This window comes from Mycobacteroides salmoniphilum (assembly GCF_004924335.1).
Lineage (GTDB): Bacteria > Actinomycetota > Actinomycetes > Mycobacteriales > Mycobacteriaceae > Mycobacterium > Mycobacterium salmoniphilum.
The window spans coordinates 966,204-1,022,280 of sequence record NZ_CP024633.1; the positions used below are offsets into that span (position 1 = coordinate 966,204).

General features: G+C 64.9%; 56 protein-coding genes and 2 tRNA genes (2 of these 58 only partly in view). 29 read left to right on the plus strand and 29 right to left on the minus strand.

The genetic code is table 11. The annotated features are described in order from the left end of the window. From glp to DSM43276_RS04810, 4 genes are all read left to right on the plus strand, one after another. Positions 1-420: the end of a molybdotransferase-like divisome protein Glp gene (gene glp / locus DSM43276_RS04795; protein WP_078329334.1), read on the plus strand. Its footprint begins 888 nt before the window's first position; 420 of the gene's 1,308 nt are visible here — the last part of the coding sequence; its start codon lies beyond the left edge, outside the window; its stop codon occupies positions 418-420. Further along, complete coding sequence (locus tag DSM43276_RS04800; protein ID WP_078329335.1) at positions 417-1,070, plus strand: GNAT family N-acetyltransferase; 654 nt, start codon at positions 417-419, stop codon at positions 1,068-1,070. Before glp ends, DSM43276_RS04800 begins: the two co-directional genes overlap by 4 nt. Positions 1,071-1,346: 276 nt before the next feature. After that, positions 1,347-2,345: a divisome protein SepX/GlpR gene (gene sepX / locus DSM43276_RS04805; RefSeq protein WP_078329336.1), complete on the plus strand. Its 999-nt coding sequence runs from the start codon at positions 1,347-1,349 to the stop codon at positions 2,343-2,345. A gap of 49 nt (positions 2,346-2,394) precedes the next feature. Continuing rightward, positions 2,395-2,467, plus strand: a tRNA-Ala gene (locus DSM43276_RS04810). 62 nt (positions 2,468-2,529) lie between these two features. Here the strand turns inward: DSM43276_RS04810 and DSM43276_RS04815 are convergent. From DSM43276_RS04815 to DSM43276_RS04825, 3 genes are read right to left on the minus strand one after another with little or no spacing between them, the layout of a single operon-like run. After that, positions 2,530-2,754 (minus strand): hypothetical protein, encoded by a 225-nt coding sequence (locus DSM43276_RS04815; RefSeq protein ID WP_078329337.1) that lies wholly within the window; start codon positions 2,752-2,754, stop codon positions 2,530-2,532. A gap of 58 nt (positions 2,755-2,812) precedes the next feature. After that, positions 2,813-3,088, minus strand: coding sequence for a hypothetical protein (locus DSM43276_RS04820; RefSeq protein ID WP_078329338.1), 276 nt, complete (start codon positions 3,086-3,088; stop codon positions 2,813-2,815). 16 nt (positions 3,089-3,104) lie between these two features. Beyond that, positions 3,105-3,860, minus strand: a complete 756-nt coding sequence (locus tag DSM43276_RS04825; RefSeq protein WP_078329339.1) for an AraC family transcriptional regulator — start codon at positions 3,858-3,860, stop codon at positions 3,105-3,107. 88 nt (positions 3,861-3,948) lie between these two features. Between DSM43276_RS04825 and DSM43276_RS04830 the strand changes: the two genes are divergently transcribed. The 5 genes from DSM43276_RS04830 to DSM43276_RS04850 all read left to right on the plus strand — a co-directional run bounded on the left by DSM43276_RS04830 (position 3,949) and on the right by DSM43276_RS04850 (position 7,960). After that, entirely contained in the window at positions 3,949-4,746 is a 798-nt protein-coding gene (locus tag DSM43276_RS04830; protein WP_078329486.1) for a TSUP family transporter, read from the plus strand. A 22-nt stretch (positions 4,747-4,768) separates the two neighbouring features. Then, a complete protein-coding gene (locus DSM43276_RS04835; RefSeq protein WP_078329340.1) occupies positions 4,769-5,497 on the plus strand; it encodes an MBL fold metallo-hydrolase in 729 nt (242 codons plus the stop codon). Positions 5,498-5,548: 51 nt separating this feature from the next. Further along, positions 5,549-6,184: a sensor domain-containing protein gene (locus tag DSM43276_RS04840; RefSeq protein ID WP_078329341.1), complete on the plus strand. Its 636-nt coding sequence runs from the start codon at positions 5,549-5,551 to the stop codon at positions 6,182-6,184. A gap of 29 nt (positions 6,185-6,213) precedes the next feature. Next, positions 6,214-6,975 carry a DUF1295 domain-containing protein gene (locus DSM43276_RS04845; RefSeq protein ID WP_078329342.1) on the plus strand — a complete coding sequence of 254 codons (762 nt, stop codon included), beginning with the start codon at positions 6,214-6,216 and terminating at the stop codon, positions 6,973-6,975. A gap of 91 nt (positions 6,976-7,066) precedes the next feature. After that, positions 7,067-7,960: a metal-dependent hydrolase gene (locus tag DSM43276_RS04850; protein ID WP_078329343.1), complete on the plus strand. Its 894-nt coding sequence runs from the start codon at positions 7,067-7,069 to the stop codon at positions 7,958-7,960. Between the two features lie 54 nt (positions 7,961-8,014). Here the strand turns inward: DSM43276_RS04850 and DSM43276_RS04855 are convergent, their stop codons facing one another. Further along, a complete protein-coding gene (locus DSM43276_RS04855; RefSeq protein WP_078325045.1) occupies positions 8,015-8,326 on the minus strand; it encodes a hypothetical protein in 312 nt (103 codons plus the stop codon). Between the two features lie 270 nt (positions 8,327-8,596). Then, on the minus strand, positions 8,597-8,920 hold the full coding sequence (locus DSM43276_RS04860) for a hypothetical protein (protein WP_078297129.1): 324 nt from the start codon (positions 8,918-8,920) through the stop codon (positions 8,597-8,599). 96 nt (positions 8,921-9,016) lie between these two features. Here DSM43276_RS04860 and DSM43276_RS04865 point away from each other — a divergent pair, with 96 nt between their 5' ends. Further along, a complete protein-coding gene (locus DSM43276_RS04865) occupies positions 9,017-9,703 on the plus strand; it encodes a DUF5642 family protein (RefSeq protein WP_078325046.1) in 687 nt (228 codons plus the stop codon). On the opposite strand, the gene DSM43276_RS04870 is transcribed toward DSM43276_RS04865, so the two are convergent. Then, positions 9,700-10,311 carry an alpha-ketoglutarate-dependent dioxygenase AlkB family protein gene (locus tag DSM43276_RS04870; RefSeq protein WP_078329344.1) on the minus strand — a complete coding sequence of 204 codons (612 nt, stop codon included), beginning with the start codon at positions 10,309-10,311 and terminating at the stop codon, positions 9,700-9,702. The genes DSM43276_RS04865 and DSM43276_RS04870 overlap by 4 nt on opposite strands. Positions 10,312-10,364: 53 nt before the next feature. On the opposite strand from DSM43276_RS04870, the gene arcA reads away from it, so the two are divergent. Further along, positions 10,365-11,579 carry an arginine deiminase gene (gene arcA / locus DSM43276_RS04875; protein WP_078329345.1) on the plus strand — a complete coding sequence of 405 codons (1,215 nt, stop codon included), beginning with the start codon at positions 10,365-10,367 and terminating at the stop codon, positions 11,577-11,579. Here arcA and DSM43276_RS04880 read toward each other — a convergent pair. After that, positions 11,576-13,117 carry a dolichyl-phosphate-mannose--protein mannosyltransferase gene (locus tag DSM43276_RS04880; RefSeq protein WP_078329346.1) on the minus strand — a complete coding sequence of 514 codons (1,542 nt, stop codon included), beginning with the start codon at positions 13,115-13,117 and terminating at the stop codon, positions 11,576-11,578. The two genes, arcA and DSM43276_RS04880, sit on opposite strands and share 4 nt — an antisense overlap. Before the next feature lie 83 nt (positions 13,118-13,200). Between DSM43276_RS04880 and rsmI the strand changes: the two genes are divergently transcribed. Beyond that, a complete protein-coding gene (rsmI, locus tag DSM43276_RS04885; protein ID WP_078329347.1) occupies positions 13,201-14,034 on the plus strand; it encodes a 16S rRNA (cytidine(1402)-2'-O)-methyltransferase in 834 nt (277 codons plus the stop codon). Here the strand turns inward: rsmI and DSM43276_RS04890 are convergent. The 5 genes from DSM43276_RS04890 to metG form a co-directional block, all read right to left on the minus strand. Then, positions 14,018-15,271, minus strand: a complete 1,254-nt coding sequence (locus DSM43276_RS04890) for an aminodeoxychorismate synthase component I (RefSeq protein ID WP_078329487.1) — start codon at positions 15,269-15,271, stop codon at positions 14,018-14,020. The two genes, rsmI and DSM43276_RS04890, sit on opposite strands and share 17 nt — an antisense overlap. Before the next feature lie 34 nt (positions 15,272-15,305). Beyond that, positions 15,306-16,124 (minus strand): GNAT family N-acetyltransferase, encoded by an 819-nt coding sequence (locus tag DSM43276_RS04895; RefSeq protein WP_078329348.1) that lies wholly within the window; start codon positions 16,122-16,124, stop codon positions 15,306-15,308. Positions 16,125-16,166: 42 nt separating this feature from the next. After that, positions 16,167-17,072: an RNA polymerase sigma-70 factor gene (locus DSM43276_RS04900; protein WP_078329349.1), complete on the minus strand. Its 906-nt coding sequence runs from the start codon at positions 17,070-17,072 to the stop codon at positions 16,167-16,169. Between the two features lie 2 nt (positions 17,073-17,074). Next, on the minus strand, positions 17,075-18,232 hold the full coding sequence (locus tag DSM43276_RS04905) for an NAD(P)/FAD-dependent oxidoreductase (protein ID WP_078329350.1): 1,158 nt from the start codon (positions 18,230-18,232) through the stop codon (positions 17,075-17,077). Positions 18,233-18,319: 87 nt separating this feature from the next. Continuing rightward, positions 18,320-19,894 (minus strand): methionine--tRNA ligase, encoded by a 1,575-nt coding sequence (gene metG / locus DSM43276_RS04910; protein ID WP_078329351.1) that lies wholly within the window; start codon positions 19,892-19,894, stop codon positions 18,320-18,322. A 31-nt stretch (positions 19,895-19,925) separates the two neighbouring features. Here metG and DSM43276_RS04915 point away from each other — a divergent pair, with 31 nt between their 5' ends. From DSM43276_RS04915 to rsmA, 3 genes are all read left to right on the plus strand, one after another. Continuing rightward, the gene (locus tag DSM43276_RS04915; protein ID WP_078329352.1) at positions 19,926-20,801 is read left to right on the plus strand and encodes a TatD family hydrolase; all 876 of its coding nucleotides are present in this window, start codon (positions 19,926-19,928) and stop codon (positions 20,799-20,801) included. A gap of 73 nt (positions 20,802-20,874) precedes the next feature. Continuing rightward, positions 20,875-22,002 (plus strand): resuscitation-promoting factor, encoded by a 1,128-nt coding sequence (locus DSM43276_RS04920; RefSeq protein WP_109556049.1) that lies wholly within the window; start codon positions 20,875-20,877, stop codon positions 22,000-22,002. Beyond that, on the plus strand, positions 21,966-22,865 hold the full coding sequence (rsmA, locus tag DSM43276_RS04925) for a 16S rRNA (adenine(1518)-N(6)/adenine(1519)-N(6))-dimethyltransferase RsmA (RefSeq protein ID WP_412458656.1): 900 nt from the start codon (positions 21,966-21,968) through the stop codon (positions 22,863-22,865). The genes DSM43276_RS04920 and rsmA overlap by 37 nt, the downstream gene beginning before the upstream one ends. A 3-nt stretch (positions 22,866-22,868) precedes the next feature. Here the strand turns inward: rsmA and DSM43276_RS04930 are convergent, their stop codons facing one another. The 4 genes from DSM43276_RS04930 to DSM43276_RS04945 are packed head-to-tail and all read right to left on the minus strand — an operon-like array spanning position 22,869 to position 28,599. Further along, complete coding sequence (locus DSM43276_RS04930; RefSeq protein ID WP_078329354.1) at positions 22,869-24,353, minus strand: amino acid permease; 1,485 nt, start codon at positions 24,351-24,353, stop codon at positions 22,869-22,871. 19 nt (positions 24,354-24,372) lie between these two features. After that, entirely contained in the window at positions 24,373-25,182 is an 810-nt protein-coding gene (locus DSM43276_RS04935) for a serine/threonine-protein kinase (protein ID WP_078329355.1), read from the minus strand. A 46-nt stretch (positions 25,183-25,228) separates the two neighbouring features. Then, complete coding sequence (locus DSM43276_RS04940) at positions 25,229-28,180, minus strand: MMPL/RND family transporter (RefSeq protein WP_078329356.1); 2,952 nt, start codon at positions 28,178-28,180, stop codon at positions 25,229-25,231. Next, positions 28,177-28,599 carry an MmpS family transport accessory protein gene (locus tag DSM43276_RS04945; RefSeq protein ID WP_109556051.1) on the minus strand — a complete coding sequence of 141 codons (423 nt, stop codon included), beginning with the start codon at positions 28,597-28,599 and terminating at the stop codon, positions 28,177-28,179. Before DSM43276_RS04945 ends, DSM43276_RS04940 begins: the two co-directional genes overlap by 4 nt. A gap of 171 nt (positions 28,600-28,770) precedes the next feature. Here DSM43276_RS04945 and DSM43276_RS04950 point away from each other — a divergent pair, with 171 nt between their 5' ends. Further along, the gene (locus DSM43276_RS04950; protein ID WP_078329357.1) at positions 28,771-29,433 is read left to right on the plus strand and encodes a TetR/AcrR family transcriptional regulator; all 663 of its coding nucleotides are present in this window, start codon (positions 28,771-28,773) and stop codon (positions 29,431-29,433) included. Here the strand turns inward: DSM43276_RS04950 and DSM43276_RS04955 are convergent. Then, positions 29,430-30,332 (minus strand): helix-turn-helix domain-containing GNAT family N-acetyltransferase, encoded by a 903-nt coding sequence (locus DSM43276_RS04955; RefSeq protein WP_078329358.1) that lies wholly within the window; start codon positions 30,330-30,332, stop codon positions 29,430-29,432. The genes DSM43276_RS04950 and DSM43276_RS04955 overlap by 4 nt on opposite strands. An 83-nt stretch (positions 30,333-30,415) precedes the next feature. Between DSM43276_RS04955 and DSM43276_RS04960 the strand changes: the two genes are divergently transcribed. Both DSM43276_RS04960 and DSM43276_RS04965 read left to right on the plus strand, forming a co-directional pair. Then, on the plus strand, positions 30,416-31,366 hold the full coding sequence (locus DSM43276_RS04960) for a 4-(cytidine 5'-diphospho)-2-C-methyl-D-erythritol kinase (protein WP_078329359.1): 951 nt from the start codon (positions 30,416-30,418) through the stop codon (positions 31,364-31,366). Positions 31,367-31,597: 231 nt separating this feature from the next. Continuing rightward, a complete protein-coding gene (locus tag DSM43276_RS04965; RefSeq protein ID WP_078325063.1) occupies positions 31,598-33,247 on the plus strand; it encodes a fatty acyl-AMP ligase in 1,650 nt (549 codons plus the stop codon). Between the two features lie 154 nt (positions 33,248-33,401). On the opposite strand, the gene DSM43276_RS04970 is transcribed toward DSM43276_RS04965, so the two are convergent. The 4 genes from DSM43276_RS04970 to DSM43276_RS04985 all read right to left on the minus strand — a co-directional run bounded on the left by DSM43276_RS04970 (position 33,402) and on the right by DSM43276_RS04985 (position 36,770). Further along, positions 33,402-34,424, minus strand: a complete 1,023-nt coding sequence (locus DSM43276_RS04970) for a beta-ketoacyl-ACP synthase III (protein WP_078325541.1) — start codon at positions 34,422-34,424, stop codon at positions 33,402-33,404. A 30-nt stretch (positions 34,425-34,454) separates the two neighbouring features. Continuing rightward, complete coding sequence (gene pth / locus DSM43276_RS04975) at positions 34,455-35,045, minus strand: aminoacyl-tRNA hydrolase (protein WP_078329360.1); 591 nt, start codon at positions 35,043-35,045, stop codon at positions 34,455-34,457. A gap of 12 nt (positions 35,046-35,057) precedes the next feature. Next, positions 35,058-35,708 (minus strand): 50S ribosomal protein L25/general stress protein Ctc, encoded by a 651-nt coding sequence (locus tag DSM43276_RS04980; RefSeq protein WP_078329361.1) that lies wholly within the window; start codon positions 35,706-35,708, stop codon positions 35,058-35,060. 177 nt (positions 35,709-35,885) lie between these two features. After that, positions 35,886-36,770, minus strand: coding sequence for an oxidoreductase (locus DSM43276_RS04985; RefSeq protein ID WP_078329362.1), 885 nt, complete (start codon positions 36,768-36,770; stop codon positions 35,886-35,888). Between the two features lie 14 nt (positions 36,771-36,784). Here DSM43276_RS04985 and DSM43276_RS04990 point away from each other — a divergent pair, with 14 nt between their 5' ends. Next, on the plus strand, positions 36,785-37,981 hold the full coding sequence (locus DSM43276_RS04990) for an erythromycin esterase family protein (protein WP_078329363.1): 1,197 nt from the start codon (positions 36,785-36,787) through the stop codon (positions 37,979-37,981). A gap of 5 nt (positions 37,982-37,986) precedes the next feature. On the opposite strand, the gene DSM43276_RS04995 is transcribed toward DSM43276_RS04990, so the two are convergent. The 4 genes from DSM43276_RS04995 to DSM43276_RS05010 form a co-directional block, all read right to left on the minus strand. Then, positions 37,987-38,652, minus strand: coding sequence for an LpqN/LpqT family lipoprotein (locus DSM43276_RS04995; RefSeq protein ID WP_412458661.1), 666 nt, complete (start codon positions 38,650-38,652; stop codon positions 37,987-37,989). A 22-nt stretch (positions 38,653-38,674) separates the two neighbouring features. Further along, on the minus strand, positions 38,675-39,661 hold the full coding sequence (locus DSM43276_RS05000) for a ribose-phosphate diphosphokinase (RefSeq protein WP_078310138.1): 987 nt from the start codon (positions 39,659-39,661) through the stop codon (positions 38,675-38,677). A 185-nt stretch (positions 39,662-39,846) separates the two neighbouring features. Continuing rightward, positions 39,847-41,295, minus strand: a complete 1,449-nt coding sequence (glmU, locus tag DSM43276_RS05005) for a bifunctional UDP-N-acetylglucosamine diphosphorylase/glucosamine-1-phosphate N-acetyltransferase GlmU (RefSeq protein ID WP_078329365.1) — start codon at positions 41,293-41,295, stop codon at positions 39,847-39,849. A 16-nt stretch (positions 41,296-41,311) separates the two neighbouring features. Further along, a tRNA-Gln gene (locus DSM43276_RS05010) sits at positions 41,312-41,383 on the minus strand. A 150-nt stretch (positions 41,384-41,533) separates the two neighbouring features. Between DSM43276_RS05010 and DSM43276_RS05015 the strand changes: the two genes are divergently transcribed. From DSM43276_RS05015 to DSM43276_RS05040, 6 genes are all read left to right on the plus strand, one after another. After that, the gene (locus DSM43276_RS05015; RefSeq protein WP_070936308.1) at positions 41,534-42,127 is read left to right on the plus strand and encodes a TetR/AcrR family transcriptional regulator; all 594 of its coding nucleotides are present in this window, start codon (positions 41,534-41,536) and stop codon (positions 42,125-42,127) included. Between the two features lie 74 nt (positions 42,128-42,201). Further along, complete coding sequence (locus DSM43276_RS05020; RefSeq protein WP_078329366.1) at positions 42,202-42,435, plus strand: hypothetical protein; 234 nt, start codon at positions 42,202-42,204, stop codon at positions 42,433-42,435. Positions 42,436-42,528: 93 nt separating this feature from the next. Then, positions 42,529-42,825 carry a hypothetical protein gene (locus tag DSM43276_RS05025; protein WP_078329367.1) on the plus strand — a complete coding sequence of 99 codons (297 nt, stop codon included), beginning with the start codon at positions 42,529-42,531 and terminating at the stop codon, positions 42,823-42,825. 105 nt (positions 42,826-42,930) lie between these two features. Further along, positions 42,931-43,170, plus strand: a complete 240-nt coding sequence (locus DSM43276_RS05030; protein WP_078329368.1) for a hypothetical protein — start codon at positions 42,931-42,933, stop codon at positions 43,168-43,170. Positions 43,171-43,300: 130 nt separating this feature from the next. Next, positions 43,301-43,570 carry a hypothetical protein gene (locus tag DSM43276_RS05035; RefSeq protein WP_078329369.1) on the plus strand — a complete coding sequence of 90 codons (270 nt, stop codon included), beginning with the start codon at positions 43,301-43,303 and terminating at the stop codon, positions 43,568-43,570. Positions 43,571-43,659: 89 nt separating this feature from the next. Next, positions 43,660-43,959: a hypothetical protein gene (locus DSM43276_RS05040; protein ID WP_078329370.1), complete on the plus strand. Its 300-nt coding sequence runs from the start codon at positions 43,660-43,662 to the stop codon at positions 43,957-43,959. Between the two features lie 29 nt (positions 43,960-43,988). On the opposite strand, the gene lysA is transcribed toward DSM43276_RS05040, so the two are convergent. Continuing rightward, positions 43,989-45,335, minus strand: coding sequence for a diaminopimelate decarboxylase (gene lysA / locus DSM43276_RS05045; RefSeq protein WP_078329371.1), 1,347 nt, complete (start codon positions 45,333-45,335; stop codon positions 43,989-43,991). 107 nt (positions 45,336-45,442) lie between these two features. On the opposite strand from lysA, the gene mfd reads away from it, so the two are divergent. From mfd to efeB (DSM43276_RS05065), 4 genes are all read left to right on the plus strand, one after another. Beyond that, complete coding sequence (mfd, locus tag DSM43276_RS05050; RefSeq protein WP_078329372.1) at positions 45,443-49,096, plus strand: transcription-repair coupling factor; 3,654 nt, start codon at positions 45,443-45,445, stop codon at positions 49,094-49,096. Then, a complete protein-coding gene (locus tag DSM43276_RS05055; protein ID WP_078329373.1) occupies positions 49,093-50,082 on the plus strand; it encodes a nucleoside triphosphate pyrophosphohydrolase in 990 nt (329 codons plus the stop codon). Before mfd ends, DSM43276_RS05055 begins: the two co-directional genes overlap by 4 nt. 103 nt (positions 50,083-50,185) lie before the next feature. Continuing rightward, complete coding sequence (efeU, locus tag DSM43276_RS05060) at positions 50,186-52,240, plus strand: iron uptake transporter permease EfeU (protein ID WP_078329374.1); 2,055 nt, start codon at positions 50,186-50,188, stop codon at positions 52,238-52,240. Between the two features lie 17 nt (positions 52,241-52,257). Further along, the gene (gene efeB / locus DSM43276_RS05065) at positions 52,258-53,484 is read left to right on the plus strand and encodes an iron uptake transporter deferrochelatase/peroxidase subunit (RefSeq protein ID WP_078329490.1); all 1,227 of its coding nucleotides are present in this window, start codon (positions 52,258-52,260) and stop codon (positions 53,482-53,484) included. Here efeB (DSM43276_RS05065) and efeB (DSM43276_RS05070) read toward each other — a convergent pair. The 3 genes in view from efeB (DSM43276_RS05070) to efeU (DSM43276_RS05080) are tightly spaced (each overlapping or abutting the next) and all read right to left on the minus strand, a layout consistent with a single transcriptional unit that may run on beyond the window. Continuing rightward, positions 53,481-54,752, minus strand: a complete 1,272-nt coding sequence (gene efeB / locus DSM43276_RS05070; protein WP_412458657.1) for an iron uptake transporter deferrochelatase/peroxidase subunit — start codon at positions 54,750-54,752, stop codon at positions 53,481-53,483. The genes efeB (DSM43276_RS05065) and efeB (DSM43276_RS05070) overlap by 4 nt on opposite strands. Continuing rightward, entirely contained in the window at positions 54,733-55,887 is a 1,155-nt protein-coding gene (gene efeO / locus DSM43276_RS05075; protein WP_078329376.1) for an iron uptake system protein EfeO, read from the minus strand. The genes efeB (DSM43276_RS05070) and efeO overlap by 20 nt, the downstream gene beginning before the upstream one ends. After that, a protein-coding gene (gene efeU / locus DSM43276_RS05080) for an iron uptake transporter permease EfeU (RefSeq protein ID WP_078329377.1) crosses the window boundary here: on the minus strand, positions 55,884-56,077 show its 3' portion. 712 nt of this gene lie beyond the right edge of the window; 194 of the gene's 906 nt are visible here — the last part of the coding sequence; the start codon falls outside the window, past its right edge; it ends in the stop codon at positions 55,884-55,886. Before efeU (DSM43276_RS05080) ends, efeO begins: the two co-directional genes overlap by 4 nt.

A 56,077-nucleotide genomic window follows, 5' to 3' on the forward strand; every position in this document is an offset into this window, starting at 1 on the left:
GGGCGAGTTGCCATGCATCCGGGCTCGGTGCAGGGCTTCGGTCAGCTGGGCCGTGACGCGGTGCCGACCTTCCTGCTGCCCGCGAACCCGGTCGGTGCCTTGGTGGTCTTCGAGGTGATGGTGCGGCCGCTGATCCGGTTGGCCCTGGGGCGCCGGCACGCGCAGCGCCGAATTGTGCGGGCGCGCACCGTGTCTCCTATTACCTCTATTGCTGGACGCAAAGGTTTTCTGCGCGGTCAGCTGATGCGTGATCAGGACACCGGAGAGTATCTGGTGCAGATTCTGGGTGCGCCGGGTGCGTCCTCGCACCTTCTTGCGACGCTCGCCGAGGCGAATTGCCTCGTGATCGTGCCCGCCGAAGTGGAACAAGTCCGTACCGGGGAGATCGTCGAGGTCGCGTTCCTGGCGCAGCGCGGATGAGCGTCTGGCGTCAGGAGAGTGCTCATCCCGGTTGGCCGATGTCGCTCGGGAAACTGCGGGTGCCTGCCGGGGTGGTCTCTGTGCGGCCCATCCGATTGCGGGATGGAATGGCGTGGAGCCGGGCGCGGCTGGCCGACCAGTCCCATCTGCAACCGTGGGAACCGTCCTCGGAGGTCGATTGGATGGCGCGCCACGGCGTGTCGTCGTGGCCCGCACTGTGTTCGGGTCTGCGGGCCGAGGCCCGTAAGGGGCGGATGATTCCGTGCGCGATCGAACTGAATGGTCATTTCGTCGGGCAGCTGACGATCGGCAACATCGCGCACGGCGCGCTGCGTTCGGCGTGGATCGGGTACTGGGTGGTCAGCACGGTGACCCGGCAAGGAGTGGCGACCGCGGCACTCGCGCTGGGGCTCGATCACTGTTTCGGGCCCGTCACCCTGCACCGGGTGGAGGCAACGGTGCGACCGGAAAACGGGGCCAGCCGTGCGGTGCTGTCGAAGGTGGGCTTTCGCGAGGAGGGGCTGCTCAGGCGGTACCTCGACGTTGACGGCGCCTGGCGTGATCACCTCTTGGTGGCGATGACGGTCGAAGAGGTGCGAGGTTCGGTGGCCGCGATGCTGGTGCGTTCCGGAAACGCCACCTGGGTCTGAGCTCGCCCAGATTCTCTCCACGAGCTGCCCGACCCCCCCTTGCGGTGAGTCTGGGTCTCGCGACGCTTTGGGGTGGAAAGCCGTCGTGAGGCGCGGGCTCGCCAGATATTTATGAGACAGATGTGACTATTGGGGCCTGTGAGGCTTGCCCCTGTAGAATTACAGGTGTGTAATTGGTATCGGCGCGCCTCATAGCGTGCGCAGATCGCCAACCTAGCCTTGACCTGAGGCTTAGGCGCAGGCACACCTGACGCGCGCAGAAAGGAGCAGGCCGACATGCCGAGCATCCCCCAATCGGTGTTGTGGATCGGACTGGTCGTGCTGTGGCTGTTCGTCCTGGTGCCGATGCTGATCAACAAGCGTGACGTGGTGAAGCGCACGAGTGACGTCGCCCTGGCGACGCGGGTCCTCAACGGAAAAGCCGCCAAGCTGCTGCGCCGCACCGGCCCCGCTGCCGGTCACCGGAGCGATCCAGACTTCCGTCGTGAAGACATCGACGAACTCGAGGATGAGGACGACGAAGACTCGACCGGAGTGATCGCGAGTGCGCCCACCGAGGAAGACAAGGACGCCGCGCAGGCCGTGAAGGCCATGGCGGTGCGCAAGGTTCGTCCCGAGAAGATCGAGAGCGACGACCCCGTCGACGTCGATGTCGTCGACGAAGATGCGACCGCATTGCCGGCCGGTGAGGCCGCGCTGTCCGATGACCTCGAGGATTTGGAGGAGGCGCCCGTCGCCGACGCCGATTCGGGCACCTACGAGTATGTCGACGACACCTCAGGTCTGACCATTCCCGCCGAATCGACGCGGGAACGGCACCAGGCGCCGCCGATGTACAGCTCGTCGCGTCGCCGCCGGTTTGACCCCGACACCATGGCCAAGGAGAACGCGCGCAAGTTCGCGTTCCGCAAGCGTGTGCTGATCGGTCTGGTCGCGGCCGTGAGCATCGCCGGTGTGGTGGCCGCGACGGCAACCAGCACTGCGTGGTGGGCATGCGGCGCGCTGGCCGTGATGGCGGCGCTATACCTGGGCTATCTGCGCCGTCAGACCCGCATCGAGGAGCAGCTGCGTCGTCGTCGTGCGGCGCGGTACCAGCGAGCGCGTGTGGTCGGGGTGGAGAACGTCGCGGACCGCGAGCTCGATGTGGTTCCGCAGCGCCTGCGCCGTCCAGGAGCGGCCGTCCTCGAAATCGACGACGAGGACCCGGTTTTCGAGCACCTGGATTACTACGACGAGCCGCGGCGGTACCGCATGCCGCATGCTGTGGGCCAGTAGATATCCAATTCGGTCTGACGCGGGACGGCTGGTAAGGTCTTAGCGTCTTGGGGCTATAGCGCAGTTGGTAGCGCGTCTCGTTCGCATCGAGAAGGTCGGGAGTTCGATTCTCCCTAGCTCCACAAAGAACCCCCGCTTGTCGGGGGTTTTTCGTTACCGTGAGATGCGCGAGACGGAGCTCAGTTCACTCGGCGGATTCATCGGGTGACTCGGGCTCGTCGCGCGGTTTCGCGGTGCGGCCCGGGTTGCCGATACGGCGGTTGAGCGCATACACAGGAGCTGCCGCCCGGGCCACCAACGGCGGTATCGCCTGTCGTGCCCTGCGGGTATTGAAGAGCCCAGCGTTCATGCCGATACCGATAAAGGTCATCGCCACGATCACTGCTATCCCGACGAACGTTGTCGTCATACGCCCCACAGTATCGTCAAGCGCTGACCTGTGCTTCGAGGCTGTGACGTGGGAGATCTCAAGACCGGGAGAGGCGCCGCGCGCCCAGCCAGCCAACGCCTGCCACCGCCGCCGGGACCCCGAATACCGCCAGCAACACCGGGAGTTCCTCGGCGGCGCCGTACCCTGCCTCGAAGACGCCCACTCCCATGTTGAACACGGCAACGCCGGCCCAGGCAACCAAGAAGTGCGTGACGGCTGTCTGTATGCCGATCTTTTTGACCAGCGCACCGACGGCAAGAAACGCCAGTGCTGCGACAACGCCGACGATGATGATGATCGCGGTCCGGCTCATAGCGGTGAACTCTAGGTCATCGGATGCTGGATGGGGCAATCTCGAATGTTCTGGTGAAGGCGTAGGAGAATGCGGCGGGCGTGGCGTAGCCGAGCCGCCCCGCAACCTGGGTTACCGAGTGCTGCCTCAGCAGCGGAACCGCTGCCAGCAGCCGTGCTCGGAGACGCCAGGCCGCTGGGCTTATCCCCACTTCTCCTCGGAAGCGGCGACTCAGCGAGCGCTCGCTGGTGTTCAGCCGGTGCGCCCATTGGGCATTGGATACCGAGACTTCCGGTGCCTCGAGGTAGTGCCGACACAGCTCAGCTAGGTCCGGTGACCGCGGTATGTCGACATGCAAGGGCAGCGCGGTGAAGGACGCCAGCTCATGGAGTAGCAGTGTGGTGAGTGCTCCGTCGCGTCCCGAGCGGTCGTAGTCGGCGGCTAGATCTGCTGCCGCGCTGAGTAGTTCGTGCATCATCGGCCCGACGTCGACCACCACGCACGACGACGGCCACCACGGAACGGCCGACGGCTCGATGTAGAGGCTGCCGGTGCGTACGTCCAGCATCCGCACTCGATGGCGGGTGCGTGCCGGGATCATGACGGCGCGACGCGTGGGCACCGTCCAGGTACCGGCGTCGGTGTCCACGATCATCGTTCCCGTGGTTCCGTAGAGGAACTGTGCCCGCCGATGCTCATGCCAATCCAGCAGCTGTCCGTTGGTGTAGTCGGTGGCGATCGGCAGCACATCGTGGGGCAGGTGGTCGACGTCGGCGAGCGGGACATTCCGCATCTGATCAGGATATGGCCGACAATCGAATGAATTGAGCAAGCATTCGATTGTCGGAAGGGCGGCCGCCGGCTGGACTGGTCGCATGAGCGTGATCGTGTTGGTGGTGATCGGAGTTCTTACGGGGCTCACCACGGTGCTATTCGGCTTCGGCGGCGGATTTGTCACCGTCCCGGTGATCGTCTGGGTCGACGGCGCGTTGGGTGGAGCGGCGACGGTGGTGGCCGTGGCGACCTCCACGGTCGTCATGGTGGTCAACGCGGCAGCTGCCACTGCCGCGACCTCGCGAGCCACGTTGGCGCACTTGCGAAGTGCGGTGGCAGTCATCGCCTTGCTGGGGTGCGGGGGTGCTCTCGGAGCGGGACTGGCCAGGCTGGCGCCTCCGTACCTCACCACATGGGGATTCGTGGCCTATCTGGTGATCACGATCGCCGACGTGTTGCTGCGCCCCGGATTCCTGCGCCACCCGACCACGATCGACGGCCCTGCACGCGAGTTCGCCATCTCGCCCGTGCTGGGCGTCCCCATCGGTGCGGTCGCCTCATTCCTGGGGGTGGGCGGCAGCGTGATGACGGTTCCCTTGCTGCGCCGCAGTGGCCAGCAAATGAGCATGGCTACCGCACTCGCGAATCCGTTGACGCTGGCGATCAGCGTGCCGGCGTTGGCGATCTTTCTCACCAGTACGTCGGCCGCGGTCACGGGTGGGCCATACTTTGTCGGTGCGGTGGATTTCCGCTCTGCTGCAGCGCTTCTCATCGGCGCGCTGCCGTTGGTGGTCTGGCTGCGGCGGCGGCCGCCCCGGCTCCCCGACACCGCGCACGCCTGGGCATATGTCGGCCTGCTGATCACGTCAGCCGTTGCCATGGTGCTGTCACCCGGTGCGTTGTAACGCGCCCCGTAGCGTCGTGGGCATGGTGTCCCCCGACCTGCAACAGCTCGCCCCGTCTCTGTATCGCCTGCGTATTCCGGGCGGTCAGGCACATCTGCTGAACTGCTATCTCTGGCTAGGGCGCGACGGGGTGACGCTCGTCGATACCGGGTGGTCAGACAGCGCGGCATTGATCGAACAAGCGCTGCGTAGTCTCGGCAGGAACCGTGCGGACGTCACGCGGATCGTGCTCACGCACTTTCACGAGGACCACGTCGGGGCCGCCGCGGAGATCGCCTCCTGGTCGCAGGCCGAAGTGATTGCGGGGGAGGCTGACTCAACCTTCGTCACGGGAGAGGGCCGCGGTCCGCTGCCCGTGTTGACCGACGGAGAGCGGGCCCTGCATCCGGGATTCGAGGAGCCGCCGCATGGACCGGCCTGCCGCGTCGATTACCCGGCGATGGATGGCGACGTCCTGGACTTCGCGGGCGGCACGCGCGTCATCGTGGTGCCGGGCCACACCCCGGGCAGCATCGCGCTCTACTTGCCTGCGGCCGACGCCGTGCTGACGGGTGATGCGGTGGCCGAGTTCAACGGGCAGGTAATCCTCGGGGTGTTCAACTCCGATAGAGATGCCGCGGCCAAGTCGTTGACCAGACTGGCCGCTACCGGCGCCAAGATCGCGGGTTTCGGCCACGGTGAGGCCGTCCTGGAGAACGCCGCAGCCCTGATCGCGGCGGCCGTGGACGTCTTCGCCCCTGACTTCACCTGATCGTCCCCAAATACCCAGGGATTTCCCAGGTTGACCCTTCACAATCTTCAGATGGCGCGGACAGCATGGGTCGGATCGGGCCTCCTCGCACTTGTCGCGGTTGCCGGCTGCTCTCATCCGGCCAGTCCGGTCACCTCGGAAACATCTGCTCCTGAAGTGACCGACCTCAAAGTCAGTGCCGCTGCGGCGGATTCACTGTTCGCGGGACTTGATGAGATCAAGTCTTTGGGCTTCCCGACGGCAGATAAGACACAGACCGACTCAGAGCCGATCTATGGGCCCGCCGTGGACCCCGCGGACCCGTGCGGGCTATTGCATGCGACGTCACAGGGCGACTTGGGCGATGGTTGGCAGGCATTCCGCCAACTCAATGTCGGCAGCACGACCGACCCGCACCAGATGCTGCACGAGGCCATCGCGATCTATCCCGACAAGCCCGCTGCCCAATCGGAATTCCGTCGACTGACAGAGGCATTCACCAAGTGCAGGGCGCAATCGCCCAACGCGTATGCCTTCGGCATGCGTAACCCGATCACGATCACGTGGGCCGATAGCACCGGCGCCACGCGCGTTCACACCACGGGCAACGTGGTGTACGGGGTGACCTCCACGGGTGCCGCCGACAACGCCGAGGTCGCCGGTCAGGTCGCCAACCAGTTGAAGACGAACATCATCGACCCTGCTTAGAACCACCGTTCACTCGGTACTGTCCCGGTGTGCTTACAGAGCTGTATCACGGTGCGATCATCTTCTTGGTAATCCTGGCCGTCGTCACCTTCGTCAGTGGCTTCTGGTTCACCAATCCCTACGGCCGGTTCGCTAAACCGGACGAGAGGTTCACCGCCCCCGCCAAGATCGGTTGGCTGATCTTCGAATGCCCGCAGTGGTGGGCGTTCACGGTCACCTTCTGGATCGTCGCGCATCACCACGGCGCACCGGCGCTCGTGCTGTACGTCCTGTGGCAGTGTCACTACCTGTATCGCGGACTGATCTATCCGCTCTCCCGCAAGGGCAGTGGAAAACGCTTCCCCTACAGCGGCATCGCGTTCGGCTTCGTCTTCAACGCGGTCAATGGTTTCGCCAACGGATACGCCGTCGCGTTCGCCACGCATCTGCAGAGCTCCGCCTGGTTCACCGACCCCCGGTTCATCCTCGGCCTGCTTGTCGCGGTCACCGGTTGGCTCGTGAACTTCCAGGCCGACCGGATTCTGATCAATCTGCGGGCCGACGGTTTCGATGGCTACCGCATTCCGTACGGCGGCGCGTTCCGGTGGGTGTCGGCCGCCAACTACTTTGGCGAGATCATCCTCTGGGCGGGCTGGGCGCTGATGGCGTGGACGCTGCCCGGGCTGATTTTCGTGCTGTTCTCGATCGCCAATCTCCTGCCGAGGGCGCTTTCGATCCATCGGTGGTACCGCGAGACGTTCTCCGACGAGTACCCGCGCGAACGCAAAGCCATCGTTCCCGGGCTGCTGTAGGGGACCTAAGCCCTGAGTTTTACGCACTACTTCAAAACGTAAGCGATTCGTGTAACACTGAGTTACACGATCAATGGAGAGGTGGTGCGACATGGCTGCTCCGGTAACGGCCTCATACCCGAAGACTCGACGCATCAGATTTTGGTTTGGTGACCCGGTCCCCATGCGAAGGCACTTCGCCGACAATGACATCGCCTTGAGCCATGTGCTGGCGGGCGCCTCCGCGGTGTTCCCGCCGGGGGAGGAGTTCTTCGTCCGATCGGTGCGTCGCTACGCCGACAGGATCACCGAGCCGACGCTCAAGAAACGTGTCGCCGGCTTCATCGGTCAGGAAGTCACTCACGGTCTGCACCATCGCGAGCTCAACGAGAAGCTCACGGAAATGGGCTACCGCAGCAAGATGGTCGAGACGATAGGTCGGCGCTCCGGCAGGATCGAAGACCTCGTCGACAAGTACCTGCCCGATATGGACCGCCTCAAGTACGTCCGGCTGACCATGCTGGCCGCTACTGCCGCGCTCGAGCACTACACCGCGGTTCTTGCCGAGCGCCTGCTGGAAAGCGGGGAGCTGCAAGACATGGTGACCGACGACGAGGTGCGGAATCTGTTGTACTGGCACGCCATCGAGGAGCTGGAGCACAAGTCGGTCGCCTTCGACGTCTACCGTGCGGTCGGCGGGCCCGAATGGCTACGGCGTGCCGTGATGGCCGTCATCTGGACGGGGACGGTGCCGTTCGCCACCGCGGGCTCGTGGTTCTCGATCGTGTGGAGTGATCCGGACGGCCGGCGCCAGCCCGGGCGGGTGCTTCGCGAAACGATCGGGCTGGTCCAGGGGCCGCTGCTGAATGACGGCATGATCGGCAGGCTGGCCGTCTATATGAAGAAGGGCTTCCACCCCGACGATCTCGACACCGATGCGCTCCTGGACCGGTGGAGCGCCGAACTGTTCGGCGCCGAGGGCACTCTGGTCGATCATTTGAAGTAGAGACAACAATGCCCCGGGCTTGTGGCCCGGGGCATTGTCAGGTTACCGCTGTGTTCAGCAGCTCAGCGCGACATGCGCGACCTTGCGATCGACTGTCGGCACCGTGGTGGGGTTGTTGCGCACATCACGTGCCGCTTGCACGTTGTTGACGGGCGACTCCTGTGTCACCGATTCGACGGTGCACTTGGTCAGGTCACCGGCGCCCGTCTTGGAGACGATCACTCGGTACCCGTTGGACTTGAGGTCATTGATGACGGCGCTGGCGTCGCCCGATCCCGTTGGTCCGGCGAGCGCGACACTCGCCGATCCTAGCGATGCACCGATGATGCCAGCTGCGGCAATACCTGCAAATAACAATTTCTTCACGATTTCACTCCTCTCGCCTCGTTCCTCGTGGCCTACGTGTTACGCGAATGTGTCCGCATACCACACAAAGACCCAATCCCCGACTCGCTGAATCATCAACGTTCGTGAATCTGTCCAGTCCAACGCGGTAATACTCGGAATGATTCCCGCTCGGCGAAATTAACGTCAAATTCACAGCGGGGTCTGCGCGGGCTCTTAGGTGGACGGCCTAGCAGGACCCGCGAGCGCGCAGCACTCAGCGAACTGGCAAATCAGATTAGGTAAGGCTAACTAGACGTTGCAGTTAAGGGAGATGTACACCAATTTGTGGTCAAGCACCCGGACCGGCAGCACCAGCCACTTGCCGCTGGGCATCCAGGTGCGCTGATACTCGGTGCGATAGACATCCTGCCCGTTGCGGATGTTGGACACCGTGCACTTGTTGGTCGGGGCGGAACCGTTTCGGTCGATGATGACCTGGTAGCCCTGTGACTGGTACTGGTTGATGACCGACTGTGCGTCATCGGCGAGTGCCGTCCCGGGGGTGAGGGCCATCAGCGCTCCGACGCCCACTGCCGTCAGACACAACCGACTCAGCCTAACCACCGTCTTCATCTCACACCGTCCTCACAGTTTTTAACTCTTGGCCACACAGACATTGTTCCCTATAGGTGCCATCGATTTTTCGGTCCGAATCGATACAGTGGCCGGGTGTTGAAGCCGGTGACCGTCAAGAGCTGGGGAATCTGGGCCACCTGTGCGCTTGCGCTCGTCGTGCCGGGTTGCAGTCGAACCGTCCAGGACCCCGTCAATCACAACGTCAAGATCGGAAACATCGCCGCGCTGAAGAGTCAGTTCGGGCCGGAGTTCGCGATCAAGACGATGGAACCAGCGGGGATGGACCCCCGGCTGCTCTCGCCCGCGCCGCTGCCGCCCGGGATGACGGTGGACCCCGCGGGCTGTGCCAAGTACAGCGGTGGCAGTGCGGTGCCGGCCGGACTCAAGGGGAACATGGCCGCGCTCACCGCCACCGGTGCGGGAAATCAGTACGTGGCGGTTGCGGTGGAAACCTCCCAGGAGGTCCCCTTCGATCCTGCTGTGTCGGAGGAATGTAAGAAGGTCGGTTTTCGCGGTAACGGCATCGTGGGACAGACCGAGGTAGTGGACGCGCCGGCCATCGACGGTGCGCGCACGCTCGGCATGAAGCGTGATGTGCTCAGTGGCACGTCGGGCAGGGCCATCGGCCAGGAGGTGCTGAACTACTCGGCATATCTTGGCCGCTACATGGTGGTGGTTACGGTCAGTCCGGTCGCGGTGGGGAAGGTTCCGCCGGCGCCGCCCGATGGCAAGCGCGCATCGGATCTGCTGGTCAAGGCGGTAGCCGCCGTCCGTTCCTAACGCACGTCGCGGGGCCGGTACTGCAGGCTGATGCGCGGGCCCACAGGTTTGGACGTCTTCGGGATCGCGTGCTCCCACGTGCGTTGGCAGGTGCCGCCCATCACCAAAAGATCGCCATGGCCCACGTTGATGCGGATCGAGTCGCCGCCGAGCCGCGGCCGCAGCGCGAAAGTGCGCGTGGCGCCGATGCTGACGATCGCCACCATGGTGTCTTCGCGTAGGCCGCGACCGATGGTGTCGCCGTGCCAGGCGACGCTGTCGGTGCCGTCGCGGTACTGGCATAGACCTACCGTGGTGAACTGCTCACCGAGTTCGGCGGTGTACTGCCCGTTGAGGCGCTCGCAGATGCTTTCCAGTACCGGATGCGGCGGGGGGCCGACGGTCAGATCATGGAAGCTGACCAGTCGGGGAACGTCGAGGGTGCGGTCGTACATGCGGCGGCGTTCGGCACGCCACGGCACCTGTGTCAACAGCTGACCCAGGAGATTATCCGCGCGGCCAAGCCATTCATGGTGCACCTCAAGCCAGGCTCCACCGGCCAATTCGCGGCGCGGGACTGGTGGTGCGCCAAACAGGGATGCCTGCACAGTGTGTGGAGAGGCGGTCACACCCCCATGCTATCGCACACATGTTCGATTGCACGGCAAGCTAGCGTCTTCTCATGACGGATGCTCCAGTGCTGGGTGCCAATTCAGAGGTGGGACGGCTGCGGGCGGTCGTGTTGCACCGGCCCGGTGACGAGCTCAAGCGGCTCACTCCGCGCAACAATGACCAACTGCTGTTCGACGGACTGCCCTGGGTGGCGCGTGCCCAGGAGGAGCATGATGCCTTCGCCGAGGTACTGCGTTCGCGCGGTGTTGAGGTGCTGCTGCTCTCCGAATTGTTGCGCGAGGCGCTGGCCAGTGGCGCTGCCCGGGTGCAGGGCATATCGGCCGCGGTCAGCGCGCGCAGGCTGGGCTATGCGCTGGCACAAGATCTTTCGGAGTACCTGCGGTCGCTGGAAGCCGCGGACCTTGCCTACGTGCTGATGTGTGGGATGACGTTCGACGAGCTGCCTGTGGGAGGCAAGGTGGCGCAGCCGTCCCTGGTGCGGACCATGCACCACGGATCGGATTTCGTCATCGAGCCGCTGCCGAATCTGCTGTTCACCCGCGATTCGTCGTTTTGGATCGGCCGCAAGTTCGCGATCACCTCGCTGGCGCTGCCGGCACGGGTGCGCGAGACCTCGCTCACCGACCTGATCTATGCCCATCACCCGAGATTCCTCGGAGTGCGCCGGGCCTACGAGTCACATTCGGCCCCCGTCGAGGGTGGCGACGTGCTGCTGCTGGGGCCCGGGGTGGTGGCGGTCGGCGTGGGGGAGCGCACCACTCCCGCCGGTGCGGAAGCCTTGGCGCGCAGCCTGTTCGACGACGATCTGGCCCACACCGTGCTCGCGGTGCCCATCGCGCAGGAACGTGCGTCCATGCACCTGGACACCGTGTGCACCATGGTCGATACCGATGCCGTCGTGATGTATCCGGCGATTCAGGATTCATTGTCGGCATTCACCATTCGTCGCTCCGACAGCGGGGTCAGCATCTCGGGTTCAGATCCATTCGTGGAGGCGGCGGCCGATGCGATGGGCATCGGCAAGCTGCGGGTCATTGATACCGGGCTGGATCCGGTCACCGCCGAACGCGAGCAGTGGGACGACGGCAACAACACCCTGGCGCTGGCTCCCGGTGTGGTCGTCGCCTATGAACGCAATGTGGAAACCAACGCGCGCCTGGAGGCTTCGGGTGTTGAGGTGCTAGCCATCTCGGCGTCGGAACTGGGTACCGGCCGGGGTGGGCCGCGCTGTATGTCCTGCCCAGTATCGCGCGACCTTCTCTAGCGCCAGCTGGGCAGCCACATTTCCATGTTCCACATGAATGGTGAGATCGCGGCACCGGTGAGTATCGGATACAGCCACGCGAAGTTGGTCACCACAACCGCCAGATAGAACGTTGCGATGAACATTCGCAATGTTTTTCGCTCCGGGTTGGCCACCGGCTTGCGTAGGAAGTCGCCGATGATGAACGCGATCATCATCACCAGGAATGGCACCATCGGGGTGGCATAGAAGAAGTACATCTGCCGATCGATGTTGCCGAACCAGGGCAGCCACCCCGCGCAGTAGCCGACCAGTGCGGCGGCGTATCGCCAGTCGCGACGGACCACCGTCGCCCAGGTGGCCCACAGCAACACCGGAACCGCAAGCCACCAGATGGCCGGGGTGCCCACCAACAACACTGCGCGCACACAGGAATTGGCGCCGCAGCCGGGAATGTTCTTGTCCTCGATGGCGTAGAGCAGGGGGCGCAGCGACATCGGCCACGTCCACGGCTTGGACTCCCACGGATGGTGATTGCCGTTGGCATTGGTCAGCGTCGAATGGAATGTGTAGACGCTGTGCGTGTAGTACCAGAGCGATCGAAGGGCGTCGGGCACCCAACTGCCGACCCCGATTTGGCGTCCCTCGGCATGCCTGTTGATGCCCGTCTCGGAGGCGAACCACGACCAGTACGAGGCCATGTACACGACGAACGGAATGACCAGCAAGGCATACAGAGCCGGTCCCAGATCGCGTACCGCGGTGCCGGCCCATGGCCGCTGCACCCCGTACGCGCGCCGTGCGGCGATGTCGAATGCGATGCACAGCACTCCGAAGAACGCGACGAAATACAGCCCCGACCACTTTGTGCCGCAGGCCAATCCGAGCAGAATCCCGGCACCGAAACGCCACCAGCGCACGCCCAGGCGCGGACCCCATACGGTCTCGCCGATCCGCCCGTCGAGGTAGGCGTTGTACTGCCGTTCCCGAACCTGATCCCGGTCGACGATCAGTGCACCGAAGGCGGCCACCACGAAGAGCGCCTGATACACGTCAAGCAGTGCGGTGCGCGCGGTGACGAAGCTAACCCCGTCCGCGATCAGCAGCACCCCTGCGATGGCGCCCACCATGGTGGACCGGCTGATCCGCCGGGCGATTCGGGCGACCAGCAGCACCAGGATGGTGCCTGAGAGCGCGGCGGCGAATCGCCAGCCGAACGAGTTGTATCCGAAGAGCCATTCGCCGATGGCGATCATCTGCTTGCCGACGGGCGGGTGCACGACGAGCCCGTAGCCGGGATTGTCCTCGACGCCGTTGGTGGCGACTTGCCAGCCCTGCGGCACGTAGTGCTTCTCGTCGAAGACGGGGGTACCGCGATCGGTGAGTGCACCGACATTGATGAACCGGGTGAGCGCCGCGATTGCGGTGATGACGGCGGTCATCACCCAGCCCTGGAACCGGTCGGTGGGTCCGAAGTCCGCGGGCGGTATCCGGGGTCCTGGCGACTGGAGATCCGACTCGGCTGCCGAGGTAGGCGGCAGGGTTGCGGGCACGGTCACACGGTCGATCGTAGGGGAGGACCCGAGACCGGCATCGTGGTGCGGCGGGCGAGCGGCAGGGGGCCGGGACTTAGTCTTGCGGGATGGGGAACTTGCTGCTGGCGGCGACACCGCTAGGGGAGCCCGGGGATGCCTCGCCCCGATTGCGTGAGGCGCTGGCCAAGACGGCGGTGGTGGCCGCCGAGGACACCCGTCGTGTTCGGGCGCTTGCCAAATCGCTGGATGTGCAGATCAGCGGGCAGATCATCAGTTTCTACGACCAGAATGAGGCCAGCCGTATCGAGCCGCTGCTGGCCGATCTGGAGGCCGGGTACGACGTGCTGGTGGTGACCGACGCCGGGATGCCGTCGATCAGCGACCCGGGGTATCGCTTGGTGGCCGCCTGTGTGAAACAGGGGATACCGATCAAGTGTCTTCCCGGGCCATCGGCGGTGACGACGGCGTTGGCCGTCTCGGGGCTCCCGGTGGACCGTTTCTGTTTCGAGGGATTCGCACCCCGTAAACAGGGGGCGCGGAGGCGCTGGCTTGCCGAGCTGGTGGCCGAACCCCGTACCTGTGTGTTCTTCGAGTCGCCGCGACGGCTGGGGGAGACCCTGGCCGATGCGGTGGAGGTGCTGGGGCCGGAACGCCGCGCCGCGGTATGTCGTGAGCTGACCAAGACTTATGAAGAGGTGTTGCGAGGCACTCTGCGCGAGTTGGCTGTCTGGGCCGAGGGTGACGTGCTCGGAGAGATCACGGTGGTGCTCGACGGCGGTCGCCCCGCCGTCCCCGAGATCGAAACCCTGGTGGCCAGGGTGGAAGAGCTGATGGACGACGGTATGGGGTTGCGGGAGTCCTGCGCGATGGCGATCGGCGAATCCGGCGCGACGCTGTCGAGGCGCGATCTCTACGACGCGGTGGTCAAAGCACGGGCTTGAGTGCCGCGATCGCGGTGAGGTCGACCGTGGCGGCCGCCTTGTGCAGACACTCCTGCCACTCCGCGTCGATATCGGAGTCGGCGGTGATACCGCCTCCCACACCGAGTACCGCGGTGCCGTCGGGTGCGATCTCCACGGTGCGGATCGCGACGTTGAGCTCTAGACCGGCCGCGGGAGAGAGCATGCCGACGGTGCCGCAGTACACCCCGCGGTGATCCGATTCCCATTGGCGCAGTAGTTGGCGTGCACGCGTTTTGGGCGTTCCGGTTACCGAGGCTGGTGGGAACGTGGCGGCCAATAGGTCACCGGCGGTGGCCTCCAAAGGCACCTGGGCGGCGACAGTGGACACCAGATGCCACACACCGGGTGCCGGGTGAACGGCGAGAAGCTCGGGAACGGTGACGGTTCCGATGACGGCGATGCGCCCGAGGTCGTTGCGCACCAGATCGGTGATCATGACGTTCTCGGCGACGTCCTTGACCGAGGTCAACAGTGCGGCGGGGTCCTCGGTCGCGGCCAGGGTGCCCTTGATGGGGCTGGATCGGACGTCGGTGCCGTTGCGCCGCAAGAACAATTCGGGTGACAACGAGGCCACGGCGCCCCAGGCGCCGGAGACGAATGCGGCGCGGTCCGGTGCGGTCTGGGTGATCGCGTCGGCGAAGAAGTCCAAGGGGTCGCCCGCCAGTGCGCCGCGGAACTGCGTGCACACACAGGCCTGGTAGACCTCCCCGGCGGCGATGGCCTCCAGGCAGCGGCTGACGGCAACGCGGTGATGCTCACGGTCGGGAGCCGTCCAGTCGATGAACCACGGCGCAGGATCGCGGGGGTGGGTCAGTGCCTGGAGTATCCACTCCGGACATTCCTCATTCAGAAGGCTTTCGTACCACCAGCATTCGTTGTCATCTAGCCGCAGCACCGCATTGGTCCAGCCGCCGGCGGCGGCCGGGAGTCGTCGAGCGTGGCCGTCGGCGGTCAGGTCCGGATATCCGAGGAAGCCGATCCAGCCACCGCCCACCGTGCCCGGTGGAACAGAGTCCACATGAGAAGTCTTGCTGCTGAACGCTTGTCGTGGCAGCACCGGGTGCGCGGACAGCGACGGGGAGATGATCGCCCGCGAATCGAACCAGGATCCGATCAAGGCGGCGGGTGCCGGTCGTCCCGTCGCGCGGGTGGCACCGGCAAGGGCGCGCAGCACGACCGACGGCGCACCGAGGTCGCCGAGCCGCTGGACGCGCACGGTGCAGTGCTCTTCGCGCAAGCGGCTCATCGTCCTAGTTTCGCAGACCCTTCACCAGGATCGCGCGGGTGTACAGCAGTGAGAAGCCCTGGCGCTGGGTGTTCTGCTGGGACTTCGACCCAGGCTGGGTGGTCACCACCGCCAGGTCCGCGCCCTCGCGGGCGGCCTCGTGAAGTCGGGTGGTCAGCAGTGCCGTCTGAATACCGCGCCGGCGGTGTGGGGCGGAGGTCGCCGCACCGTTGAGCTGGGCCACCCCGTCGAGGATGCGCATGCTTGCGCCGCCGGCGACAGCGCCCTCGCGCAGGGCGATGTATCGCTGCTCGCCCTGCACCGTGGACAGTGCGGCGATCGCGCGGGAAAGTACCTCGCGCGGAAATGATTCGTGAGAGGCCACGCCTTGGTCATCGGGTACCGCGAACCCGTCGACGATCACGTCGAGCCAGCTGGCCAGCTCATCGGTCTCGCTGTGACGCACCGTGATGCCGTCGGGAATCGCCGGCGCTGGGGCATCGGCCAGGGGGAGTCCGAGGACATCCTCGAAAGACACCAGCAGGTAGCCCCGTGCGGTGAGCAGCTCACAGATCGCGGGATCGGCCAGGCTCGCGATTTCGGCCTGCACCGGGGTATCCCGTTCGGCGAACTTCCGCTCGACCGCGTCGAGGTCGGATTCGCTTGGTACACCGCTGAACCCGAGTCCGGCGAGCTTGTTCATCGGTGAGTCCGGTCCGGCGTATGACGCGACGCCCCCGGCCAGTGGTATCACCAGACCGCCATCGCACCTCGCGGTTCCCGCCGCGATGGTGTCGGCTTCGGCACGTTCAATGCGCGCGGCAGTTTCGATATCACAGAACACGCGGGTGATTGTGTCCGATGAACCGCCCGGACCGCCACCGGGTTATCTGCTGATGTGACGCGCTGTTTCGGCTGTGGCCAGCTTGTCGGGGTTGCGGATCGCGAAAACGTGCGCGACCTTGCCGTCCGTGATCGAGACGGCCAGCACGGCGTCGAGACGTCCTTCGCTGTAGATCAGCAGGGCAGGCGTGCTGTTGTAGGTGCTCAGCTCCATGCGGACATCGGGGAACGAGGCGGCCGCTCGCGAAAGTCCGATGGCGACGCGTGCCACTCTGTCGGCCCCGTAGACCGGACGCCGTGCGGCACTGACCTTGCCGCCGCCGTCAGATGTCCACACCGCGTCGGGGGCAAGCATTTCCACCAACGCGTCGACGTCACCGCCCGCCGCGGCCAGCAGGAACTTGGTGGTCAGTTCTTCGGCCTGCTGGTCGGTGGGGGTGAACCGGCGCCGTCGCGACTGCACATGCTCTCGGGCGCGGTGTGCCATCTGACGCACCGCGGACTCCGATTTGCACACGGTGGAAGCAATGTCGGCGTAGTCGAAGCCGAAGACCTCCCGCATGACGAACACGGCGCGCTCATCCGGTGCCAGGGTTTCCAGCACCACGAGCATCGCCATCGACACCGACTCGGCCAGGACCACGTCGGTCGAGGCGTCCGCGGCGTCGCCGTCGAAGGTCACCCGCACCGGCTCGGGTAGCCATGGCCCCACGTATTCCTCGCGCCGACGGCTATTGGCGCGCAAGGTGTTCAGTGATTGGCGGCTGACGATCTGCGCCAGGTAGGCCTTGGTATCGGTGACCGTGTTCAGATCCACCTGCGCCCATCGCAGATAACTCTCCTGCAGTACGTCATCGGCCTCCGTGGCGGAGCCCAGCATTTCGTACGCGATGGTGAACAGCAGCGGGCGCAGGTGGGTGAACAGCTCGGCGTGAGCGGCGTCGGACACCGCTACGCCTGCGCCTTGAGGGCTTCGGCGCGCTTGCCGCCCTGCGGCCAGTAATAGGCCTTCGGATGCTTGGCGGCCTGTTTCAGAAAGTAAACCGTTCCACGGCAGACCATTTCCTTGATCGCTGCACCAGTCCGGCCGCCGATGAATAGCTTGCGCGGTGTGTCGTCGGCACGTGATGTCTGGATGACGGCGGCACGACGTCCGATGCTGACGTTCTGCCCGACGAAGATCTGTCCGCCCTCCACCGGCTGCAGCCCGTCCACTAATGCCAGCACAGTCTTGACCGCCCGCGCGGCCAGCGGACCGGCAGCTTGGCAGCTCATCCGCAGCGGCACGCCTGAGGGGCTGGCCGCGTCACCGGCCGCGACGATGCGGGGATGGTCGACACTGACCAGCGTCTCATCGGTGAGCAGTCGCCCCAGTGCGTCTGTCCGCAGTCCGCTGTCGGCGGCCAGCCGCGGTACGCCGAATCCTGCGGTCCACACCGTCAGCGCGCTCGGCAGTTCGCGTCCATCGGACAGCGTCACGGTGTCCTCGTCGACCCCGACGACCGTGGCGGGCACCAGCACCTCGACGCCCAACTTTTCCAGCTGCGTGGCGGCCGCGCGCCGGGCCGGTTCTCCGATCGAGGGCAACAGTTGCGTACCGCAGACCAGGGTTACCCGACGGCCCGCTTCGGCGAGTTCTCCGGCCAGCTCCACACCGGTAAGGCCCGCACCGACGACCACGATCGGCGCCTCGGGGGCCAGTTGCTCATAGCGGGCCCGTACCTGCTGGGCGTGTTCGAGCTCGTTGATGGACAACGCGTGTTCTGCGACGCCCGGGGTTGTGGAGGTGCTTGCGGTACTGCCCACGGCGTAAACGAGATAGTCGTAGGGCAGCACCGCACCCGAGGCGAGTTCCAGCTTTTGGGCGCCGGCATCGATATGGGTGACCTTGTCGACCACGAGGCGGACGGCCGGGTTGAGCAGCTGCTCGTAATCGACCGTCGCACCCCGGTTGCCCGCGACCAGTTGGTGCAGGCGGATCCGTTCGACGAAATGCGGTCGCGGGTTGACGAGGGTCACGGTCAGGTTCTTGTTGGCCAGCAATTGGTTGGCCGCCAGGGTTCCCGCGTAGCCGCCGCCGATCACGGTCACTGTGGTGGTCTCGGTCATTTCGGTGACTTCCTTTCAGTCGCTGATGCCCTTAAGACACCAGCGCGATGAAATCTGTGACAGACCGTGACCGGGATCACGTGTGGCCTACTTGGGCACCTGATACTTCGGGAACACGCCCGTCGGCGCGGGCAGGCTCACGCCGGCCTTCAGCCGGGTCCCGATGGCGGCGAAGTCTCGCTGATCTTCGGCCTGGCCCAACAGGTCCAACAGTGTGGCCGCGGAGTCGGGCATCACCGGCTGCACCAGCAGCGCGACAACCCGCACCACCTCCAGCGTGGTGTACAGGACGGTGCCGAATCGCTGTTGGTCCGCCGCGTCATCGCTCTTACCCAGTACCCATGGCTCCTGGGCGGAGAAGTAGCGGTTACTCGCGCTCAGCACCTGCCATATCGCCTCAAGGGCGAGATGCATCGCGGGCACCTCGAAGTGCGCGCGCGCCTGTTCTAACAGGCTGTCAGCGGCGGTGAGCAGCTCGGTGTCCTCGGCGGTGTATTCGCCAGGCTCCGGGACGATTCCGCCCAGGTTCTTGGCCACCATCGACAACGAGCGTTGCGCCAGGTTGCCCAGCTCGTTGGCCAGATCGGCGTTGATCCGCCCGATCAAGCCGTCTTCGGTGTAACTGCCGTCCTGGCCGAACGGAACCTCACGCAGCAGGAAGTACCGCACCTGGTCCAGCCCGAAATGATCGATCAGATCGACTGGGTTCACGACATTGCCGATCGACTTGCTCATCTTCTCGCCCTTGTTGGTGAGGAAGCCGTGCGCGAAAACCCGTTTCGGTAGCTCGATTCCGGCCGACATCAGGAACGCCGGCCAGTACACGGTGTGGAACCGGATGATGTCCTTGCCGATCATGTGCACGTTGGCCGGCCAGTACCGCTGGAACAGCTCCGAGTCCGTGTCGGGGTAACCGGCGCCGGTCAGATAGTTGGTGAGGGCGTCCACCCACACGTACATGACGTGGTCGGGATGGTCGGGTACCTGCACCCCCCAGTCGAAGGTGGTCCGGGAGATGGACAGATCGCGCAGGCCACCCGAGACAAAGCTGACGACCTCGTTGCGCCGTACTACCGGGCCGATGAATTCCGGATGTGCCTCGTAATGCGCCAGCAGTTTGTCCTGGTACGCCGACAGCCTGAAGAAGTAGGAATGCTCTTCGGTCCACTCGACCGGGGTGCCGCTCTCCGTGGCGGTGCGGGTCCCGTCGGGGGCGACCGTGGTCTCGGCGTCCGCGTAGTACGCCTCGTCGCGCACCGAGTACCACCCCGAGTAGGTGTCTAGATAGATGTCACCGCTATCGGCCATCCTGCGCCAGATGGCCTTGGATGCCTCGTGGTGATCGGGGTCGGTGGTGCGGATGAACCGGTCGAAGGAGATGTTGAGCTTGCGCTGCAGTGCCTCGAAGACATCGGAATTGCGACGCGCGAGCTGCGCCGTCGGGATTCCCGCCGCGGTGGCCGCCTGCGCCACCTTCAAGCCGTGCTCGTCGGTGCCGGTGAGGTACCGCACGTCGAAGCCGTCCAGCCGCTTGAAGCGGGCGACGGCATCGGTCGCGACGTACTCGTACGCGTGCCCGATGTGGGGTTCACCGTTCGGGTACGCGATGGCGGTGGTGATGTAGAAGGGGTCAGAAGAGTTCGGCACAGATGATTCAGGCATGGTCTGAGCAACTTTATAGACTGGTGTTCTGATGACGCCCGGCAATAAGAGGCAAGCCCCGCCCGATCCCGAGCCGCTCGCACCTCTCATCGATGCCCACACCCATCTGGATGCGTGCGGTGCGGTCACCGGCGAGGACGTGCGCGTCATCGTCGACCGTGCCGAGTCCGTCGGCGTGGGGCGCGTGGTGACAGTGGCCGACGACCTGGAGTCGGCCCGGTGGGCGGTGTCGGCCGCTACCGGAGATCCGCGGGTGTACGCCGCTGTCGCCTTGCATCCCACCCGCGCGGGCGACCTCACCGACAGCGCGCGCCAGGAATTGGAAAGGCTGGCCGCACATCCCCGGGTCGTCGCGATCGGGGAGACCGGTCTGGATCTCTATTGGCCGGGCCGATTGGAGGGCTGCGCGGGGCCGTCGGTTCAGCGCGAGGCATTTGCTTGGCACATTGAGCTGGCTAAGCGGACGGGCAAGCCGCTGATGATTCACAACCGTGATGCCGACGCCGAAGTGCTCGATGTGCTCAAGTCGGAGGGCGCGCCGCCGTCGGTTATCTTCCACTGCTTTTCATCGGACGCCGAGATGGCGAAGACGTGTGTCGCCGAGGGCTGGATCCTGAGTTTGTCGGGGACGGTGAGTTTCAAGAACGCGCGGGCGCTACGGGAGGCCGCCGTGCTCATTCCCGACGAACAACTGCTGGTGGAGACCGATGCGCCGTACCTGACACCCCATCCGTACCGGGGTGCGCCGAATGAGTCGTACTGCCTGCCGTACACGGTCCGGGCCCTCGCGGAAATAACCGGGCAACACCCCGAGCGATTAGCGGCGGCATCCACCGCGACGGCATTGAGGGTGTTCAAGATTGTTGATGAGTTGCCTCCGTGCGATGCTTTCGTTACCGTGTCGTGATCAGATCGCCGGGTTTCGTCACCGTTGACATCCGGTATCGACGCACCGAAACGAACGCAGGAATCTCCTACTCGTGAATGCACTGACGAAGCTCAACGCAACGCGATCGCCCTTGCTACGCGCCCTCGTGGCCGCCCTGCTGGTGGTGATCGGCGCGGGCGGTGGCTACGCCATCGCTGCGCATAAGACCCTGACTCTCAACGTCGACGGAAATGCCATGACGGTCACGACCGTCAAGTCGCAGGTGTCCGAGGTCCTCGCCGACTATGGATACCCGCTGTCCGACCGTGACGATGTCGCTCCCGCCAAGCACGATGCGGTGAGCGATGGCGACACCATTGTTCTCAAGCGTTCGCGTCCGCTGGACATCTCCGTGGACGGGCAGGGCACCCAGCAGGTCTGGACCACCGCCAATACGGTGAGCGACGCGCTGTCTCAGCTGTCGATGACCGACACCGCCCCGACCGCCGCCACCCGCGGCAGCCGTCTCCCGCTGGAGGGCATGGCGCTGGCGGTGGTGAGCGCCAAGACCGTCCAGCTCAATGACGGCGGCGCGATCAGCACCCCGCGGATCGCCGCTCCGACCGTGGGAGCGCTCCTGGAGGCCACCGGTAACCCGCTGCAGCAGTTCGACACCGTCGATCCCGCACCGAGTACCCCGGTGACGGCCGACATGCCGATCACCGTGACGCGCATCCGGGTCACCAAGGTGACCGAGCAGGCCCCGCTGGCACCGTCACCGCAGAAGATCGAAGACGCCGACATGAACATGAGTCGCTCGGTTGTCGAAGATCCGGGTGCTCCCGGATCCCAGGACATCGTGTACTCGGTGCTGTCGGTCAACGGCCGCGAGACCGGACGGATGCCGGTGTCCAACAACGTGCTGACACCCGCTCGTGACTCCGTGCTTCGGGTCGGCGCCAAGCCGGGCACCGAGGTTCCCACGGTGACCCGCGGATCGGCGTGGGATGCGCTGGCTTCGTGTGAGGCCGGTGGCAACTGGGCCATCAACACGGGCAACGGTTTCTACGGTGGTGTGCAGTTCGACTACGGAACCTGGCTGGCGCACGGTGGCGCCAAGTACGCGCCACGTGCCGATCTCGCGACGCGCGAGGAGCAGATCGCCATCGCCGAGAAGACGTTGGCCGTGCAGGGTTGGGGAGCTTGGCCAGTGTGCAGCGCGAGGGTCGGTGCCCGCTGACCATCAGGCTGCTCGGCCGCACCGAGATCCGACAACTGGCCAAGGATCTCGATTTTCGACCGACGAAGACGCTGGGCCAGAACTTCGTTCACGACGCCAACACCATTCGCCGGATTGTGTCGGCGTCGGGTGTGGGTAAAAACGATCACGTCATCGAGGTTGGGCCCGGTTTGGGCTCGTTGACGCTGGGGCTGCTCGACAAGGGCTGCACGGTGACCGCGGTCGAGGTGGATCCGGTATTGACGCGACGCCTTCCGGCCACCGTCAAGGAACACTCGCACAGCGAGTTCAACCGGTTCTCGGTGATTCACCAGGACGTACTGAAACTCACCCCCGCCGATATCTCCGGGGAACCCCCTACGGCGATGGTCGCCAATCTGCCGTACAACGTCGCGGTGCCCGCACTGCTGCGGATTCTTACCGAATTCGACTCGGTGAAGACCCTTTTGGTGATGGTCCAGTCCGAGGTTGCCGATCGGCTGACGGCTGAGCCGGGTTCCCGGATCTACGGTGTACCCAGCGTCAAGGTGCGCTACTTCGGCAAGGTGAAGCGTCTCGGCACGGTGTCTCCTGCGGTGTTCTGGCCGATTCCGCGGGTGTACTCGGGTCTGGTGCGCATCGATCGGCATCCGGACGCGATATGGCCTTCCGATGCCGGGTTCCGCAAGGAGCTCTTCGATCTGATCGACATCTCATTCGCCCAGCGCCGCAAGACCTCTCGTAACGCATTCGCCGAATGGGCGGGCTCGGGTGATGAGTCGGCGCGCCGACTGTTGGCCGCCAGCATCGACCCGGCGCGTCGCGGCGAGACGTTGGACGTCGCCGATTTCGCCCGCCTGCTGGAGCGTTCGGCGATCGTCTAGGTTCTACTTGTCACCGAGGTTGGGCGGGTCGTCCATCATCGGCGTCTCCGCGATCACCGGATACTGTCCGGTGTAGCCGATTCGCTCACGGGCCAGCTGCATGACGCGTTCCCTGGACAGATACCACCCGATGATGAGCAGCGGCGTGAAGATCGCCAGAGCCACTAGATTCCAATAGTTTTCGTAACACATGAGCGCCAGCACCAGCACCAGGAAGACCAGCGTCGAGTATCCGGTGTAGGGGGCCCCGGGCATCTGGAACTTGCCGCGCTGCAGGATGCCGCGTTGTGACCATTGGTACAGCCGCAGCTGACAGATGACGATGGTGGCCCACGAGGCGATGATTCCGAGCGCGGCCACATCGAGCGCGGTCTCGAAGGCCTTGGCCGGGATGACCATGTTCATGAAGACGCCGACCACGGTGAAGCATGCGGTGAGCGCGATACCGGCAAAGGGCACGCCGTTGGATGTCATGCGGGACAACAGCTGTGGTGCGCTGCCATTCATGGACATGGATCGCAGAATGCGGCCGGTGCTGTACAGACCGGCGTTGAGGCTCGACAGTGCGGCGGTCAGCACCACGAAGTTCATGATGTCGCCGGCGTAGGGCAGACCCACTCGGGAAAAGAATGTCACGAACGGGCTCTCGCCCTCCTTGTAGAGGGTGTACGGCAGCAGCAGCGCGAGCAGAATCAATGAGCCGACGTAGAACACGGCGATGCGGACAATCACGGCGTTGATGGCCTTCGGCATGACCTTCTCGGGATTCTCCGTCTCGCCCGCCGCGGTGCCCACCAATTCCACTGAGGCATAAGCAAAGACCACTCCGGAGGTGACTACCACAAGGGCCAGTAACCCGGTGGGGAAGAGCCCTCCGTTGTCGGCGAGTATCGAGGGCCCGGTGGTGGCACCCTCGACGGTGAACCGCCCCGCCAAGAACACGATACCGACGATCAAGAAGGCCACCAATGCGATGACCTTGATGAGTGCGGCCCAGAACTCCATCTCGCCGAACAGCTTGACGCTGATCATGTTCAGGGTGAGCACGATGACCAGGGCGATCAGTGCGATGGTCCACTGCGGGATGGCCTTGAAGCTGCCCCAGTAGTGCATGTAGAGGGCGATGGCGGTGACGTCCACGATCGAGGTGGCGGCCCAGTTGACGAAGTACATCCATCCGGCGACGTAAGCGGCCTTCTCTCCGAGGAATTCGCGCGCGTAAGACACGAAAGATCCTGAGGACGGGCGGTGCAGCACCAGCTCGCCCAGGGCGCGCAGCATGAAGAAGACGAACACGCCGCAGACGGCGTAGACGAGCCACAGGCTTGGTCCGGCCTCGTGTAAACGTTTTCCGGCCCCCATGAACAGGCCGGTGCCGATGGCGCCACCGATTCCGATCATCTGGACTTGGCGGTTCTTCAGGCCCTTGTGATATCCCTCGTCCTCGCGCGCGAGGCCCGACGTATCGTAATTAGCTGGAGATGCCATGGGGCGACGGTACCGGGGATTAGGTCATCGCGTGTGTCAAAAGTGTTATGAACTCCGTACATGTCGGATAGCGGTTTAACGGATCCTTGGCCATGGCCTTGGCGACGATGGAATCGAAAGCTCGTGGGATGTGCTTATGGCGGTAAGAAATAGGCCAGGGCGTGGCGTTGAGATGCAGGTCGGCGAGCTTCATCGCGGTGCGTGCGGTGAACGGGGGTTTGCCATCGAATAGCTCAACTGCGGTGCAGGCCAGCGCATACTGATCGGTGGCCGCCGTGACGGGTTGCCCGCGCAGCACCTCGGGCGCGGCGTAGGGCAGAGAGGTTTGTATGACGGGCCGGCGCGGCCCGTCCGCAAAGACGAGTTCCTGGGCGATGCCGAAATCGGTGAGCACGGCGCTGCCCGAGTGCCTGCGCATGATGTTGGACGGCTTCACATCGCAATGCACCACCTGGGCTTCATGGATGTAGTCGAGTGCTCCAGCGATCTGTTGCAGGGCAGACAGTTTGATGGGCATGATCCAGCTCTGATTCGTGCCCACCAAGTTCTTCGCCGAACCGCCGGTGAGCGCCTCCATGGCCAGCCAGTCCTCACCGCGTTCGTAGACCGTGATGATGCGGGGATGTGAGAACCGTTGGGCCAACTCGAATTCTCGGTGCAACCGGTCGATGTTCTCCGGATTTCGATGCCGTTGATCCAGCACCTTCAGCGCGATCGTGAGACCGTCGTCGTCATCGTCACGGTGCGCGAGGTAGACCTGTGCCGTCCCGCCACGGCCCACAAGGGAGTCGATGACGTAGCCGTTGAATTCGCCACCCGGTACAGGCATGCACCGAGGGTGTCACGAGTCACCCAGCGTGGTGGCGGATTTCGGCTTAGTACGCGTGTCTGGGGAACTCCGAAGGCGCCCCAGACGCTGGATCTGGTCCCGCACCGACCGGCGCGGGCGGCGGCGGTACGTCTGTCACCGGTCGCGGTGTTCTCGGCGGGGGCAGCGGCCGGGCGCGCACGTTCAGCGGCCACCAGAACCACCGGCCCAGCAGGGTCGCGATGGCCGGTGTCATGAAGGAGCGCACCACCAGGGTGTCGAAGAGCAGGCCCAGACCGATGGTGGTACCCACCTGGCCGATGATGGTCAGGTCGCTGATCGCCATGGCCATCATGGTGAAGGCAAAGACCAGGCCGGCGGAGGTCACCACACTTCCGGTGCCGCCCATCGCCCGAATCATGCCGGTCTTCAAGCCGCCCGGCAGTTCTTCCTTGAGCCGGGAGACCAGTAGCAGGTTGTAGTCGGAACCCACGGCGAGCAGCACGATGATCGCCATTTGCATGACCATCCAGTGCAATTCCTGGCCCAAGATGTACTGCCAGATGATGACCGACAAGCCGAACGAGGCGCCCAGGGATAGCAGCACGGTACCGACGATCACCAGCGAGGCCACGAAGCTTCGCGTGATGAGCAGCATGATCAGGAAGATCAGGCACAGCGCGGAGATGCCGGCGATCATCAGGTCGTATCGCGCGCCGTCGGACATGTCCTTGAATGTTGCTGCGGTGCCGCCCAGTTCGATCTTGGCGTCCTCAAGGGGTGTGCCCTTGACGGCCTCGATCGCGGCCAGCTTGATGGGTTCGATATGTGAAAGGCCTTCGGGCGACGTGGGATCTCCGCGATGCGAGATGATCATGCGCAGCGTCTTGCCGTCGGGGGACAGGAACATCTTGAGACCGCGTTTGAAATCCGGGTTGTCGAAGATCTCCGGCGGCAGATAGAAGGAGTCGTCGTTCTTGGCCTTGTCGAAGGCCCTGCCCATGGCGGTCGAGTCCTTGCTCGTCTCGTCCTGGAGGTCGTACATGCCAGCCATGGTGCTGTGCATCGTCAACATCATGGTCTGCATGGATTCCATGAGCGGGATCATGTCCCGCATGTCGGCCACCATCTGGGGCATGATGACGTCCATTTTCTCCATGGAGAGGACCATGCCGTCCATGTTCTCGGTGAGCTCGTCGATCTTGTCGAGCACCTCGAAGATCGATCGGAACGCCTGACAGATCGGGATGTCGAAGCAGTGCTTCTCCCAATAGAAGTAGTTCTTGATGGGGCGGAAGAAGTCGTCGAAGTTCTCGAGGCTGTCCCGCATGTCGTGGATGGTGCCCTGCAGGTGATGCATGTCGCCGATCATCTGGTGCATGACACCGGTGAGCTCGGTCATGTTGGCGAGCATCTTTTTCATGGTGGAGACCATGACGCCCATTTGGTCGGCTTGGACCTTCATATCGGCCATCCGGTCCTTCATCAGCTTCAGGTTCTGAATCTGGCCGACGCCTTGGGCGCTGATGAGGAAGGGGATGGAGCTGTGTTCGATCGGGGTGCCCTGTGGGCGGGTGATGGCTTGCACGCGTGCGATTCCCGGCACCTTGAACACGGCCTTGGCGAGCTTGTCGATGACCAGGAAGTCCGCGGAGTTCCGCATATCGTGATCGGACTCCAGCACCAGCATTTCCGGGTTCATCCGGGCCGGGTCGAAGTGCCGATCGGCGGCCTGGAAGCCCTGATTCGCCGGAATGTCCTTGGGGATGTACTTCTTGTCGTCGTAGCTGGTCTGGTAGCCGGGCAGCGCTGCCAGTCCGATGATGGCAATCGCCATCGAAGCCGCCAGGATCGGGCCGGGCCAGCGCACGATCGCGGCGCCGATGCGGCGCCAGGAGCGAATGCGCATGGCGCGCTTGGGTTCGAATAGCCCGAACTTGCTGCCGATGGTGATCAGCGACGGTCCCAGGGTGAGGGCGACGGCTACGGCCGTCAGGACAGCCACGGCGCAGGGCACGCCCATGGTCTGGAAGTACGGCATGCGCGTGAAGCTCAGGCAGTACATGGCGCCCGCGATCGTCGATCCCGTGCCCACGATGACATGTGCTGTGCCATGGAACATCTCGTAGTAGGCGGCTTCGCGATCCAGCCCGTTGACCCGGGCTTCCTGATAGCGACCGATCAGGAAGATCGCATAGTCGGTTCCCGCCGCGATGACTAGCACCACAAGGAGATTTACCGCGAAGGTGGACAGCCCGATGATGTGGTTGTCGCCGAGTACCGAGATCATTCCGCGTGCGGCACCCAACTGGATACCCACCATGAGGAGCACCATCAACACGGTGAAGATCGACCGGTAGAAGAACAGCAGCATCACGATGATGACGATGAAGGTCAGCCCGGTGATCTTGATCATGCTGCTGTCGCCGGCATGGGCCAAGTCGGTCTGTAGCGCGGCGGGACCGGTGACATAGACCTTGAGCCCGTCCGGCATCGGCTTCGCGTTGCCGTGCTCATCCGTCGTCAGTTTCTTGATGACGCTGCGGACGGACTCGATCGATTCGTTCGCGAGCGTCTCGCCCATGTCGCCGGCGAGGTTCAGCTGAACATAGGCGGACTTGCCGTCGGTGCTTTGCGCACCGGACTCGGTGAGCGGATCACCCCAGAAATCCTGTACGTGCTGAACATGCTTGGTGTCGGCGCGCAGCTGCGACACCATCTGGTCGTAGAACTTGTGCGAGCCGGCGCCCAGCGGTTGGTCGCCCTCCAGCACGATCATGGCTGCGCTGTTGGAGTCCGACTCTTGGAAGAGCCGCCCCATGTTCTTCATCGCCTTCATGGACGGCGCGTCGGAGGGGCTCAGCGAAACGGTGTTCTCTTGAGCCACCTGCTCGAGCTGGGGCGCGGAGAGAGCGAGGATGACGACGACCGCCACCCATACGATGACAATGGGGATCGACAGGCGCCGAATCCATTTGGCCAGGAAAGTGGGCTCCCCGTTGGCGCGTGCCCCACTCATGCGGACTTCACAAAGCAGTAGACGTAGGCGCTCACCTCGTTGGTATACCTCTCGTCTTTTATCTCGCCATTGGCCGTGATGCGGCAGCCCAGTTGATCAGCGTTGCGGGTTTGCGCCAGGATGTTTCCCGTCATCGACGGTGCCGTCGTGACGATCTCAATCGACCACGGTAGCGTCGCCCCGTTGATCTGGTGGGGCTCCCCTTCTTTGTCGATGTAGTTGATGTCCGCGATGGTTCCGGGCGGGCCGTAGATCTCGTAGACCACATGCTTGGGCTTGGAGTTGTTTTTGTCGTCGGTCATGCTGCCGGCGTAGGTGGGCAGCTGGTGAGAGCCGAAAATGCCGCGAATCCGCCATACCGCGAAGCCTGCGATGGCAAGGACGAGCACCATCACCACCGGGATCCATGCCCGCTTCAATGCGCTGAGAATCGCAGGACCCCTTCACCCGTAGCTGTCGACCAGATCGATTACCGGAAAATGTATGAAGCGTTCACATCTTCGCATATAACGCATAGCGTGTGCGTTACAGCAACCTACCAGTGGGTAAGTGCGCCCGCAAGTCACACGCCGTGCGTTATCTTGAGACGGATGACACACCTGGGTTTCCGGCGCGCACGTTCTGAGGAGAACAAGCGTCAACGTGCGGCAACGATCGTGGAAGCCGCGCGCTCGCTGGCCTTGGAATCCGGTGTCGCGTCGGTCACCCTCACCGGTTTGGCCCATCGTGCGGGTGTTCATCACTCCGCGGTGCGCCGCTACTTCAGCTCCCATAAAGAGGTGCTGCTGAGGCTCTCGACAGAAGGCATGTCCGCGCTCGCCGAATCCGTATGCTCGGCATTGGCCGGCTCGCACGAGCGGTCGCCCGAAGACGTCGGTGCCGTGCTGTCGCGGTCTCTCATCGAGGCGCCGCTGTTCTGCGATCTGCTGGGCAGTCAGCATCTGCACCTCGAGCACGAGGTGGAACTCGGCCATGTCCGAGAGGCTCAGTGTGCCAACCAGGCAGCCGCGATGACGATTGTCGACGCGATCGAACGCGCGGCGCCGGAGCTCGGCCGCAAGAGTGCGCTCGACATCGTCACATCGGCCTTTGCGTTCGCCGGAATGCTGTGGCAGTTCACGCATCCTCCCGAGGGGCTCGAGCACGATTTCAGTGAAGAGCCAGGCTTTCCGGAGGATTGGGACACCGATTTCGCCAGCACGCTCACCCGGCTGCTGACGGCCACGTGCATCGGGGCCGCGAAAACGCCTTAGGCGTCGAGGCGCTTCTCAAACCAGTGGTGTGCGTACTTCTCGTCGTTGAACGCGGCGACCTCGCGGTAACCCGCCGAGCGGTACATCGCGATCGCCTCGGTGAGCGCCCGATTGGTGTCCAAGCGAATCGTGCGGGCACCGTGCGTTATCGCCTGCCGCTCCAACTCGGCGAGAATTCGTTTCCCAAGTCCCATGCCGCGGACATCGGGAGAGATCCATACCCGTTTGACCTCGGCCGCCTCGATGATGTGGCCGGCGTTCCTGAGTAGCTTCAGTCCACCGCAGCCGACCGGCTTCTCGTGCAGGGTTGCGACGAGAAGCAGTCCGGCTGGGGCGGAGAGTTCTGCATCGCCGGCGGGTAAGGCCAGTGTCGGGTCGAACCCGTTTTCGAGCCGGGTGGCAATCTCCTCAAAATAGGCACGAATGCAGTACCGAGCCTCCGGCGAGCGGGTGTCCATGATGGCGATCTGAACCTGCGAGGCCACGAAGAGTCGTTCCACCTCGGCCATGGCATCGGCGAGCCGCCGCCGCTGAGTGATGCTGAGCGGTTCCAGGATCGAACGCGCCAGGTCATCCGAGCGTCGATCAAGCTCGGACAGTTCGGCGCGGCCGGCGCCGGTGAGGCGCGCGTTACGCACCCGGGTATCGCCCTCCGCGGTGGTCACCTCGATGAGCCCACCGCCTTCTAGTGCTCGCAGGAGTCTGCTGAGGTACCCCGAGTCCAGGCTCAGACGGGCGCGCAGCTCGCGGATGTCGCAGCCGTCCGCACCGATTTCCCACAACACCCGGGACTGTCCCAGCGGGCGGTCCCGGGCGAGGTATTCGCTCTCGAGGACGCCTATTCGTTGCGTGACGGTTCTGTTGAAGCTGCGTAGGCCGTCGACCAGGGCATCTGTCATTTACCTGACTTTAGTCAGGTAAAGCCGCGATGTCTGCGCTGTGCGACGGGTAGCGGCCAATTGCGCCGTCAGAACGTACCCTCATGGGCGTGTCCGAGACCGTCTCCGATTGGGTGCCCACTGGCGCGGTGACCGTTCGGGCGCCCGGCAAGGTCAATCTGTACCTTGCCGTCGAAGACCTGCGTGAGGACGGCTATCACGAGCTGACCACTGTTTTTCATGCGGTGTCGCTGGCCGATGACGTCACGGTGCGGGATGCCGATGTGCTCTCCGTCGATGTCGTCGGACAGGGCGAGGGGACGGTGCCGACGGACAAGCGCAACCTTGCCTGGCAGGCTGCCGAGCTCTTCGCCGATCACGTCGGCCGTGCCCCCGATGTCTCGATCCTCATCAACAAAGACATCCCGGTCGCGGGGGGTATGGCCGGCGGATCTGCCGATGCGGCCGCGGTGCTGGTCGCGATGAACGAGCTATGGCGCGCCGGTGTGCCACGCCGCGATCTGCATCACCTGGCCGCCCGGCTGGGCAGCGATGTGCCGTTCGCGCTGCACGGGGGCACCGCCCTGGGCACGGGCCGGGGCGAGCAGCTGGCCACTGTGTTGGCGCGCAACGTCTTTCACTGGGTGTTCGCATTCGCCGACGGTGGATTGTCGACGCCTGATGTGTTCCGGGAGATTGACCGACTGCGCGAGAACGGTAATCCGCCGCGGCTTGACGAGTCGGACGAATTGCTCGCTGCACTCGCCGCCGGTGACGCGCGCCGGCTGGCGCCGCTGCTGGGTAACGAACTGCAGGCCGCCGCGGTGAGCCTCAACCCCGGTCTGCGGCGCACGCTCCGGGCCGGGGAGTCCGCGGGCGCTCTCGCGGGGATCGTGTCCGGTTCCGGCCCTACCTGTGCGTTCTTGTGCACGTCGGCCGAGGATGCGGTGCAGGTGGGTGCCGAGCTGGCCGGCGCGGGTGTGTGCCGGACCGTTCGAGTGGCCAGCGGTCCCGTGCACGGGGCACAGGTCATTCAGGGCCGCAGCGACGGCTAGACACGCCGAGTATCGCGACACGCCGAACGCCCAGATCACCGTGGGTTTGGTCGTCGATTAAGAAAAGCCTAAGATGCTACGGGGCCCTAAGAAGGCACCCGAACTGTCACCTGAACGATATGAATCCGCTGCTAACGGCCCTGCGCGCGCCTACCGCGCGCCGCGGCAGCTGTGGCGGACCATCCGATAAGGACGCGTGACTCGCCCAACAGGCCTAGGCCAGGAGGAACTGTGAGCAGGTTTACCGACGAGCTGTACGCCAACGCGCTGTCCAGTACCAAGGGCATGGTCACCGGCGAACCCGATACCCCTGTGCGGCACACCTGGAAGCAGGTGCACGAGCGCGCCAAGCAGCTGGCCGGTGGCTTGGCCGCCGCGGGCCTCGGGCCTGACGACGCGATCGGCATGCTGGTGGGCATGCCCGTCGAGATCGCCCCGGCGATCCAGGCCGTGTGGATGCGTGGCGCCTCGCTGACGATGCTGCACCAGCCGACCCCGCGCACCGACCTCGCGGTGTGGGCCGAGGACACGCTCAAGGTCGTCGACATGATCGGCGCCAAGGCCGTCATCGTGTCCGCCCCGTTCGACGCCGCGGCTCCGGTACTCGAGGAAAAAGGCGTCATCGTCGTCCAGATCAAGGATCTGTGGGATGCCGATCCGATCGAACCCGTCGATGCCGACGAGGACGCGGTGGCCCTCATGCAGCTGACGTCGGGGTCAACCGGTTCCCCGAAGGCTGTCAAGATCACCCACCGCAACCTGTATGCCAATGCGCACGGCATGTACGTCGCCTCCAAGTACAAGCCCGAGTCCGACGTGATGGTCAGCTGGCTGCCCCTGTTCCACGATATGGGCATGGTCGGCTTCCTCACGGTGCCGATGTTCTTTGGTGCCGAGCTGGTGAAGATCACCCCGCTGGACTTCATGCGCGATGTTCTGTTGTGGGGCAGGCTGATCGACAAGTACAAGGGCACCATGACGGCCGCCCCGAACTTCGCCTACTCACTGTTCGCCAAGCGGCTGCGCAACCAGGCCAAGTCGGGCGACTTCGACCTGTCGACGCTGCGGTTCGTACTCTCCGGTGCCGAGCCGGTGGACCCCGCGGTTGTCCACGACCTCTGTGATGCCGGAAAGCCGTTCGGGTTCAAGGCCTCTGCGATGGTGCCCGCCTACGGTATGGCGGAAACCGCTCTTGCCGTGTCCTTCTCGGAGGTCGAGGCCTCCGGTCTGATTGTCGACGAGGTCGATGCCGACCTGTTGGCGGCGCTGCGTCGGGCCGTTCCCGCTACCCGCGGAAACCTGCGCCACCTGGCGACGCTCGGCCCGCTGCTGCCCGGTATCGAGGCGCGCGTCATCGATGAGGACCTGAATGTGCTGCCCCCGCGCGGTGTCGGTGTCATCGAGTTGCGTGGCGAGTCGGTGACCCCCGGTTACGTCACCATGGGCGGATTCCTGGCGGCGCAGGACGAAAACGGTTGGTATAACACGGGTGATCTCGGCTATCTGACCGAGAGAGGCCACGTGGTGGTCTGCGGTCGCGTCAAGGACGTCATCATCATGGCCGGCCGGAACATCTACCCGACCGATATCGAGCGTGCGGCCGGTCGCGTCGAGGGTGTGCGGCCGGGATGTGCGGTCGCCGTGCGTCTGGAGGCCGGGGTCGACCCGAAGAATCAGCGCGAGACGTTCGCGGTTGTGGTGGAGTCCAACGCATTCGAGAACGCGGACGAGGTTCGTCGGATCGAGCAGCAGGTTGCGCACGAGGTCGTTGCGGAGGTCGATGTGCGGCCGCGCAATGTGGTGGTACTCGGACCCGGCAGCATTCCGAAGACCCCGTCGGGCAAGCTGCGCCGTTCGACCTCGGTGGCCCTCGTCATCTAACGGCCGAAGCAAAATTCGGGTTGGGCGGCCGCTTCTGGGAATCCATGTCGCGGCTGCCCGCCTCTGTGCGACAGCGAGACAGTTGCACAGAGGGGCTTAGCCACTTGTCGCATAGACGCGGGCAACAGTTGTGGGCGTGTGAGTTGGGTGCGTGCTACTCAAATGGCACGGGTGGCATCCTGACCACCTGGGCGGCGTAGCTCAGTCCGGCGCCGTATCCGATGAGCAGGGCCAGGTCGCCGGGCTTGGCGGCTCCGGTCGACAGCAGGCCCTCCATGGCCAGCGGAACCGACGCGGCAGAGGTGTTGCCGGTGTGCTCGATGTCATTGGCGATCACCGCATCCGAACGCAGATGCAGGTTCTTGGCGAGCAACTCGTTGATCCGGCTATTGGCCTGGTGCGGGACGAAGACGTCGATATCCTCCGGGCCCACCTTGGCTGCTTCCAGGGCGCGCTGACCCACCTTGCCCATTTCGAATGCGGCCCAACGGAACACCGAGGTTCCCTCGATGCGCAGATAGGGGCGCGGGCCCTCCGGGTCGGGTGCCGCCGCGAAGTCCATCCAGTCGATATCCTGACGAATGGCGTTGGCCTGGCTGCCGTCGCTGCCCCACACCGTGGGTCCGATGCCCTGTTCGGCGGTCTCGCCGACGACAACCGCACCGGCCCCGTCGCCGAAGATGAAACAGTTGCCCCGGTCGGTCATATCCAGTGCGGGGGAGAGCTTTTCCGAGCCAATGACCAGCACCTTGCTGGCGCTGCCACCGCGGATCATGTCGCCTGCCACGCCCACCGCGTACCCGAACCCGGCGCAGCCCGCGGACAGGTCGAACGCCGGGACACCCTGGGCCCCCAGTGCGGTGGCGACGGCCGGGGCGGATGCAGGCGTCTGCAAGTAGTGGGTGCTGGTGGCGACGATGACGGCGTCGATTTCGGCGCCGGTCAACAGGGCGTTGGCGATGGCCTTACGTCCGGCCTCGATGGACAGGGTTTGGGCGGATTCATCGTCGGCGGCAAACCGGCGGGACTTGATCCCGGTGCGGGTATAGATCCACTCGTCCGAGGACTCGATGTGCTCGCAGATCTCTTCATTGGTGACGACGCGTTCGGGGCGGTACGCCCCCAGGCTGAGCAGGCCGATCTTGTTGACGCCGGTGTTCTCCGCGATGTCGGTCATGAGGAGACCATAGCGGGACCATCCGGGCGTCTAGGTCCAGGCATGCACCTGATTCTGTGCCGCCTCCAGGCCCAGGCGGATCAGGAGGTCGGTGGCATCGACACCCTGCTCACACAGGAGAGGAACCTGTTCGGTCTCGGTCTTGGCGAAATTCTCCAGCACGAACGTGGCCGGATCCTTGCGGCCGGGAGGGCGCCCGACACCCAGGCGAACGCGCAGATAGTCCTTGGTACCCAGCGACTGGGACACCGAACGCAGCCCATTGTGGCCGCCTTCTCCGCCGCCGAGCTTGAGCCGCACGGTGCCGAAATCGAGATCGAGTTCGTCGTGTACCACGATGACGTTCCCCGGGGGAACCGAAAAGAAGTTGGCCAGCGCGGCCACCTGCGGGCCGGAGGTGTTCATGAATGTGCGCGGCTTGGCCAGATTCACGGCCCGGCCGCCGAGACGAATCGTTGTCGCCTCGGCGCCGGACTTCTTGTGCGGCTTGAATGTTGCGCCGTCCTTGGCCGCCAGCAGGTCGGCGACCATGAATCCGAGGTTGTGCCGGGTCTTGGCGTAGGTCGGCCCGGGGTTGCCCAGGCCGACCACCAGTACGGCATCGTCGGATATGTCGGGCACGGACTATTCCGCCTACTCTTCCGTGGAGCCCTCGGCGGCCTCGTCCTCGGCGGGCGCCTCGGCACCTTCGCCGCCGCCACCCTCGGCATCCATCTCGCTGGCGGTCGGTGCCGCGACGACGTTGACGACCAGGGTCTCGGGATCGGAGACCAAGGTGGAGCCCTTAGGCAGCTCGATGGATCCGGCGGTGATCTGGGTGCCCGCGGCAAGGCCCTCAACCGACACGGTGAGGAACTCGGGGATGGACAGCGCCTCGGCCTCGATCTCCAGGGTGTTGGCGTCCTGGGTCACCAGGGTGCCGCTCTCGGCGTCTCCCTCGACGTGGACGTTCACCTCAACGGTGACCTTCTCGCCCTTGCGCACGACCAGCAGATCGGCGTGCACCAGGTTGCGGCGGAGGGGGTGGATCTCGATGGTCTTGGTGAGGGCCAGCTGCTCGCGCCCCTCGATGTCCAAGGTCAGGATCGCGTTGGTGCCGGTGTGGCGCAGCACGGCCGCGAAATCGCGGGCCGGCAGGTTCAGGTGCTCGGGGGTGGTGCCGTGGCCGTACAGGACCGCGGGAACCAGGCCGTCGCGGCGTGCGCGGCGCGAGGCGCCCTTGCCGGTGTCCGTGCGGACCGTGACGGTGATCTTGTTGCTGGTGGGGCTGTTCTTCTTGGACATTTGGTCTACTCCTTGCGTTTCGTTAGGCACGGCGCAGGGAGGACAGTCGGGGCGCAGGCCCCGTAGGTACAAGATTCCCGTCGATAACGGTGGGAGCACCCACCCTCGCCGTGACAGCCCGCTCAGAGTAGCCGAGCACGAGCCCGAAAGGCCAATCAGCCCGGGTGTCAGTGCTGGTCAAAGCGTAAAGGAAACCCCGGTGAGCTGCTCGGACAGCTCCCATAGACCCTTCGCGCTCTCGGCGTCCTTGGCTCTGCGGCTGCGGCCCACCGGCTTGGGGTAGCCCTTGGCCTCGAACGGCCCGTCCGGCCCGATGTAGGTGTCACCCGGCAGGTCCTGGGATGCGGCGTACAGCGCCGGCAGGGCGCCGTGTGCGGCGTCCTGCGCGAAGAGGTTGCCGGTCTTCAGCGCGATCTCGAAGACCGGGTTCCCGCTGTGCGACTGCAGTTCGGTGGCGGCCACACCCGGATGGACGGTCAGCGCGCGGACCGATGATCCGGCCGCGCTCAGGCGGCGCTGCAGCTCCTTGGTGAACAGCAGATTGGCGAGTTTGGATGCGCCGTACGCGCCCGCGCGGGTGTACCCGCGGCGCTCGTAGTTGAGGTCGGCGAGGTTGATCTTCCCAGCGCGATGCGCGACGGATGCCACCGCGATCACCCGGTCGGTGATCTTGGGCAGCAGCAGGTTGGTGAGTGCGAAGGCGCCGAGATGGTTTGTGCCGATTTGGCTTTCGAAGCCATCGACGGTCTTGGCCTGCGGCACCATCATGATGCCGGCGTTGTTCACCAGGATGTCGGCGGCCTCGACGGTGTCGGCGAAGGCGCGCACCGAAGCCAGGTTGGCCACGTCGATCTGGCGTACCTCGGTGCTTCCGGTGATGGTTGCTTGGGCGGCCTTGCCCTTCTCGGTGTTGCGTACGGCCATGACGACATGGGCGCCCACACGGGCCAGCTCGCGCGCGGTCTCCAGGCCGAGTCCACTGTTGGCTCCGGTGATGATGACGGTGCGGCCTTCGAATGACGGCAGCTCCCTGGCGGTCCATCGGGTAGTCGACTTGGTCACGGGAGCTGACCCTAATGGCCAAGGCCGATACCGTCGAGGGCGTGACTTTTGAGGCAGACGTCGACGCCTTCCTTTCGGGCGTGAGCACACCACCCCGCCTGCTCGGCTTGGGAGAACCCACCCATGGGCCGCAGGAGTTCGGGTATCTGCGCAATCGGCTGCTTCGTCACCTTGTGGCCGAGCGCGGCTTCCGGTCGGTCGCGCTGGAGAGCGACGCCGTGGCCGGGTTCGCCGTCGACCGGTATGTGACGGCGGGGGAGGGGACTCTCGACGACGTGCTCGATGCCGGGTTCAGCCACGGGTTCGGTGCTTACCCGGCCAGCCGTGAGCTCGTCGAGTGGCTGCGCGACTGGAACAGCGGTCGGAGCCCCGGCGAGCAGGTGCGGTTTTACGGTTTTGACGCGACCACCGAGATGATGGCCTCGCCGAGCCCACGCGACACCCTCCTTGCGGTGCACAGGTATCTGTCGGCGGGTGGTGTCGCCCTGCCGTATTCGGAGGACGTGATCGCCGATCTGGTGGGCGAGGATGCCGCGTGGTCTCATCCGGAGGCCATGTTCGATGCCGCCGCCTCGATCGGACGATCGGCTCCGGCACGCGCATTGCGGCTGATCGCCGATGAACTCATGATCGCATTGGCGATGCATGCCCCCGCGTTGCGTGCCTCAACCTCCCCGCGGCAGTTCTGGAGGATGCGCACCGTCGCCCGTGCGGCAGTGAGCCTGCTGCGGGCACATTTCGCGATGGCCGATCCTGGTCCGTCCCGCATGTCCACCATGTTGGGTGTCCGGGATGCGCTCATGGCCGAGAACCTGGAGGCCATCGCCGAGGCCGAAATAGATAGGGGCCCAACATTGGTGTTCGCCCACAACGAGCACCTACAGCGACATCAGAGCACGGTGTCCATGGGCCCTGCGCAATCGAGTTGGTGGTGTGCCGGCGCACTGATCGCCTCGGCCGGTCGCGTCCCGTATGCGGTCATCGCGGGCGATTTCGGCACCCATGAGGCCAAGGACGTCGGTGTGCCGCACGCCGCCACCTTGCACGGATGGATGTGGAGCTGGGACTCCGACCGAATCCTCTTTCCCGTCACCGAGATTCCCGACGGATTGTCGCCCCGGCAGGACGTGCCGCCGCAGTCCGGCTGTTACCCGATCGATCCCGCCCACCTGGAGGGCGTGGACGCCATCGCGTTCATTCGTAGCCTTTAGCGGCCTTAGCGCTTCGTGATCCTCAGGCCTTCGGTGAGGGTGGCGACATCCTTGGACAGTGCCGCGGCCTGCGCTTCGGTGGTCGTCACCGTGAGCTGCACCAGGTAGTTCAGCGGCCCGTCCGGCACGATGACGTCCCGGTTCCAGGCGTGCACCCGAACGTTCTGGTTGTCGTAGGTGCCCTCGATGGCGGCCGACGGATATCCCTGGAAGTCGTCCAGGGATGAGGTGATCTTCTGAAAGTTCTGGGTGTTCTGCGCGTCGGAGAACCCGTGTTCGGTGATCGCCTTGCGCGCATCCAGGGGACCGTCCAGCTTGATGAGGTAGATCACCGCGCTCGGTGTTCGGCCCTGATCGGCCGCGCTGGGTTTGTCGCTGATCAGATAGGCGGGATCGAGTGAGCCCAGATTCTCCCAGCCGTCGGGCAGCGGCACCTCGACGCGCACGTTCGCCGGACTCTCCGGCGACACCGGGACGACCGTGACGCCGACGCTTTGCAGGTACTCGTTCATCGAGAGCGGCGCGCTGGTAGGAGGTGCTGTGCTACTCGATGCCGTACTGCCCGAAGTCGGGCTATTCGATGCTGAGCTGCTTGATGTCGAGCTATGTGATGAAACGGCTTGTGGTTCTGGTTGTTTCGAGTCGCATCCGGCCGTCGCGAGCGCCATCAGGCACCCGGCGACCAGCGCGGCGCTACGCATTCCCGTCGAAAAGTCCTGTTACCGAACCATTTTCGAATACTTCGCGGATGGTGCTGGCCAGCAGAGGTGCGATCGACAGGACTGTCAACTGCGGAAAGCGCTTCTCCTCGCCGATGGGCAGCGTGTTGGTGACCAGCACTTCGCGGGCGCCGCAGTTGGCCAGACGCTCGGCGGCGGGGTCGGACAGCACGCCGTGGGTGGCGGCGATCACGACGTCCTTGGCGCCGGCCTCGTGGAGCAGCCCGACCGCCCCGGCGATGGTGCCACCGGTGTCGATCATGTCGTCGGTGATGACGCAGGTCTTGCCGGTGACGTCACCGACGACGCGGTTGGCCTTGACCTGGTTGGGCACTCGCGGGTCACGGGTCTTATGAATAAAGGCGAGCGGCACACCACCCAGCGAGTCGGCCCACTTCTCGGCGACGCGCACGCGCCCGGAGTCTGGCGACACGACGACTACGTCCTCGCCATTGCTCACGTAGTGCTCGGCGATGTATCCGCACAGCAGCGACTGGGCGCGCATGTGATCCACCGGTCCGTCGAAGAAGCCCTGGATCTGGTCGGTGTGCAGGTCCACCGTGACGATGCGATCGGCGCCCGCGGTCTTGTACAGGTCCGCCACCAGACGCGCCGAGATCGGCTCGCGGCCGCGGTGCTTCTTGTCTTGGCGCGCATAGGGGTAGAACGGCAGGATCGCGGTGATCCGCTTGGCGCTGCCGCGCTTGAGCGCATCGATCATGATCAGCTGTTCCATCAGCCAGGTGTTCAGCGGTGCCGGATGCGATTGCAGGACGAACGCATCGCAGCCGCGCACTGACTCCTCGAACCGCACGAAGATCTCGCCATTGGCGAAATCACGGGCGGTCTGAGCGGTCACCTCGACATCGAGTTCCTTGGCGACCTGTTCGGCCAGTTCAGGGTGCGCGCGACCCGAGAACAGCATCAGATTCTTGCGGTTGTCCGTCCAGTCGGTGCTCACGGCGCAGCTAGTCCTCTTGGGTTGGTAATTTTTTGGGCTTTGCAACGACGGGGCCGGATACCGGCCCGTCGGGGTAATCGTACGGACCTTTCCCTGGTGACTGGGAGCGGGTTGCCGGAATTTGAACGCGAGATGGCCAAATCCGGTATTCGCCGGGCGTGAGCAGCAGTGTTCACACCTGGCGGTCAGGGGTGCTTGGACGCTTCCTCGGCGGCCTTGGCCGCGTCGCTTCCCGGGCGCTTCTGCGCTACCCAGCCTTCGATATTGCGCTGCGGACCGGCCGACACGGCCAGCGCGCCCGGCGGCACGTCCTCGCGGACGACCGTTCCGGCGCCGGTGTACGCCCCATCACCGACGTTCACCGGGGCCACGAACATAGTGTCCGAACCCGTCTTCACGTACGAGCCAATCACGGTGCGCCGCTTGGTTTCTCCGTCATAGTTGACGAAAACGCTGGATGCTCCGATGTTGCTGTGCTCGCCTATGTCGGCATCGCCCACATAAGTCAGATGCGGCACTTTGGTGCCACGGCCCACGGTGGAATTCTTGACCTCCACAAATGCGCCCAGCTTGGCGCTTTCGCCGGTCACCGTGCCCGGACGCAGGTACGTGAACGGCCCGATGACCGATCGCGCACCGATGGTGGAGCCCTGGCCGTGGGTGCGGATGACGGTGGCGGAGTCGCCGACCGTGACGTCGATGAGGGTGGTGTCGGGGCCGATGTGGCAGTGGCTGCCGATGACGGTCTGTGAGTGCAGTTGAGTTCCGGGTGCGATGGTTGCGTCCTGACCGATCCGGACGTCGACATCGATCCAGGTGCTCGACGGGTCGACGATGGTGACGCCGGCGCGCTGGTGGAAGCGGATGATTCGCCGATTCAGCTCGGCGCCCAGTTCGGACAGCTGCACGCGATCGTTGACGCCGGCCACCAGTGCGCTGTCGTCAACATGGTTGGCGTGCACCACTTTTCCGCTCTGGCGGATAATCGACACGGCATCGGTGAGATACAGCTCGTGTTGCGCGTTGTTCGAGCGCAGCTGAGACAGCGCGGCATGCAGCGGCCCGATGTCGAAGGCGTACACGCCTGCATTGACCTCACCGATGGCGCGTTGGCTGTCGGTGGCGTCGGTCTGTTCGACGATCGCGATGACCTCGCGGTCCTGTGTGCGCAGGATGCGTCCGTAGCCGGTGGGGTCGGCCAGGGTGGTGGTCAGCAGGGTGGCGGCGGCGGGTTCGGACGTGTGCCGGTTGATCAGCCCCGCGAGGGTGTCCCCGTCGAGCAACGGGATATCGCCAGAGGTGACCACGACGGTGCCGGTGAAGTCCGCGGGCAGCGCCTGCAGACCGCACGCCACGGCGTGCCCGGTGCCGAGTTGCTGTTCCTGCACGGCAACGCCGATCTCGCGATGCAGCGACTCGGCGAGGATATCGACCGCGGTGGCAATGCGTTCGCGGTCGTGTCCCAGCACGATCACCAAGTGGTCGGGATTGACGCTGGCCGCGGCATGTACCGAGTGCGCCAGCATCGAGCGACCGCCGAGGGTATGCAGCACCTTGGGGATGTCCGAACACATGCGGGTACCGGCACCCGCGGCCAGCACGATTACTGCAGTCCCAGCGGAATTGCCTGGCATTTCCTACTCCCTACTGCTCCGTCGCCAGGACTCGAACCTGAACTATCTGAACCAAAATCAGAGGTGCTGCCGATTACACCACGACGGACTGTTACAGAATGAAGACTGTAGTCGACCATGTAGCGAGGCTTGCCGAGCGACAGTAGGTCCACAAGCTCGGTCCTGCGACCGAGGAAAGTGATGGCACATGGCGGTACCTAGTAGGCCAGATGGCCCCGTGCGGACTCCTCGCGTCCGGATGGCCGGCACTGAGCGCCGCCGCCAGCTGATCGATGTCGCGCGGTCGTTGTTCGCCGAACGTGGTTATGAGGCCACTTCTATCGAGGAGATCGCCCAACGAGCCGGGGTGTCCAAACCGGTCGTGTACGAACATTTCGGCGGCAAGGAGGGGCTGTACGCCGTCGTGGTGGACCGCGAGATGTCGGTGCTGCTCGACGGCATCACGTCGTCGTTGACGAGTTATCGCTCACGGGTGCGGCTGGAACAGGTGGCGTTGGCCCTGTTGAGCTACATCGAAGACCGCACCGACGGGTTCCGGATCTTGATCAGGGACTCACCGCCCGGGGTCAGCTCGGGAACGTATTCGAGTCTGCTCAACGACGCGGTCAGCCAGGTGTCGAGCATCCTGGCGGGCGATTTCCAGCGCCGTGGCCTGGACGCTGAGATGGCACCGCTCTATGCGCAGGCGCTGGTGGGCCAGGTGTCGATGACGGCCCAGTGGTGGCTCGATGCCCGGGAGCCCAAGAAGGAAGTGGTGGCGGCGCACATCGTCAACCTGTGCTGGCATGGCTTGAAGCACCTGGAAGCCGATCCGCAGCTCCATGAGGAATGACTCGTCAGGCAGGAACATCTGCGCGCTCCGCACCGTTTGACATAACGAGTGGTTCGTCAGGGAGGTGGTCGGTCGTGACAGGGATTCGCCTCGTTCTGGGCGTGGTGGCCGCGCTCACGGTCGCGGTGGCAGGTGCTCCCACTGCGGCCGCAGACAACTGCAGTGGCCCGCTGACCGCGCGGGTGTGTGTGAAGCCGGGCAACGCCGAGTTGCATTCCACGCCGAATCGGGAGTTCATCCCGGAGGTTCCGCAGGCATCGCCGTGGCTGGTCGTCGGGGGCACCGGCTCGGGAATCTGGATCCCATGATGGAAACCGCGGCCGGGCCGAACGAGTGCGTGACATGCCTCGATCACCTAGAATTTAACTTGTTGGGGTTGACCACAGGATGAGGTGTTTGTCATGACGTCAGTAGTTGTGCGATGGGCAGTGGTCGGGGCTGCCGCGGCTGCGTTGGGCGCCTTGCCTGTGTCGCTGGCCTCGGTTGCCGCGGCCGATCCGCAGTGTGCGGACCCGGCCATGTGTCAATCCGAGCCGCCCAACCCCGAGAATTGCAACGGCGGACCCGACGACATGGTGTGCACCCGTGCGGGGGACGCAGAATTGCACTCGTCGCCGAACCCGGCAGATATCCCGCCGGTGCCGCAGGCCGAGACTCCGCCCTGGATGGTTTTCGGTAACCCCGGTATGGGCCACTAACCGCCTCGACACCGGGACAACACGGCCCTCGATAATTGCTTTGAGATCCTCATGAGTCTAATTTTGACTTGTTAGGAAATCTAAGCATTAAAGGGGTGTTGTTCCATGCCTGGCTTTCGATACGCCGTGGCGGTGGTAGCGACCGGTCTCCTTGCGGCGGTTCCTGTCAGTGGTGAGGTGGCAAGTCCGGCGAGTGTTGCCCACGGCGGGCACGGGCACTGCACAGAGCCCCGGACGGGCTCGGAGGTATGCGTCACGCCGGGTGATGCCGAGCTCCGGTCGTGGCCGGATCCGGCCGATCTGCCGACGCCGCCCGACGTTCCGGTGCGTCCCGACAACCTCTGAGATGGCTGTTGGGGGAGACGCGCGCGTAATCCTGGCCGATAGGTTCGAAAAAGCTGTGAACTAGCTGTATGACGTGCGAAAAGCGCCTAAAGTCAAACCCTGGGGTTGATCAATAGGCGAGGTGCTTGTCATGACGTCACAAGTGATGCGATGGGTGGTGGCAGCCGCGGCCGCGGCCGCGCTGGTCGTCATGCCCGCGGCACTGGCCCCGATGGCGGGCGCAGAGCAGCCGTGCGCGGATCCGGCGATGTGCCAGGCGCCGACCCCGGCGGCTCCGGTGCACGAGGACGCCGAATTGCACTCCAAGCCAAATCCGGCGGACATCCCGCAAGCTCCCCAGAGCGGCATGCCGCCCTGGCAGATGATCAATGCTCCCGGAGAGGCGCGTAATCACCCCTGAGTCGTGGCGCGGTTGGCAGTTGGCTGTGAACTGACTGGGAAAATGCCGGTCCGATGGCAACGTGAGGCAGGCGGACCTATCGTCTTCTCATGATGTTTGTGCTGGTACGGCGCGCGGCGCTGTTAGTCGCGGCGGGTGTCACCATCGGTATGCCGTTGGCTTTGGGGGTATCGCACGCTGATCCCCCGTGTGCGCCGGGTGCGGCCGCATGCGCGCTGCCCACCGCGGTCGTTCCGCCGGCCGGCGCGCACGAAAAGTGCAGTGCGCCAAAACCGGGTGAAGAAGTCTGCGCCGAGCCCGGTGACGCCGAGCTCCACTCAACCCCGACGGCCCACATCCCGGCGCCGCCCTTGACGGTTGCTCCGACCAAGAGCGGTGCCGCGCTCTAGGCGAACGAGCGCCGGGGCTCTTGCCTGCCCTAACGTGCGCCGCAGTCTCGCGACAGCAGGTCGGCGATCGTCTCGCGGCGTACCAGCTCGCGCACCCGTCCATCGCGCACCGCGATGACCGGGGGACGTCCGACCAGGTTGTAGGACGAGGCCATGCTGTGGTTGTAGGCGCCGGTGCAGGCCACGGCCAGCACGTCGCCGGGTCGCACATCCGAGGGCAGGCTGACATCGCGGGCGATCTCGTCACCGGATTCGCAGTGCCGCCCGGCCACGGTCACCAGCTGCGGCGGTGCGGATGGGTGCCGATTTGCTAGTGCCACACTGTATTTCGCGTCGTATAGGGATACGCGGGGGTTGTCGCTCATGCCGCCGTCGACGGCAACGAAGGTGCGTCCGCCGGGCTGAGTCTTGACAGACACCACGCGGTACAGCGTGACGCCCGCGCGCGCGGAGATGGCGCGACCGGGCTCCACCACGATGCGCGGACGCGGGAAACGCTCAGCCGCACAGGCGGCGTCGAGGGCATCGTCGATGAAATCGGCCAGTTCGGCGAGGTCGAGTTCGGGGTCACCCGAGCGGTAGGGCACACCGTGGCCGCCCCCGATGTTGAGTTCACTGAGGATCACGCCGTGCTTGGCGCGGATATCGGCCATCGCGGCGATCATGCGGCGGATGGTCTCGCCGTAGAGCGCGCAGTCGGTGACCTGCGAGCCGATATGGCAGTGCAGGCCCACCAGATCCAGCAGGGGTTGGTCAAGAACGCGGCGGGCGGCCTCGGTGGCATGCCCACCGTGGAGCGGAAACCCGAACTTCTGGTCGGTGACACCCGTCGTCACCGCGGCATGCCCGTGGATATCGACATCGGGGGTCACGCGCACCAGCACCCGTTGGCGTTTGGACAGCCGGGTCGCCAGGAACATGATCTCGGTGTAGGAGTCCACCACGATGCGGCCCACCCCCACCGCGGCCGCATCACTCAGCTCATCAGGGGTCTTGGCGTTGCCGTGCATGATGATTCGTTCCGGATCGAAACCCCCCGCGAGTGCGGTCGCCAACTCACCGGAGGAGCAGACATCCAGCGACAAGCCCTCTTGCGCCACCCAGCGCGCGACGTCGGTAGTCAGCAGTGCCTTGCTGGCGTAGGCGACCTCGATCTCGCGCAGGGTGCTGCGATAGCGACGGGCGCGGTAGCGGAAGTCCTCCTCGTCAAGCACGTACGCGGGGGTGCGGAATTGGTCGGCGATTTCCGAGAGCGCCGTCTCTCCGACGCACATCCGACCCTGCTCGTCCAGGTGCGTGGTGACCGGCCATACGGTCGGGTCGACGCGTGGCCGCGCCACGTTGTGTAAGGACGGCAGGATGTCCAGAAGTGTCATGTATCCACCGTGCGCCCGTGGCGATTGCATGCGGAGTTTCTTGACGTGCCCTTGACGGTGATGGGCCCGATTTTGGCGAGATCTGGGCGCCGTAGAATGACATCACCATGACTGTGACTGCCCCGCCTCTCGCCGGGGTGATCCGGACAGCCTTGCGGGATCCCGCATTCGATGTTCTCGCCCCGGCCATCGCCGCCAAGACCGGCCTTGATCTGACCGCACCGTCGTGTGCCCGTGCCTTCGTGGTGACCGGTATCGCCGACGCGAGCGATGCGCCCGTCTTGGTTGTGACGGCCACCACCCGGGAGGCGCAAGACCTCGTCGCCGAGCTGCGCGATGTATACGGCGATGCGGTGACGCTGTTGCCGTCCTGGGAGACGCTTCCCCATGAACGGTTGTCGCCCGGTGTCGACACCGTGGGTGCACGGCTGCAGGTGCTGCACCGGCTCGCCCATCCGGAGGATTCCCGGATGGGGCCACCGCTGCGGGTCGCGGTCACCACGATTCGATCGCTGTTGCAGCCGATGTCTCCCGGGCTGTTCGATCTGGAGCCCGTGGAGCTCACGGTCGGTGCCGAGTCGGAATTCGACGGACTGATCTCCCGGCTGGTCGAGCTTGCCTACACCCGGGTGGACATGGTGGCGGGCCGCGGTGAGTTCGCGGTGCGCGGCGGCATTCTCGATGTCTTCAGCCCCACCGCGGACCATCCGGTGCGTGTCGAGTTCTGGGGCGACGAGGTCAGCGAGATGCGCTACTTCTCGGTTGCCGACCAGCGATCGATCCCCGAGCTGGAGGTCACCTCCGTGCTCGCGATGCCTTGTCGCGAACTGCTGCTCACCGCGCAGGTGCGTGCTCGTGCCGCCGAGCTTGCCGCGGTGGCCAGTGCCTCCGCAGAGGTGCCCGATGAGCACCGGATCGGGACCGGCGTGGGGGAGATGCTGGCCAAGCTGGCGGATGGCATCTGCGTCGACGGCATGGAATCGCTGCTGCCCGTGCTGCATTCGGGTGAGCTCACCATGCTGGTCGACCATCTACCTGATAACGCCCCCGTGTTGGTCTGCGATCCCGAGAAGGTGCGCACCCGATCGGCGGACCTGGAACGCACCGGCCGTGAGTTCCTGGAGGCCTCCTGGTCGGTCGCCGCGATCGGCGCCGATGCGCCGATCGATATTGCCGCGCTGGCCGATTCGGGGTTCAGGGAGCTGGACGACGTCAAGCACACCGCCGATGAGGCCGGACATCCCTGGTGGTCGCTGAGCCCGCTGAGTATGGGTGATGACCGGTCTGTTGAGCTCGCGGTGCGTCAGTCGCCATCCTCGCGCGGTCACAAGGAGGGCGCCGCGGAGATTTTCGCGATGCTGCGCGCCCATGTGATGACGGGTGGACGGGCGGCCGTGGTGGCCGCCGGTGCGGGCACCACCCACCGGATCATCGAGCAGCTGGCCGAAACGGAAACGCCGGCAACACTGCTGGAGCCCGGAGCCGAGCCCGCCGAGGGTGTGGTCGGAGTGTTGCGCGGTCACCTCACCGACGGTGCGGTGCTGCCGGGGGCCAACATCGTCATCGTCACCGAGACCGACCTGACCGGCAGTCGGGTGGCGGCCACCGATGGCAAGCGGTTACCGGCCAAGCGTCGCAACCAGGTTGACCCGCTGGCCCTCAGTGCCGGCGATCTCGTGGTACACGATCAGCACGGCATCGGGCGATTTGTCGAGATGGTGGAACGCACCGTCGGCGGAGCCCGTCGGGAGTACCTGGTGCTGGAGTACGGGTCGAGCAAGCGCGGAGCCGCCGCCGGTGGGCAGAGCGATCGCCTGTATGTGCCAATGGATTCCCTCGATCAGTTGTCCCGGTACGTGGGTGGTGAGTCCCCCGGCCTGAGCCGCCTCGGGGGTAGCGACTGGACTAACACGAAGACCAAGGCGCGCAAGGCTGTTCGTGAGATCGCCGGTGAGCTCGTCGCACTGTACGCGGCGCGACAGGCCGCACCCGGGCACGCTTTCGCGCCGGACACTCCGTGGCAGCGGGAGATGGAAGACGCCTTCGGCTTCGTCGAGACCGTCGATCAGCTGACCGCCATCACCGAGGTGAAATCCGATATGGAGAAACCGGTCCCGATGGACCGGGTGGTGTGCGGCGACGTGGGCTACGGCAAGACCGAGATCGCGGTGCGCGCCGCGTTCAAGGCCGTCCAGGACGGCAAGCAGGTCGCGGTGTTGGTGCCCACGACACTGTTGGCAGACCAGCACCTGCAGACCTTCACCGATCGCACCGCGGGGTTTCCGGTGAAGGTGGCGGGCTTGTCCCGCTTTACCGATCCCGCCACCTCGAAGCTGGTCATCGAGGGAATGGCCGACGGCTCAGTCGATATCGTGATCGGCACCCATCGTCTGCTGCAGACGGCCGTGCGATGGAAGGACCTCGGTCTGGTGGTCGTCGACGAGGAGCAGCGCTTCGGCGTCGAACACAAGGAACACATCAAGGCGCTGCGCACCCATGTGGACGTTCTCACGATGAGTGCGACGCCGATTCCGCGCACGCTGGAGATGAGCCTGGCCGGCATCCGGGAGATGTCAACGATTCTCACTCCACCGGAGGAGCGCTACCCGGTCTTGACGTACGTGGGCCCGCATGACGACAAGCAGGTGGCGGCGGCACTGCGCCGCGAGCTGCTGCGCGACGGGCAGGCGTTCTACGTGCATAACAGGGTGAGCACCATCGACAGGGCCGCCGCCCGGCTGCGTGAGCTGGTGCCGGAGGCCAGAGTTGTGGTGGCGCACGGTCAGATGCCCGAGGAACTGCTGGAGCGCACCGTCGAGGGGTTCTGGAACCGGGAGTACGACATCCTGGTGTGCACCACCATCATCGAGACGGGGCTGGACATCTCCAACGCCAACACGTTGATCGTGGAGCGGGCCGATATCTTCGGGCTGTCGCAACTGCATCAGCTGCGTGGTCGCGTCGGTCGCAGCCGCGAACGCGGATATGCGTACTTCTTGTATTCGCCCGAGGTGCCGCTGACCGAGACCGCGTACGACAGGCTCTCGACTATCGCGCAGAACAACGATCTGGGCGCCGGTATGGCCGTGGCCATGAAGGACCTGGAGATTCGTGGTGCGGGCAACGTGCTCGGTGTCGAGCAATCCGGTCACGTCGCCGGGGTGGGTTTCGATCTCTACGTCCGGCTTGTCGGCGAGGCCGTCGAGGCATACCGCGCGGCCGCCGACGGGAAGACGGTGCAGACCGCGGAGGAGCCCAAGGAGGTGCGTATCGATCTTCCTGTCGACGCGCATCTGCCCACGGACTACATCGGCAGCGATCGGTTGCGCCTCGAGGCGTACCGCAGGCTGGCGGCGGCCGGGGACGCCGCGCAGATCAATGCGGCCGTGGAAGAGCTCCTGGACCGCTACGGGCCGCTGCCGCTTCCGGTGCAGCGACTGGTCGCCGTGGCCTCGTTGCGGTTGCTGTGCCGCGAGATGGAAATCACCGATCTGTCGGTAGCCGGCACCAATATCCGAATACAGCCGCTACCACTGCTGGATTCGGCGCAATTGAGGCTCAAACGTTTACACCCGGCGGCTCAATATCGTGCGACGACTTCCGTTGTCCAGGTTCCCATTCCGCGCGCCGGCGACGGGGGTGTGGGCTCGGAGCGGATCCGTGACCTGGAGCTCGTGCATATGATTGTTGATCTGCTGCTGGCATTGTCGGGGCGTCCCGCGGGCAGTGTTGATATAACACGAGTGGAGGTGAGCAAATGACCGTCATCCTTGTGGACCCGCGTCATCCGTCGATGGTCCCGGTGGAGGCGGTTGGTTTGCTCGCCGGCGATCTGCAGTACACCGAGGAGCTTCCGGTCCGGCTGGCGTGGACGCTGTCGACCGCGCGTCCGGTGTACATCGGCGAGGATGCCCCCGCGCTGTTGTCCTCGGACCGCGACCATCCGGAAGTGAAGGCGCGGATCGAGGCAGGGGCCAGGGTCATCGCGCCGCCGGCGCGACAGGGCGAGAAGCTCATCGACGCGGTGGCGGTGATGGACCGGCTGCGGACCAACGGTCCGTGGGAGAGCACCCAGACCCACGACTCCCTGCGCCGGTACTTACTGGAAGAGACCTACGAGCTGTTCGATGCCGTGCGCACCGGTGACGTGGACGAGCTTCGCGAAGAGCTGGGAGATGTGCTGCTTCAGGTGCTCTTCCACGCCCGCATCGCGGAAGACGCCCCGGAGCATCCGTTCAACATCGACGACGTCGCCGAGGCGCTGCTGAACAAGTTGGGTAACCGCATTCCGGTAATACTTGGTGCCGGTGGAGATTCCAGCTCGATCTCGCTGGAAGAGCAACTGGCGCAATGGGAAGAGCGCAAGGCGCAGGAGAAGGATCGCGACTCGTGCCTGGACGGTGTGTCCAGCAGCCAGCCCGCGCTTGCGCTCACCCAAAAGGTGCTGGGCAGAGTGATAGCCGCGGGGCTGCCCAAGGAGCTCATCCCGGCACAGCTGCTGTCGGTGACCATCGAACTCGACGGTGACGCCGAGAACCAGTTGCGTGCAGATGTTTTGGAGTTCATGGATACGGTGCGCCGCGCCGAGAAAGACATTCTGGCGGGGCGGCGCGGTGAGGATGTCGCCGCGGGATTGGCCAGCGCCGACCTGCGTGGTGTGGACGGCCAGGAATGGCGCAAACATTGGCTGCGGAATCCGGATGAGCGGCCTGCCGATGACGCCGGCACGGAGCCGGTCCAGACCTAGACGGTAGTTATGTCGGCGCGGAGCGGGCCTTTGGGCCCGGCATCGCGGGACTATGGTCCGCACAGCATTTGCACAGTATTTAGGTACGCCATACCTTATCTATGTGGTCTTATCGGATGCGGTTCCCAATCTGCTGATAGGCCTGCGAGAGGGCCTCGAGGCGGGGCTTGTGGTGAGCATTCTGCTTGCCGCTGTCCATCGTTCACCGCTGGCGGCCGACGGGCGCCGGGCCACCGCCCCGGTGTGGCTGGGCGTGCTCGGTGCACTCTCCGTGTCGGTCAGCTTCGCGGCAGTGCTCACCTCCACGACCAGCTCGCTCGGTGCACATGGTCAGGACGTGCTGGGCGGCGTGCTGAGCGTCCTTGCCGTCGGATTGGTCACCGCGATGATCTTCTGGATGTCGCGCACCGCGGCCAGCCTGTCCGGCGAGCTGTCGGGCAAGGTGGAGCACGCCCTCGTCCTCGGAGCAGGTGCGCTGGCCCTGACGGCGTTCTTGGCTGTCGCCCGCGAGGGATTAGAGACGACACTGTTCTTCTGGACCGCGGCCAAGGCGGCGGGGGAGACCACGGGACCGGTGATCGGCGGTGCCATCGGGCTGGCGATCGCGGTGGCACTGTGCTGGCTGCTGTATCGCCGCGCGGTCAAGCTCAACCTCAAAGTGTTCTTCACGCGTACGGCGGTGGTGCTCATTGTGATCGCCGCGGGGATCCTTGCGTACGGGATTGGCGACCTGCAGACCGCAGGCTGGCTGCCCGGGCGGACCTGGTACGCATTCGACCTGAGCCAACGCATTTCGGCGGACTCCTGGTGGGCCACCATCGTCACCGGCATCACTCAGCTCACCCCGCGGATGACCGTGCTGCAGGCGGTGGCCTGGGCTGGATACTTGATGCTGGTGATACCCCCGTTTTTGCGGGTATCGCGCGAAAACCATTCGCCCACTGGCGCGCCCGAGCCGGACGGCGAACCGTCGGCCTTCGCCCGGCTGATCGGTCAACGCCCGCTCGCGGTTGCCGCGGCGATCGTGGTGGTGCCCGTACTCGCGGCGGCCGGGGTCATCGGGATCCTCCCGTCCGCCAAGCGTGACGCTGGTACCCAGGTGACGGTGACTGCCACCGGGTGCGCAGAGGGCTGGAAATCCGCCGGCACCGGAGTGCAGACATTCTCTGTCGTGAACAGATCGGGCAAGACCGGTGAGATCAACCTGGTGGACGGCAACAACGGCGTGGTGGCCGAGATCGAAACTCTCGGTCCGTCGACCAGCGCCACCATCACCGCAACGCTCTCTGACGGGACGTACACGTTCGCGTGCCTGATGGCCGGGGAACCTGCCAGGTATTCAGCGGCCCTGCAGGTCAGTGGGAACGCCGTCCCTGGTGCGCCCCGGCCTGTCGTCAGGGTGACCGCGGACGACCTTAAGCCGCCCATGGAGGCCTACCAGCGTTACGCCGACAACCTCCTGGCCGTGCTGGGCACGCAGGCACAGCGACTTCGTGCCGACCTGGTCTCCGGCAGGATCGATGCGGCCAGAAACGATTGGGTGCCGGCGATTCTGACATGGAATCGGATCGGTGCGGCGTATGGCAGTTTCAAGGACTATGGGGATGCCATTGCCGGTCTGCCGCATGGGCTCCCAGAAGGGGTGAACGATCCCGGTTTCACGGGGCTGCGCCGCCTGGAGTACGGGCTGTGGCATGGGCAGCCCGCGTCGGTGTTGGTGCCGGTGGCAGACGAATTGGTGACCACTATCGACACGCTGCGCGCGCATCTGGCGGACGTGATGACCGAACCGGCCGATCAGACGAAACGCCCACACGAAATCCTCGAGGACACCTTGCGATTCCAGCTCATGGGCTTCACGAACCAGGGGGCGGGGACAGAGTATCCGGAGGCGGCGGCCGCGGTCGAAGCCACGCGTGCGGTGCTGGGTCAGTTCTCCGCGCTGATCACTGTGCGTGACTCAAAATTGTTGGGAGAAAGCAATTCCCAGCTCGATATTCTTGATGCGGCACTCAAGGCAACGCAGCAAGGCGGTCACTGGCGACCGCTTGCCCAGGTGCCGCTGGCTGGCCGCCAGGCGGTGGATGCCGCGCTGGGGCAAGTGCTTGAGACGCTCGCCTCGGTACCGCTACTCATCGAACTCCCACCGAGCCGTTGACCAAGGAGCCGCGCAATATGGATGTCAACCGCAGGAATTTCCTACGCGGCGCCGCCATCGGTGCCGCCGGCACCGCGGTCACGGGTGCGGTGCTCGCGCACGGTGCCGAGGTCGATGCGAACGCGGCCGCAGTAGCCGTGCCCCCGAACCGATACCCCTTCCACGGGGCCACGCAATCGGGAATCCTCACCCCGGTTCCCGCCGAGAAGCAGAATTTCGCCTGCCACGTAGCTTTCGACGTGACATCAAAGAACAGGGATGCGCTAGCTGGGGCCTTCAGGAAGCTGACCGAGCGTGCGCGGTTCCTGTGTACTGGCGGCACCCCGCCCGAGCTGGGTGTGGGGCAACCGCCCGCGGACAGCGAGGTGGTCGGGCCTGTGGTCGAGGCGGATGGCCTCACCGTAACGGTTGCTGTCGGGGCGAGCCTGTTCGATACCAGATTCGGCCTGGCCGATCGTAAGCCTGCCAAACTGAAACCAATGACGTTGTTTCCCAACGACTTTCCCGAGGCGGCATGGTCGCACGGCGATCTGCTGGTCCAGCTGTGTGCCCACAATCCCGACACGGTGCACCACGCACTGCGGGACATCACCCGTGCTGTGCGGGGCGATCTGCAGATGCGTTGGCGGATTGAGGGATACAACTCGCCGCCGCGCCCGTCGGGAACGGGCCGCAATCTGTTGGGCTTCAAGGACGGCACCGCCAACCCGGTCTCCAACGATGCCGAGAAGCTGATCTGGGTGAGCGAGGGTGAGCCGGCCTGGACGGCGAATGGCACCTACATGGTGGTGCGCCTTATCCGGATGCTCGTGGAGTTCTGGGACCGTGTCTCCATCAATGAACAGGAGCGTATGTTCGGCCGCCGGCGCGATAGCGGCGCACCGCTGGACGGGAACAACGAATTCGATACCCCTGACTACGCGGTAGATGCGGAGGGACAGACGATTCCGCTCGATGCGCACATCAGGCTGGCCAACCCGCGCACCACGGAAACGGATAACCAGCGGTTGGTGCGGCGTTCCTATAACTACGACCTGGGCGTGGACGTGAACGGGAACATGCAGTCAGGCCATGTGTTCGTCTGCTTCCAGCAAGATCTGGAGCGCCAGTTCGAAACCGTGCAGAACCGATTGAACGATGAGCCGCTCGTCGACTACGTACAGCCCTTCGGCGGCGGGTACTTCTTCGCGCTGCCCGGTGTTGCCGATGAGAACGACTGGTATGGAAAGGCCCTGCTCAGTTAGCCGAAGAGCGCCTGACCCCAATACTCCTTGGGGCCCAGTCCCGGCGGGCAGGCGAAGAGGGCCGATCCGGTATGCAGGATGTATTCGTTGAGGGCGTCCTCGGTGGCGAGCTTGCGCTGCATCGGGATGAACTGGCTCTGTGGATTGCGCACAAAGGCGATGAAGAACAGCCCAGCATCCAGATGTCCGAAGCCGTCCGACCCGTCGGTGAAGTTGTAACCGCGGCGCAAGATCTCGATACCGCCCAATTCCTCGGCAGAAGCCAGTCGCACGTGCGCGTCCACGTCGAGCAGCGGTTCCCCGTCGGATTTCTTACCGCTGAAGTCGATGGTCGCGAACTCGTCGGTCTGACCAATGGGCGCGCCGGATCCCTTGGCGCGACCGATGACTCGTTCCTGCTCGTTGAGTACGGTGCGGTCCCAGCTCTCGATCAGCATCCGGATGCGCCGTGCCACCAGGTAGGTGCCGCCCGTCATCCATTCAGGGTTGTCACCCTTGGCCACCCAGACACTGGTCTCGACCTTTCCGGTGTCTTCGGCCTTGATATTGCGGGTTCCGTCCTTGAACCCGAACAGGTTTCGCGGCGTCACCTGCGACCGGCTGGTCGAGGAGGTGCGGCCGAATCCCAGCTGCGACCACTTGACCGCGACGGTTCCAAAGCCCACCCGGGCCAGGTTGCGGATGGCATGCACCGCGACTTGCGGGTCGTCGGCGCAGGCCTGAATACAGATATCGCCGCCGCAACGGGCGGGGTCCAGCTTCTCGTTACGGAACTTGGGCAGCTCCTGCAACGGGGGCGGCAGCTTATCGGCGATGCCGAATCGGTCCACTCCGTCCTTGCGGAAGAAGGACGGGCCGAAGCCGATCGTCAGGGTCAGCGCGGAGGCAGCCAGGTCCAGTGCCTCGCCCGTATCCGTCGGTGGGGCATAGGGATTGCCGTCTACCGCACCGCCGGGTGTGGTCTCCTGGCCCTGGGACATCCGCTCGGCCATATCGGTCCACTGGCGCAGCATGGCCTGCACCTCGCCGCGGGTGGCGTTGGGCATCACGTCGAAGGCGCAGAAATGCATCCGGTTCTGGGCCGGGGTGGTGACTCCGGCCTGGTGATCGCCCCGGAACGGGACTCTGACGTTGACCGGCCCGGTGCTGGCCGCGCTCGCCCGACCGCCCAGCACCCCCGCGCCCGCTGCCCCGGCGACGGCGGCGGTGACCCCCGCCGCGCCCAGCAGCTTGCGGCGGTTGAAACCGCTACCGTCCGGCGATGACACCTTGTACCTCGCTGACCTCCTTGGACAACGCGTCGATGGCATGCGCCAGCTCGATGCGTTGATCCTGGGTTACGGTGTCGTACAAGACGAATCCGTCACCCTTGCGGTACTTGCCCAGTAGTGTGTCGACTTCCTTGAACCGCTTGTCGATCGCCTGTCCCAGTTCGGGTTTGCGCTCATCGAGGATCGGCCGCACGGTAGCGATCGCGTTCTGCGAGCCATCGACGTTGGCCTGGAAGTCCCACAGGTCGGTGTGACTGAAAGTCTCTTCCTCGCCGGAGATCTTCGTCCTGGCCACCTCGTCGAGCAGAGTCTGCGCTCCGCCGGCGATCTTGGTGGTGTTGATGTCGAAGTCCTTGGCGCGCACGCCGTCCGAGAGTTCCTTGATGTCCTTGAGCAGCTGATCGGCGATGGCGTCGGTATCCGGCTGTAGGCCTGTCACCCACAGATCCTTCTCCAGCCGGTGATAACCGGTCCACTTCTCGCCGGGCTGAAGATCGGCCTCGCGCAAGTCGATTCGCGGGTCAAGGTCGTTGGGGAAGGCCTCGGCGACGGGCTCGATCCGCTCGTAGTACACCCGGCTGGTCGGGTACTGCGCCTTGGCGGAGGCAATGTCCTTGGCCTTGACCGCGTCGACGAACTTGGCGGCGGATTCACTGAGGGCGTCCACCTGGCTGATCACGTAGCCGCGGTAGCGGTCGGTGGCGTCCTTGAACTTGCCCTCGGCGTCCAGCTTCACCGCGGCTCCGGTGATCTTGAAGTCGCCGCGGATGCCGTCGCCGATCATGCCCGGCTTGCACGCGGTCTGGTAGGTACCGGGCTCGGTGAACTGCACGATGAGCTTGCGGTTGATGCCCGAGCCGATGTTCTCGACCTCACCGAGCGCGCGGTCGCCCTTGTCGTACACGTAGAACTCGGTGACCTTTGACCCGTTGTTGGTCACCTGGAAAGTGACGGGGCCCGTGGTGGCCTCGGTCTTGGAGACCTCGCAGCCGGTGTCGGTGGCGGTCACGGTGATCTGCTGACCGGCACCGGCGGCACCACCCTCCGTGGGTTCCTTGGGGGTGCAGGCCGCCAGGGTTGTACCGGTGGCCACCGCAAGTGCGGTGGACGCAAAGGCGAGCGACAGTCTCATCCAGCGGTCCTCTCAGGTTGGGGTTCAGTGGTGTTGATTTCTTGGGGTTTTTCTTTGGGCGGCAAGGTCACCGGTCGCAGGAAAAGGCCGAGCACGATCACCAGGTAGGCGATCCAGCCCGTGAGTTGTAGCACCGTCGGGGTCGGTGTCACGTTGAAGATCCCGCGCAGCAGTTCGCCGTACCAGGCGC

What these genes read in the sequence shown, in the direction of transcription:
- DSM43276_RS04800 (WP_078329335.1), top strand. Translation starts at nt 417, where the DNA reads ATGAGCGTCTGGCGTCAGGAGAGTGCTCATCCCGGTTGGCCGATGTCG.
- sepX (WP_078329336.1), top strand. Translation starts at nt 1,347, where the DNA reads ATGCCGAGCATCCCCCAATCGGTGTTGTGGATCGGACTGGTCGTGCTG.
- DSM43276_RS04815 (WP_078329337.1), bottom strand. Translation starts at nt 2,754, where the DNA reads ATGACGACAACGTTCGTCGGGATAGCAGTGATCGTGGCGATGACCTTT.
- DSM43276_RS04820 (WP_078329338.1), bottom strand. Translation starts at nt 3,088, where the DNA reads ATGAGCCGGACCGCGATCATCATCATCGTCGGCGTTGTCGCAGCACTG.
- DSM43276_RS04825 (WP_078329339.1), bottom strand. Translation starts at nt 3,860, where the DNA reads ATGCGGAATGTCCCGCTCGCCGACGTCGACCACCTGCCCCACGATGTG.
- DSM43276_RS04835 (WP_078329340.1), top strand. Translation starts at nt 4,769, where the DNA reads ATGGTGTCCCCCGACCTGCAACAGCTCGCCCCGTCTCTGTATCGCCTG.
- DSM43276_RS04840 (WP_078329341.1), top strand. Translation starts at nt 5,549, where the DNA reads ATGGCGCGGACAGCATGGGTCGGATCGGGCCTCCTCGCACTTGTCGCG.
- DSM43276_RS04850 (WP_078329343.1), top strand. Translation starts at nt 7,067, where the DNA reads ATGGCTGCTCCGGTAACGGCCTCATACCCGAAGACTCGACGCATCAGA.
- DSM43276_RS04860 (WP_078297129.1), bottom strand. Translation starts at nt 8,920, where the DNA reads ATGAAGACGGTGGTTAGGCTGAGTCGGTTGTGTCTGACGGCAGTGGGC.
- arcA (WP_078329345.1), top strand. Translation starts at nt 10,365, where the DNA reads ATGACGGATGCTCCAGTGCTGGGTGCCAATTCAGAGGTGGGACGGCTG.
- rsmI (WP_078329347.1), top strand. Translation starts at nt 13,201, where the DNA reads ATGGGGAACTTGCTGCTGGCGGCGACACCGCTAGGGGAGCCCGGGGAT.
- DSM43276_RS04905 (WP_078329350.1), bottom strand. Translation starts at nt 18,232, where the DNA reads ATGACCGAGACCACCACAGTGACCGTGATCGGCGGCGGCTACGCGGGA.
- metG (WP_078329351.1), bottom strand. Translation starts at nt 19,894, where the DNA reads ATGCCTGAATCATCTGTGCCGAACTCTTCTGACCCCTTCTACATCACC.
- DSM43276_RS04915 (WP_078329352.1), top strand. Translation starts at nt 19,926, where the DNA reads ATGACGCCCGGCAATAAGAGGCAAGCCCCGCCCGATCCCGAGCCGCTC.
- DSM43276_RS04930 (WP_078329354.1), bottom strand. Translation starts at nt 24,353, where the DNA reads ATGGCATCTCCAGCTAATTACGATACGTCGGGCCTCGCGCGCGAGGAC.
- DSM43276_RS04935 (WP_078329355.1), bottom strand. Translation starts at nt 25,182, where the DNA reads ATGCCTGTACCGGGTGGCGAATTCAACGGCTACGTCATCGACTCCCTT.
- DSM43276_RS04940 (WP_078329356.1), bottom strand. Translation starts at nt 28,180, where the DNA reads ATGAGTGGGGCACGCGCCAACGGGGAGCCCACTTTCCTGGCCAAATGG.
- DSM43276_RS04950 (WP_078329357.1), top strand. Translation starts at nt 28,771, where the DNA reads ATGACACACCTGGGTTTCCGGCGCGCACGTTCTGAGGAGAACAAGCGT.
- DSM43276_RS04955 (WP_078329358.1), bottom strand. Translation starts at nt 30,332, where the DNA reads ATGACAGATGCCCTGGTCGACGGCCTACGCAGCTTCAACAGAACCGTC.
- DSM43276_RS04960 (WP_078329359.1), top strand. Translation starts at nt 30,416, where the DNA reads ATGGGCGTGTCCGAGACCGTCTCCGATTGGGTGCCCACTGGCGCGGTG.
- DSM43276_RS04970 (WP_078325541.1), bottom strand. Translation starts at nt 34,424, where the DNA reads ATGACCGACATCGCGGAGAACACCGGCGTCAACAAGATCGGCCTGCTC.
- DSM43276_RS04980 (WP_078329361.1), bottom strand. Translation starts at nt 35,708, where the DNA reads ATGTCCAAGAAGAACAGCCCCACCAGCAACAAGATCACCGTCACGGTC.
- DSM43276_RS04990 (WP_078329363.1), top strand. Translation starts at nt 36,785, where the DNA reads ATGGCCAAGGCCGATACCGTCGAGGGCGTGACTTTTGAGGCAGACGTC.
- glmU (WP_078329365.1), bottom strand. Translation starts at nt 41,295, where the DNA reads ATGCCAGGCAATTCCGCTGGGACTGCAGTAATCGTGCTGGCCGCGGGT.
- DSM43276_RS05015 (WP_070936308.1), top strand. Translation starts at nt 41,534, where the DNA reads ATGGCCGGCACTGAGCGCCGCCGCCAGCTGATCGATGTCGCGCGGTCG.
- DSM43276_RS05025 (WP_078329367.1), top strand. Translation starts at nt 42,529, where the DNA reads ATGACGTCAGTAGTTGTGCGATGGGCAGTGGTCGGGGCTGCCGCGGCT.
- DSM43276_RS05030 (WP_078329368.1), top strand. Translation starts at nt 42,931, where the DNA reads ATGCCTGGCTTTCGATACGCCGTGGCGGTGGTAGCGACCGGTCTCCTT.
- DSM43276_RS05035 (WP_078329369.1), top strand. Translation starts at nt 43,301, where the DNA reads ATGACGTCACAAGTGATGCGATGGGTGGTGGCAGCCGCGGCCGCGGCC.
- DSM43276_RS05040 (WP_078329370.1), top strand. Translation starts at nt 43,660, where the DNA reads ATGATGTTTGTGCTGGTACGGCGCGCGGCGCTGTTAGTCGCGGCGGGT.
- lysA (WP_078329371.1), bottom strand. Translation starts at nt 45,335, where the DNA reads ATGACACTTCTGGACATCCTGCCGTCCTTACACAACGTGGCGCGGCCA.
- mfd (WP_078329372.1), top strand. Translation starts at nt 45,443, where the DNA reads ATGACTGTGACTGCCCCGCCTCTCGCCGGGGTGATCCGGACAGCCTTG.
- DSM43276_RS05055 (WP_078329373.1), top strand. Translation starts at nt 49,093, where the DNA reads ATGACCGTCATCCTTGTGGACCCGCGTCATCCGTCGATGGTCCCGGTG.
- efeB (WP_078329490.1), top strand. Translation starts at nt 52,258, where the DNA reads ATGGATGTCAACCGCAGGAATTTCCTACGCGGCGCCGCCATCGGTGCC.
- efeO (WP_078329376.1), bottom strand. Translation starts at nt 55,887, where the DNA reads ATGAGACTGTCGCTCGCCTTTGCGTCCACCGCACTTGCGGTGGCCACC.